Origin of the sequence: Mesorhizobium sp. LMG17149, from assembly GCF_024518695.1 — a bacterium.
Lineage (GTDB): Bacteria > Pseudomonadota > Alphaproteobacteria > Rhizobiales > Rhizobiaceae > Mesorhizobium.
In genome coordinates, this window is sequence record NZ_JANIFL010000007.1 from 1 (window position 1) to 56,264 (window position 56,264).

60 protein-coding genes (1 of these 60 running past the window's edge) are annotated in these 56,264 nt (G+C 59.7%); 38 read left to right on the forward strand and 22 right to left on the reverse strand.

Translation table 11 applies throughout. The features are described 5' to 3' along the window. The 4 genes from NP945_RS17425 to NP945_RS17440 form a co-directional block, all read left to right on the forward strand. Positions 1–1,800: VCBS domain-containing protein (locus NP945_RS17425; protein ID WP_256747055.1), on the forward strand; the 1,800-nt coding region annotated here is incomplete at its 5' end. A 190-nt stretch (positions 1,801–1,990) separates the two neighbouring features. Then, positions 1,991–3,664, forward strand: coding sequence for a type I secretion system permease/ATPase (locus NP945_RS17430; RefSeq protein WP_256747056.1), 1,674 nt, complete (start codon positions 1,991–1,993; stop codon positions 3,662–3,664). Between the two features lie 19 nt (positions 3,665–3,683). Next, a complete protein-coding gene (locus NP945_RS17435; RefSeq protein WP_256747057.1) occupies positions 3,684–5,021 on the forward strand; it encodes an HlyD family type I secretion periplasmic adaptor subunit in 1,338 nt (445 codons plus the stop codon). Between the two features lie 444 nt (positions 5,022–5,465). Further along, on the forward strand, positions 5,466–7,238 hold the full coding sequence (locus tag NP945_RS17440) for an SLC13 family permease (protein WP_256747058.1): 1,773 nt from the start codon (positions 5,466–5,468) through the stop codon (positions 7,236–7,238). 691 nt (positions 7,239–7,929) lie between these two features. Here the strand turns inward: NP945_RS17440 and NP945_RS17445 are convergent. Next, positions 7,930–8,307: a low affinity iron permease family protein gene (locus NP945_RS17445; protein ID WP_256747272.1), complete on the reverse strand. Its 378-nt coding sequence runs from the start codon at positions 8,305–8,307 to the stop codon at positions 7,930–7,932. 422 nt (positions 8,308–8,729) lie between these two features. Here NP945_RS17445 and NP945_RS17450 point away from each other — a divergent pair, with 422 nt between their 5' ends. After that, positions 8,730–9,029 (forward strand): DUF1236 domain-containing protein, encoded by a 300-nt coding sequence (locus NP945_RS17450; protein ID WP_256747059.1) that lies wholly within the window; start codon positions 8,730–8,732, stop codon positions 9,027–9,029. A gap of 189 nt (positions 9,030–9,218) precedes the next feature. Here NP945_RS17450 and NP945_RS17455 read toward each other — a convergent pair whose 3' ends face one another. After that, positions 9,219–9,536 carry a helix-turn-helix transcriptional regulator gene (locus NP945_RS17455; protein ID WP_164748698.1) on the reverse strand — a complete coding sequence of 106 codons (318 nt, stop codon included), beginning with the start codon at positions 9,534–9,536 and terminating at the stop codon, positions 9,219–9,221. 786 nt (positions 9,537–10,322) lie between these two features. Further along, positions 10,323–10,904, reverse strand: coding sequence for an amino acid synthesis family protein (locus NP945_RS17460; protein ID WP_256747060.1), 582 nt, complete (start codon positions 10,902–10,904; stop codon positions 10,323–10,325). A 163-nt stretch (positions 10,905–11,067) separates the two neighbouring features. Here NP945_RS17460 and NP945_RS17465 point away from each other — a divergent pair, with 163 nt between their 5' ends. The 13 genes from NP945_RS17465 to NP945_RS17525 all read left to right on the forward strand — a co-directional run bounded on the left by NP945_RS17465 (position 11,068) and on the right by NP945_RS17525 (position 24,453). Next, a complete protein-coding gene (locus NP945_RS17465) occupies positions 11,068–12,861 on the forward strand; it encodes a helix-turn-helix domain-containing protein (protein WP_256747061.1) in 1,794 nt (597 codons plus the stop codon). A gap of 176 nt (positions 12,862–13,037) precedes the next feature. After that, a complete protein-coding gene (locus NP945_RS17470; protein ID WP_256747062.1) occupies positions 13,038–14,015 on the forward strand; it encodes a flavin reductase family protein in 978 nt (325 codons plus the stop codon). Between the two features lie 22 nt (positions 14,016–14,037). Further along, the gene (locus NP945_RS17475; protein ID WP_256747063.1) at positions 14,038–15,549 is read left to right on the forward strand and encodes an aldehyde dehydrogenase; all 1,512 of its coding nucleotides are present in this window, start codon (positions 14,038–14,040) and stop codon (positions 15,547–15,549) included. Positions 15,550–15,577: 28 nt separating this feature from the next. Further along, complete coding sequence (locus tag NP945_RS17480) at positions 15,578–16,654, forward strand: LLM class flavin-dependent oxidoreductase (RefSeq protein ID WP_256747064.1); 1,077 nt, start codon at positions 15,578–15,580, stop codon at positions 16,652–16,654. A 2-nt stretch (positions 16,655–16,656) separates the two neighbouring features. Next, a complete protein-coding gene (locus NP945_RS17485; protein WP_256747273.1) occupies positions 16,657–17,484 on the forward strand; it encodes an alpha/beta fold hydrolase in 828 nt (275 codons plus the stop codon). 268 nt (positions 17,485–17,752) lie between these two features. Then, positions 17,753–18,586: a transporter substrate-binding domain-containing protein gene (locus NP945_RS17490; protein WP_256747065.1), complete on the forward strand. Its 834-nt coding sequence runs from the start codon at positions 17,753–17,755 to the stop codon at positions 18,584–18,586. A 56-nt stretch (positions 18,587–18,642) separates the two neighbouring features. Further along, positions 18,643–19,617, forward strand: coding sequence for an amino acid ABC transporter permease (locus NP945_RS17495; protein WP_256747066.1), 975 nt, complete (start codon positions 18,643–18,645; stop codon positions 19,615–19,617). After that, the gene (locus tag NP945_RS17500; RefSeq protein ID WP_127266451.1) at positions 19,614–20,357 is read left to right on the forward strand and encodes an amino acid ABC transporter ATP-binding protein; all 744 of its coding nucleotides are present in this window, start codon (positions 19,614–19,616) and stop codon (positions 20,355–20,357) included. Before NP945_RS17495 ends, NP945_RS17500 begins: the two co-directional genes overlap by 4 nt. A gap of 19 nt (positions 20,358–20,376) precedes the next feature. Beyond that, positions 20,377–20,679 (forward strand): hypothetical protein, encoded by a 303-nt coding sequence (locus NP945_RS17505; protein WP_127273096.1) that lies wholly within the window; start codon positions 20,377–20,379, stop codon positions 20,677–20,679. A gap of 476 nt (positions 20,680–21,155) precedes the next feature. Then, positions 21,156–22,088, forward strand: coding sequence for a lipid kinase (locus NP945_RS17510; RefSeq protein WP_256747067.1), 933 nt, complete (start codon positions 21,156–21,158; stop codon positions 22,086–22,088). Between the two features lie 223 nt (positions 22,089–22,311). Continuing rightward, positions 22,312–22,599: a hypothetical protein gene (locus NP945_RS17515; protein ID WP_127318158.1), complete on the forward strand. Its 288-nt coding sequence runs from the start codon at positions 22,312–22,314 to the stop codon at positions 22,597–22,599. Beyond that, a complete protein-coding gene (locus tag NP945_RS17520; protein ID WP_256747068.1) occupies positions 22,596–23,843 on the forward strand; it encodes a hypothetical protein in 1,248 nt (415 codons plus the stop codon). Before NP945_RS17515 ends, NP945_RS17520 begins: the two co-directional genes overlap by 4 nt. Continuing rightward, the gene (locus tag NP945_RS17525; RefSeq protein ID WP_256747069.1) at positions 23,830–24,453 is read left to right on the forward strand and encodes a hypothetical protein; all 624 of its coding nucleotides are present in this window, start codon (positions 23,830–23,832) and stop codon (positions 24,451–24,453) included. The genes NP945_RS17520 and NP945_RS17525 overlap by 14 nt, the downstream gene beginning before the upstream one ends. A gap of 4 nt (positions 24,454–24,457) precedes the next feature. On the opposite strand, the gene NP945_RS17530 is transcribed toward NP945_RS17525, so the two are convergent. The 3 genes from NP945_RS17530 to NP945_RS17540 are packed head-to-tail and all read right to left on the reverse strand — an operon-like array spanning position 24,458 to position 26,604. After that, on the reverse strand, positions 24,458–24,922 hold the full coding sequence (locus tag NP945_RS17530) for a GtrA family protein (protein ID WP_256747070.1): 465 nt from the start codon (positions 24,920–24,922) through the stop codon (positions 24,458–24,460). Continuing rightward, on the reverse strand, positions 24,900–25,592 hold the full coding sequence (locus tag NP945_RS17535; protein WP_127318152.1) for a class I SAM-dependent methyltransferase: 693 nt from the start codon (positions 25,590–25,592) through the stop codon (positions 24,900–24,902). Before NP945_RS17535 ends, NP945_RS17530 begins: the two co-directional genes overlap by 23 nt. After that, entirely contained in the window at positions 25,567–26,604 is a 1,038-nt protein-coding gene (locus NP945_RS17540) for a glycosyltransferase family 2 protein (protein ID WP_256747274.1), read from the reverse strand. The genes NP945_RS17535 and NP945_RS17540 overlap by 26 nt, the downstream gene beginning before the upstream one ends. A gap of 285 nt (positions 26,605–26,889) precedes the next feature. Here NP945_RS17540 and NP945_RS17545 point away from each other — a divergent pair, with 285 nt between their 5' ends. Beyond that, the gene (locus NP945_RS17545; protein WP_256747071.1) at positions 26,890–27,321 is read left to right on the forward strand and encodes a hypothetical protein; all 432 of its coding nucleotides are present in this window, start codon (positions 26,890–26,892) and stop codon (positions 27,319–27,321) included. Positions 27,322–27,533: 212 nt separating this feature from the next. On the opposite strand, the gene NP945_RS17550 is transcribed toward NP945_RS17545, so the two are convergent. Together NP945_RS17550 and NP945_RS17555 are read right to left on the reverse strand one after the other, a co-directional pair. Beyond that, on the reverse strand, positions 27,534–28,031 hold the full coding sequence (locus NP945_RS17550; protein ID WP_127318148.1) for a metallophosphoesterase family protein: 498 nt from the start codon (positions 28,029–28,031) through the stop codon (positions 27,534–27,536). 39 nt (positions 28,032–28,070) lie between these two features. Next, positions 28,071–28,244: a hypothetical protein gene (locus NP945_RS17555; RefSeq protein WP_256747072.1), complete on the reverse strand. Its 174-nt coding sequence runs from the start codon at positions 28,242–28,244 to the stop codon at positions 28,071–28,073. 330 nt (positions 28,245–28,574) lie between these two features. On the opposite strand from NP945_RS17555, the gene NP945_RS17560 reads away from it, so the two are divergent. Together NP945_RS17560 and NP945_RS17565 are read left to right on the forward strand one after the other, a co-directional pair. Next, entirely contained in the window at positions 28,575–28,883 is a 309-nt protein-coding gene (locus NP945_RS17560; protein ID WP_127318144.1) for a hypothetical protein, read from the forward strand. A gap of 41 nt (positions 28,884–28,924) precedes the next feature. Beyond that, positions 28,925–29,770, forward strand: coding sequence for an SIR2 family protein (locus tag NP945_RS17565; protein WP_256747073.1), 846 nt, complete (start codon positions 28,925–28,927; stop codon positions 29,768–29,770). A gap of 234 nt (positions 29,771–30,004) precedes the next feature. Here NP945_RS17565 and NP945_RS17570 read toward each other — a convergent pair whose 3' ends face one another. Further along, complete coding sequence (locus NP945_RS17570) at positions 30,005–30,514, reverse strand: ferritin-like domain-containing protein (protein ID WP_256747074.1); 510 nt, start codon at positions 30,512–30,514, stop codon at positions 30,005–30,007. A gap of 722 nt (positions 30,515–31,236) precedes the next feature. On the opposite strand from NP945_RS17570, the gene NP945_RS17575 reads away from it, so the two are divergent. The 5 genes from NP945_RS17575 (at position 31,237) to NP945_RS17595 (ending at position 33,703) form a co-directional block, all read left to right on the forward strand. After that, on the forward strand, positions 31,237–31,482 hold the full coding sequence (locus NP945_RS17575) for a hypothetical protein (protein WP_256747075.1): 246 nt from the start codon (positions 31,237–31,239) through the stop codon (positions 31,480–31,482). Positions 31,483–31,566: 84 nt separating this feature from the next. Then, positions 31,567–32,058, forward strand: a complete 492-nt coding sequence (locus tag NP945_RS17580) for a hypothetical protein (RefSeq protein WP_245463550.1) — start codon at positions 31,567–31,569, stop codon at positions 32,056–32,058. Between the two features lie 722 nt (positions 32,059–32,780). Then, positions 32,781–32,981: a hypothetical protein gene (locus NP945_RS17585; RefSeq protein ID WP_127395631.1), complete on the forward strand. Its 201-nt coding sequence runs from the start codon at positions 32,781–32,783 to the stop codon at positions 32,979–32,981. Between the two features lie 9 nt (positions 32,982–32,990). Then, a complete protein-coding gene (locus NP945_RS17590) occupies positions 32,991–33,212 on the forward strand; it encodes a hypothetical protein (protein WP_256747076.1) in 222 nt (73 codons plus the stop codon). Between the two features lie 200 nt (positions 33,213–33,412). Beyond that, positions 33,413–33,703: a hypothetical protein gene (locus NP945_RS17595; RefSeq protein WP_256747077.1), complete on the forward strand. Its 291-nt coding sequence runs from the start codon at positions 33,413–33,415 to the stop codon at positions 33,701–33,703. Positions 33,704–33,825: 122 nt separating this feature from the next. On the opposite strand, the gene NP945_RS17600 is transcribed toward NP945_RS17595, so the two are convergent. Next, positions 33,826–35,217, reverse strand: a complete 1,392-nt coding sequence (locus tag NP945_RS17600; protein ID WP_256747078.1) for a phosphatidylserine/phosphatidylglycerophosphate/cardiolipin synthase family protein — start codon at positions 35,215–35,217, stop codon at positions 33,826–33,828. Next, the gene (locus NP945_RS17605; protein ID WP_372337976.1) at positions 35,159–35,605 is read right to left on the reverse strand and encodes a low affinity iron permease family protein; all 447 of its coding nucleotides are present in this window, start codon (positions 35,603–35,605) and stop codon (positions 35,159–35,161) included. The genes NP945_RS17600 and NP945_RS17605 overlap by 59 nt, the downstream gene beginning before the upstream one ends. Before the next feature lie 684 nt (positions 35,606–36,289). Here NP945_RS17605 and NP945_RS17610 point away from each other — a divergent pair. The 3 genes from NP945_RS17610 (at position 36,290) to NP945_RS17620 (ending at position 37,985) form a co-directional block, all read left to right on the forward strand. Continuing rightward, positions 36,290–36,538 carry a hypothetical protein gene (locus NP945_RS17610; protein WP_256747079.1) on the forward strand — a complete coding sequence of 83 codons (249 nt, stop codon included), beginning with the start codon at positions 36,290–36,292 and terminating at the stop codon, positions 36,536–36,538. Between the two features lie 110 nt (positions 36,539–36,648). Then, positions 36,649–36,933: a hypothetical protein gene (locus NP945_RS17615; protein WP_256747080.1), complete on the forward strand. Its 285-nt coding sequence runs from the start codon at positions 36,649–36,651 to the stop codon at positions 36,931–36,933. 83 nt (positions 36,934–37,016) lie between these two features. Beyond that, on the forward strand, positions 37,017–37,985 hold the full coding sequence (locus NP945_RS17620; RefSeq protein WP_256747081.1) for an NAD(P)/FAD-dependent oxidoreductase: 969 nt from the start codon (positions 37,017–37,019) through the stop codon (positions 37,983–37,985). Positions 37,986–38,791: 806 nt separating this feature from the next. Here NP945_RS17620 and NP945_RS17630 read toward each other — a convergent pair. The 3 genes from NP945_RS17630 to NP945_RS17640 all read right to left on the reverse strand — a co-directional run bounded on the left by NP945_RS17630 (position 38,792) and on the right by NP945_RS17640 (position 40,252). Continuing rightward, on the reverse strand, positions 38,792–38,968 hold the full coding sequence (locus NP945_RS17630) for a hypothetical protein (protein ID WP_127395636.1): 177 nt from the start codon (positions 38,966–38,968) through the stop codon (positions 38,792–38,794). Positions 38,969–39,261: 293 nt separating this feature from the next. Next, positions 39,262–39,498, reverse strand: a complete 237-nt coding sequence (locus NP945_RS17635; RefSeq protein ID WP_127266472.1) for a hypothetical protein — start codon at positions 39,496–39,498, stop codon at positions 39,262–39,264. Between the two features lie 19 nt (positions 39,499–39,517). Next, a complete protein-coding gene (locus NP945_RS17640; RefSeq protein ID WP_256747083.1) occupies positions 39,518–40,252 on the reverse strand; it encodes a Crp/Fnr family transcriptional regulator in 735 nt (244 codons plus the stop codon). Positions 40,253–41,360: 1,108 nt separating this feature from the next. Between NP945_RS17640 and NP945_RS17645 the strand changes: the two genes are divergently transcribed. The 4 genes from NP945_RS17645 to NP945_RS17660 all read left to right on the forward strand — a co-directional run bounded on the left by NP945_RS17645 (position 41,361) and on the right by NP945_RS17660 (position 43,958). Then, complete coding sequence (locus NP945_RS17645) at positions 41,361–41,666, forward strand: hypothetical protein (RefSeq protein ID WP_256747084.1); 306 nt, start codon at positions 41,361–41,363, stop codon at positions 41,664–41,666. Between the two features lie 360 nt (positions 41,667–42,026). Then, positions 42,027–42,200, forward strand: a complete 174-nt coding sequence (locus NP945_RS17650; RefSeq protein ID WP_256747085.1) for a hypothetical protein — start codon at positions 42,027–42,029, stop codon at positions 42,198–42,200. Between the two features lie 147 nt (positions 42,201–42,347). After that, positions 42,348–42,557 (forward strand): hypothetical protein, encoded by a 210-nt coding sequence (locus NP945_RS17655; RefSeq protein ID WP_256747086.1) that lies wholly within the window; start codon positions 42,348–42,350, stop codon positions 42,555–42,557. Positions 42,558–43,133: 576 nt separating this feature from the next. After that, positions 43,134–43,958 carry a Ku protein gene (locus NP945_RS17660; protein WP_256747087.1) on the forward strand — a complete coding sequence of 275 codons (825 nt, stop codon included), beginning with the start codon at positions 43,134–43,136 and terminating at the stop codon, positions 43,956–43,958. A 151-nt stretch (positions 43,959–44,109) separates the two neighbouring features. Here NP945_RS17660 and NP945_RS17665 read toward each other — a convergent pair whose 3' ends face one another. After that, on the reverse strand, positions 44,110–44,490 hold the full coding sequence (locus NP945_RS17665; protein ID WP_164895692.1) for a hypothetical protein: 381 nt from the start codon (positions 44,488–44,490) through the stop codon (positions 44,110–44,112). 467 nt (positions 44,491–44,957) lie between these two features. On the opposite strand from NP945_RS17665, the gene NP945_RS17670 reads away from it, so the two are divergent. After that, a complete protein-coding gene (locus tag NP945_RS17670) occupies positions 44,958–46,124 on the forward strand; it encodes a beta-glucosidase (protein ID WP_256747088.1) in 1,167 nt (388 codons plus the stop codon). Positions 46,125–46,199: 75 nt separating this feature from the next. On the opposite strand, the gene glf is transcribed toward NP945_RS17670, so the two are convergent. Then, complete coding sequence (gene glf, locus NP945_RS17675; protein WP_256747089.1) at positions 46,200–47,342, reverse strand: UDP-galactopyranose mutase; 1,143 nt, start codon at positions 47,340–47,342, stop codon at positions 46,200–46,202. A 2-nt stretch (positions 47,343–47,344) separates the two neighbouring features. Further along, entirely contained in the window at positions 47,345–48,517 is a 1,173-nt protein-coding gene (locus NP945_RS17680; RefSeq protein WP_256747090.1) for a glycosyltransferase family 1 protein, read from the reverse strand. 354 nt (positions 48,518–48,871) lie between these two features. Here NP945_RS17680 and NP945_RS17685 point away from each other — a divergent pair, with 354 nt between their 5' ends. From NP945_RS17685 to NP945_RS17700, 4 genes are all read left to right on the forward strand, one after another. Continuing rightward, positions 48,872–49,789 (forward strand): hypothetical protein, encoded by a 918-nt coding sequence (locus NP945_RS17685; RefSeq protein WP_164898456.1) that lies wholly within the window; start codon positions 48,872–48,874, stop codon positions 49,787–49,789. A gap of 552 nt (positions 49,790–50,341) precedes the next feature. Continuing rightward, a complete protein-coding gene (locus NP945_RS17690) occupies positions 50,342–50,950 on the forward strand; it encodes a hypothetical protein (RefSeq protein WP_256747091.1) in 609 nt (202 codons plus the stop codon). Next, positions 50,947–51,339, forward strand: coding sequence for a phage holin family protein (locus NP945_RS17695; protein ID WP_128307165.1), 393 nt, complete (start codon positions 50,947–50,949; stop codon positions 51,337–51,339). Before NP945_RS17690 ends, NP945_RS17695 begins: the two co-directional genes overlap by 4 nt. Then, on the forward strand, positions 51,336–52,175 hold the full coding sequence (locus NP945_RS17700; protein ID WP_256747092.1) for a hypothetical protein: 840 nt from the start codon (positions 51,336–51,338) through the stop codon (positions 52,173–52,175). Before NP945_RS17695 ends, NP945_RS17700 begins: the two co-directional genes overlap by 4 nt. Positions 52,176–52,253: 78 nt before the next feature. On the opposite strand, the gene NP945_RS17705 is transcribed toward NP945_RS17700, so the two are convergent. The 5 genes in view from NP945_RS17705 to ctaD are tightly spaced (at most 1 nt apart) and all read right to left on the reverse strand, a layout consistent with a single transcriptional unit that may run on beyond the window. After that, a complete protein-coding gene (locus NP945_RS17705; RefSeq protein WP_127268124.1) occupies positions 52,254–52,670 on the reverse strand; it encodes a cytochrome c family protein in 417 nt (138 codons plus the stop codon). Next, positions 52,651–53,529, reverse strand: coding sequence for a cytochrome c oxidase assembly protein (locus NP945_RS17710; protein WP_127331646.1), 879 nt, complete (start codon positions 53,527–53,529; stop codon positions 52,651–52,653). Before NP945_RS17710 ends, NP945_RS17705 begins: the two co-directional genes overlap by 20 nt. Then, positions 53,526–53,867, reverse strand: coding sequence for a hypothetical protein (locus NP945_RS17715; RefSeq protein WP_127318943.1), 342 nt, complete (start codon positions 53,865–53,867; stop codon positions 53,526–53,528). Before NP945_RS17715 ends, NP945_RS17710 begins: the two co-directional genes overlap by 4 nt. A gap of 1 nt (position 53,868) precedes the next feature. After that, complete coding sequence (locus tag NP945_RS17720) at positions 53,869–54,474, reverse strand: cytochrome c oxidase subunit 3 (protein WP_127331648.1); 606 nt, start codon at positions 54,472–54,474, stop codon at positions 53,869–53,871. After that, a protein-coding gene (gene ctaD, locus NP945_RS17725; RefSeq protein WP_256747093.1) for a cytochrome c oxidase subunit I crosses the window boundary here: on the reverse strand, positions 54,471–56,264 show its 3' portion. It continues 177 nt past the right edge of the window; only the last 1,794 of its 1,971 coding nucleotides appear in the window; its start codon lies beyond the right edge, outside the window — the gene reads right to left on this strand; its stop codon occupies positions 54,471–54,473. Before ctaD ends, NP945_RS17720 begins: the two co-directional genes overlap by 4 nt.

The window sequence follows — 56,264 nt, forward strand, 5'->3', positions numbered from 1 at the left end:
AACGGCGCCAACGACGCGGCGGTGATCACCGGCGATGCCAGCGGCTCGCTGACCGAAGCCTCCGGCGTTGCCAACGCCACGGCCGGCACCTCGCCGGCGACCGGCGATCTCGACGCCAGCGATGTCGACAGCGGCACCGACTTCTCGGTGCAGACCAACGGTGCCCACGGCACGCTGACCATCAATGCGGCCGGCGAGTGGAGCTACGCGCTCAACGAGGATGATGCCGCCGTCCAGGCGCTCAACACCGGCGATCCGGCACTCACCGACACCATCACCGTGCAGACCGCCGACGGCACGACCAAGGACATCGTCATCTCGATCAACGGCGCCAACGACGCGGCGGTGATCACCGGCGATGCCAGCGGCTCGCTGACCGAAGCCTCCGGCGTTGCCAACGCCACGGCCGGCACCTCGCCGGCGACCGGCGATCTCAATGCGACCGATGTCGACAATACGGCGACCTTCAACACCCAGGCCGCCGTCGCCAAGACCTATGGCACGTTCTCCATGGACGTGAACGGCGCTTGGAGCTACACCCTGGACGACGCCAACGCGGCCGTTCAGGCGCTCAACAGCACCGGAGCGAACACCATTCTGCACGAACTGGTGACGGTCACCACCCTCGACGGCACACAGAAGGTGATCGACATCACCATCCACGGCGCCAACGACGCGGCGGTGCTATCGTCTGCCTCGGCCAACCTGACCGAGACCAACTCGGCAGCAGATATCTCGACTTCCGGCACACTGACCATCTCGGACGTCGACAGCCCCGCAACCTTCGTCGCCCAGGCCGCCACCGCCGGTACCTACGGCACCTTCGCCATTAATGCGGCTGGTGCGTGGACCTACACGGCAAGCTCGGCCCATGACGAGTTCGTCGCCGGCCAGCACTATACCGAAAACTTCGATGTGGTCAGCGCCGACGGCACCCACACGTCGGTCGCCATCGACGTCCTCGGCACCGCCGATGCCCCGCCGCGCTTTGCTCCGACGGACATTCAGCTCACACCGAGCACTACGACGGACAATGTGACTTTCAGTTCGTTCCAGTTCACGGGAACACTGTCCGCAACCGATGCAGATCCCGGCGGCTTCGTCTACAGCATCACCTCGCAATCGGACCCTGGACTGTTTTCGATCGCCGGCAACACGTTGAGCTCGGGAGATCTCTCGCCGAGCAAGGCGTATTCCATAACCGTGCAGTCAACGCAGGTCGGCGATCCGGTCGGGCCTGCTTACCAGTATTCCGAAACTTTCCAGGTCATCACCGGCAGCAATGGCAACTCAAGCGACAATCTCAGCAACCCCGTAGGCGGCGACGATATACTCTACGGCAATGGCGGGGCGGACCAGATCTTTGGCCTGGCCGGCAATGACACGCTGTTAGGCCAAGGCGCTAATGACACCCTGTCCGGCGGCGACGGCAATGACCGGCTGGTCGGTGGTGCCGGCGCCGACACGCTTAGCGGCGGTCTGGGCGCCGACACATTCTATTACGGATCAGCCGTTGCGGATTCTGCGCCGGGTGCCGGCAGTTTCGACACCATCACCGACTTCGTGCATGGGGTCGACAAGATCGACCTGTCCTCAATCGACGCCAGCGGAGCCGCCGGTGATCAGGCGTTCCTGTTCGGAGGGCAGAATGTGAATACCGTCGCCAGCAGTATCACGTGGTCGGAAAGTGGCGGCAACACAATCGTCCGTGCGGACGTAACCGGCAACACAGGCGCCGATTTCCAGATCACGCTGACCGGTACCGGGCTCGGACTGACGGCGAGCGACTTCGTGCTTTGAAACCAGGAGGTGAGTCGCTTTGCGGCTCACCTCGTTGCTCGATGTGATTGGGCCTCCGCGTTAAGGTTTACGACGGGAATACCGACGGGCCGCGTGGCCGGCTGAAGGATCGGGGATAATATCGGCATACAGGTGGACAGGGGGGCGGTTCTCCGCTGGGTATTTGAGTCTCGAAAGAAAATCGCAGATTGTGAAGGACGCCCTTCTGGCGTGCCGTCATTATTTCCTGATCGCGGCAGGCTTCAGCCTGGCGATCAACCTGCTCTATCTCGCCTCGCCGCTCTATATGCTGCAGATCTACGACCGTGTTGTGACCAGCGGTAGCCAGACTACGCTGGTAATGCTTACCATCGCGCTCCTGGCGGCGTTCCTTGCGCTGGCAGGTCTCGACCTCATGCGTGCCACGATCCTGACCCGGGCTAGCGTACGCCTCGACCGGTTGCTGTCCGCGAGGATCGTGGCCGCGTCGGTCGAAACCACGCAGTCGGGCTCCTCTCAGAGCCAGCCGGTGCGTGACTTTGACACGTTCCGGCAGGTCATAACTGGCATGGGCATCAATGCGCTGTTCGACCTGCCATGGTCGCCCATCTACATCGCCATCATCTTCCTGCTGCACCCCTGGCTCGGCTTCTTTGCGCTCGGCTCGTCGCTGCTGCTCGTCACCATGGCGGTGCTCAACGAATATCTGGTGCGCGCCCCGCTCAAGCAGGCCAACGACTTGGCGACGGCCAACTACAATTTCACCGATATGAGCCTGAGGAACTCGGAAGTCATTCGCGCCATGGGCATGATCGAAGGCCTCATCCGCCGCTGGGGACGCGACCGCAGCTTGGCGCTTCAACGCCAGACGCAAGCCAGCGACCGCGCCGCCTTGATGTCGGGGATGATCAAGTTCCTTCGCTTGACCATGCAGTCGCTGATCCTCGGCCTCGGCGCCTATCTGGTGATCGAACGGCAGACCACAGCCGGCTCGATGTTCGCGGCCAGCATATTGCTGGGCAGAGGACTGCAGCCCGTCGAACAGATCGTTGGCCTCTGGCGCAGCCTGATCCTGGCGCGGGCGGCGCTGGCGAGGGTTCACAAACTGGTCGACGGGGGCACGCAGAACGCAAGATCGTTCAACCTGCCGAAGCCAACCGGCAAGATTTCGGTCGAGCAGATCAGCTTTGCAATTGCCAGCCAGCAGAAAGTGCTGCTCCGGGACGTATCATTCCGGCTGGACGCAGGCGAGGCGCTGGGAATTGTCGGCCCGTCCGGCGCCGGCAAATCAACGCTGGCTCGTCATCTCGCGGGCGTCATGCAACCCAGCCGCGGCACCGTCAGGCTGGACGGCGCCGATCTGTCGCATTGGGGACACGACGCGCTTGGTGACCACATCGGCTACCTGCCGCAGGATATCGAACTCTTCTCCGATACGGTCGCCGCCAACATCGGCCGCTTCAAGACCAATGTCGACCAGGAGGTCATCGAGGCCGCGCGACTCGCCGGCGTGCACGAGATGATCATCCGCCTGCCGCAAGGCTATGAGACCCAGATTGGCGAAGGCGGCGCAGTGCTGTCGGGAGGATATAGGCAACGGATCGCTCTTGCTCGTGCGGTGTTCGGAACGCCGAACCTGATTATTCTTGATGAGCCGAGCTCCAATCTGGACGCCGATGGCGACCGCGCGCTGAGCGAGTGTGCGATCGAGCTCAAACGGCGGGGCAGCACGGTGATCATCGTCTCGCACCGGCCCTCGACCCTGGCGAATGTCGACAAGATCCTTCTGTTGCGCGATGGCGCGGTCGAGGCCTTCGGCATGAGAAACGAGATCGTGGCGCTGCTCAACCAGCGCGCGGCTCCAATGGCGGTGGTAACGCAATGAGCCGTGTTTGGAGAGAGCGATGAGCGACGGCGCCCTTACCTACCGAAGCCTGCCCGGGGAAACCGGCATCCTCGCTCCGGATTCGATCCGGGTGCCAGCCTATATCGGCCTGCTGATCATCGTTGCCTTCTTCGGTATCTTCGGCAGCTGGGCAGCCTTTGCCCCACTGAACGGCGCCGTGCTCGCCGACGCCATCGTCAAGGTGGAAGGCAATCGCAAGAGCGTACAGCACTTCGACGGCGGAACGGTGAAGGAAATCCGCGTCAAGGATGGCGACGTCGTCAGGAAGGGCGACATAATGCTGAAGCTGGACGACACCAGGATACGATCCGAGTTCAATCTCTATGCCCAGCAATATGCGCTGCTGCGTGCAACCGATGCCAGGATTCGGGCCGAACTGGATGGCAGCGAGGCTGTTGCCTTTCCCAAGGACATCCTCAAGGAGCACGAGGCCTACCTCAGGGATGCGATGGCAAACCAGATCGCCGACCTGGAAAGCCAGCGCGCCTCGATGGCCGGCGCCAGGCAGATTCTCGAGCGGCGGATCGCCGAGCTCGAGGAGCAGATCCAGGGCAAGCAGGCTCGGGTCCAATCCTACCAGGCCCAGATGCAATCGACCATCGACGAGAAGGCCAGCCTGTCAAAGCTGCTCAAGGCTGGATTGACGACCCGCCCGCGCATTCTGGAATTGGAAAGATCGGCCTCGGATCTGCAGGGCCTAATCGACGAGAACCTCGGCGCTATAGCCGGCAGCCAACAGAGCAAAGCCGAACTCAACGGGCAGATCGCCCAATTGACCTATGAACGCCGAGCCAAACTATCAGCCATGCTGATCGATACGCAATCGAACCTTGCCGACCTTGTGCCCAAGATGTTTGCCGCCCAGGCTGCCATGGACCGAGCCGAAGTGCGCGCGCCTTATGACGGCCAAGTGATGGATCTCAGCGTCTTCTCGATCGGCGCGATCGTTTCGCCGGGCCAGACTATCCTCGATATCGTTCCGACCGAAAATTCGCTGGTCGTCCAGGCTCAGATTCGCGTCGAGGACATATCGAACCTGCGACCCGGTATGGCTGCCGAAGTTCGTTTCACATCCTACAAACAGCGCTCAATACCCATAATTCATGGTCGCGTCACCCGCATTTCGGCGGATCGCATTACCGACAGCAAGACCGGGTTTCCCTACTATCTTGCCGACGTAGCAGTCGACCCGGTGGAATTGGCTGCAGCCCCACAGATTGCGCTTTATCCGGGCATGCCGGCGTCAGTCATGATCGTCACCGAGGAACGCACCGCGCTCGACTATGTGCTAGGTCCGTTGGTTGTGTCGTTCCACTCCGCCTTTCGCCAGAAGTAACTGAGTCCGTAATCTCTCCGCGATGCCATTCGACAGATGGTCGGGCCTGCAAAGCCGAGACAGGAGCTGCCCGGAATCTGGAGGGTCTCCGCATTCCCATCCGACCTGTGCATTTCTGGCCCTCTATATGTTCCATCCAAGCCAGCCAGAGACGCCGACCCTAACTGACGAATTTCTGCTATCGCTTGTCATTTGCCAGAAGTCGCCGTTCCGCTCCCGTTCCACAAATGCCTGTCAGCAATGCGTCTCAAATCGGTCGTAAGGTCAGTTTTGCCATTGCCTGAAAGTTGACGATCGCAGGCATCTGCGCTGGAAGCCGTGGGCCAGCGGCCATCGCCCGATGGCATTCAGGATCGTGCTGGCAAAGCCGCAATCAGCAAAGCAACAAAAGGGGCGGTTTGGCCGTTCTGATCAGTCGCATTGGCGGCTGGGGCATTCGAAGACATGACGACGCCGCAGATTTTGTCATTCGCCGTAACCTTCGTGATGATGGCAGCGTTCGTGTGGGGTCGCTATCGATATGATCTGGTCGCGGCCGCGGCACTGTTGCTTGCTCTCGCGGTTGGCATTGTGCCTCTTGACGAAGCCTTCAGCGGGTTCAGCGACGATATCGTGGTTATTGTCGGCAGCGCTCTGCTGGTGAGCGCAGGGATAGCACGCTCGGGTATCATGGAGGCCGCCATCAAGCGCTTTGCTCCGAAATTATCGGGAGTTCGGTCGCAACTGGCGCTGCTGGTGATCGTGGTCACGATCCTCTCTGCCTTTGTAAAGAATATCGGGGCGCTCGCTATCATGATTCCGATCGCCTTCCAGTTCGCGCGCCGGTCTAACATTTCACCCTCGATGTTTCTGATGCCTATGGCGTTCGGGTCACTGCTCGGCGGTCTCATGACGCAGGTGGGAACATCTCCCAACATCGTTGTGTCCCGAGTACGAGAGGAGCTGACCGGAACCGCCTTCACAATGTTCGACTTCACACCTGTTGGAGCTGCCATAGCCGCTGCCGGAACGATCTTCCTGCTGTTTTTCTATTGGTTGTTGCCGGTGCGCGAAAAGCTTGGCGGATCACTGAACGAAGCCCTCGACATCAAGAACTACCTTACAGAGGCTCGAATTGTCGCTGACTCCACGGTGCTCGGGAAAACCGTCGCAGACCTCATGAAGCTCGCCGGCGGCGATGCAATCGTGACGTCGATTCTGCGCAATCGCACGATGCGGATGACGCCACTGCCCGACGCGATCCTCAAGGTGAATGACATCCTGTTGCTCGAAGGCGACCCAGAAGCGCTGGATCGCCTTGTCTCCCAGGGCAGGCTCAGCGTGACCGGGGATAGGGTCGCTGGTGACGACACCACCAACGAAATGGTCGCTATCGAAGCCGTAATCGGTGAAAGCTCCTCTTTGATCGGCTGGACCGCCCAGCGCCTTGCCCTTTACGATCGCTTCAATGTCAACCTCCTGGCTGTCAGCCGTCGCGGGGAGCGCCTCGACCGCAGGCTGGCCGAAGTCGAGCTGAGGCTCGGGGACGTTGTCGTTTTGCGGGGCAGTGCAGCCAGGATGCCCGAGATACTTCGTGAACTCGGCTGCTTACCGCTGGCAGAAAGGGCTATCCTTCTTGGTAGCGTCCGCAAGGGTATCGTGCCGGTAGTAATCCTTGCTCTCGCTATGGTGGCGACGGCGTTTGGGCTGCTGCCAGTCTCCGTCGCTTTCTTCGCGGCCGCTGTCGCGATTGTGCTTTTCAAGGTCATTCCGCTCCGCGACGTCTACCAATCGCTCGATGGGCCTATCCTCGTGATGCTGGCCGTTCTCATTCCAGTGAGCGATTCGCTGCGCAGTACAGGGGCGACGGGAGTAGTTGCCGGCGAGCTTGCTAGGCTGGGGACACTCCTTCCGGCGTCCGGCGCACTGATGCTCATCCTTGTCGCCGCCATGGCCGTTACGCCATTCCTCAACAATGCCGCCACCGTCCTTGTCATGGCGCCTATCGCCGCCGAGTTTGCTAGTGATCTGGGCTACCGGCCGGAAGCATTTTTGATGGCTGTCGCCATTGGCGCCGGCTGTGACTTTCTCACCCCGATCGGACATCAGTGCAACACGCTTGTCATGGGGCCGGGTGGCTACCGCTTCAGCGACTATCCCCGTCTGGGACTGCCCCTATCTTTTCTCGTAGTCATTGTTGCCGTGCCGATGCTTATGATCGTTTGGCCAGTGGACTGACATCCGATATTCGGATGCCCTCCTTGGAAATCCCACATGACACTACATTCGTGAATGAGGTCTCCGCCGCGCAACTGAGGGCGAAAAATCCAACGGTGAAGAGTTCGGTGTGCGATCCGGCAAAGAGCCTGAAGCAGAAGCGCCCGGTCAGAAAAGCACCACAAAGGCGGAAAGACGTAGGTCGCGCCCAGACTCCGCCTAACCGGCATGCCGGCGGGTCGACATGCGTAACCTCCGCCAAGTGATCGCGCGAACGGCCAAAGCACCCGCCGCTGCTCGTTTCTGAGGGTTAAACTTATGAAAGCCCGCCGCCTCATTTGCGAAGCGGCGGGCTTCATCCGCCCCAACTTGTCAATGCAACTTTGGTGCCAAACTTTTTGGCTCTCTATCGGACAATGGGCCTGTCCGACAGCGATCAAACAGACATCCAAAATGCCAGCAGCAGGGCGCATAAGGATGAGACGAGGGCAGCGGTGGCAAAAAGCACGCCCTGCCAATCTGGCGGTGGATCGGACACCAACTTGTCGGGGGGCGGATGATTGTCATTCATGAAAAGCAATTTTGCGACGCCAAGTTTGGTCCCGTAAGCCTTCAGGTTGTCGGCGGAAATGGCCGCCGCCCTACCGAAGGCCAAAGAAACTCAAAATTGCCAAGACGACGACCACCGCACCGACGAGCCAAATGATATTGTTCATGATCTCTCTCCTGTTGCTTTCGAAAGTTCGCGCCTGGCAGCGCCGATCGTTCGGGACGCCTCTGCTTCGAGTTCTACAAGCTTCTCCCTGATCTCCTCCGGCTCGGCGTGCTCCAATCCGACAACGTCATTTCTGGTTTCATTCAGTGAAACGATGATCTCATCGAGTTTGGCGTGAATGGCGGCGGTGTCGCGATAGCCTTGTAGAAGGACAACACCAGTGATCACGATGGCGGCAACCGACAGGGCGTAGGTAATCGCACTTGTCAGACCAAAGGGCACCAGGGCGGTGCACAAAACCATTGCTATGAGAATGACATAGAAGCCCGGCGGCCGAGATAGGAAGTCGGAGGCCGCGAAAAGGAACCGATTCATATCCGGGCCAAAGTCATCAAGGCGACCAGTGCGGTAATCGCCACACAAATAGGCACTGCTGCCAGTAAGCCTGCCTCTAAGATCCGACTCTCTTTGTCGCGCAACATCAGGTCACCTACTCCAAGTTAAAGATATAGGTTCGCGAGCAGCTGGGCGGCTCGCGAACCTGCTATCGGCGTCGTGCTTGGCCAGCACTTTTATCCATCTGCTTTCTCCCAAGTTCGAGAGACAACAGCCGCGGGAGGCAGGCGTTCCAGTCGCTGTCTCTGACAGGACCAATGCGTGTTCTAGGACCAGACTTAGGCCCCAAAGGGACTAGACCTAAGTACCTAAGGCGGAACGTCTAGGGCGGCTCCATGTTCAAGTTGTCGGGCGGCGCGGGACGACGATCGTGTTGCGCCAGTCCCTACCGGAGTGCAGATATGAACATGCTTCTAAAGAACACCGCAGCAGCGATGTTGCTCTTGGCTGGGATCGGCTCAGCCGCCGCGGACGACATCATTATCAAGCCGGAACAAGACACCGTCATCCGCGAATATGTGAAGCAGCAGCCCCTGGCGTCGGTCAAGCTCCCCGGCGTGGAACTGAATGTCGGGACAGCTCTGCCGGACACGGTTGAGATCCATGAGGTTCCCAACGTCAAATACCGCTATGTGGTGGTCGACAACCGCACGGTGCTGGTGGACCCAGGCACCCGAAAAATCATCAAGGTTTACGACTGAACGAACCAATTCAGCCCCGCCGCCATCGCTGGCGGCGGGGCTGAAGCGTATAAATCTCCACATCCGGACGAAGATGAGGAGCCTTAAAGTCGCGACATCGCAAGCGCTCTTGGCACGCCTCTCCGGCACGAATGCGGGAAGCACGTTAGAGCGAAGGCCGAGAGGAAACCTCTCCAAAGGTCTCGGGCTTTATGGATGATGGTCGCGGCCAGGCAGAGTTTTCCTCTCAGCAAGCCAGTCCAGGAGTTCAAGCACCTTCAGGGCACGATCTGTGCACGAGTAATACGCTTTTTGACGCTCCTGCCTCCGGGTGACCAGCCCAAATTCTCGCATTATGCTAAGATGTTGGGAGAGTGCGGAGTTGCTAAGCCCTAATCGCGACGCCAGATCAGAAACGGATATTTCTCCGTCGGCAAGAATGATTAGAGCGAGAAGGCGCTTTTCATTAGCCATGGCAGCGAGCAGCTCGGCGGACGGCGCATAAATGCTGGGCTTTTCGGGATCCATGATGTCTCCCTCACTCACGCGTCGAGCGGGCCTCGCGCAGGCCGAATGTAAAGAACTCGCCTCCCATTTACCGCAGCGGCGGGCCAAGGATGACGTGCCCGGATCGTCGGGCGCTCCGGCGCGTCAGAACTATTAGCGTAGCGTAATGTTCCGTCAGAAGGGCGTCGCTGTCTGACGGTCGGCGTCGGCGGCTAAGCGCCTTAGCTCCTGGATCGCCCCTTCTTCGAAGCCTGGGAACCTTTGGCTTCGGCAGCAAGGCGTTGTTCTCGAAGTCGCGCAGTCTTTAAAAAACGCGCCTCTCTCTCGGCCGCGTTATCAACTTTTGCCTCGCGGTCTGCGCGATCCAATCGGTCTTTGTCGATGCTTCGCTGGGACACTTTGGCCTCCCACCAGAAGACCGTTGAATTTACTTTTCGCTAAATTGTTCCCGCCAATTCGGCGACTGCCTTCCTGACGCTTGCGCACCAACAAAGCAAAAGCCCGCCACCGGCGTAGCGGGCTCTTGAAGAGGCAGGCAATTGGAGGGTACTGGCAAACTAGCTACCGCCATAGTTCCGGCATCAAAGGTGCCGGATCGCAACGCCGCATGTCGACAGCATCGATGGCCGGAGATGAACGGCAAGGACGCCTGTGCAGTTCGCCAAGCACCTTCGGGTCCGGAGAGCCTGCACTGCAGCCTAGCAAGCTCTTCGAAATAGGCCGCGAGATCATCATCAGCATTCGCCGGCTCTGAACATTGGTGATGCTGTGGTACCCACGGTGATGTTGTGGAACCCAGCGCAAGCCTCACATCGCTGCTTCCTGCTCCATCTCTTTCATGTCCTGAAAGCGGTCCGCAATCCGTGGGTGAACCCGGCCGCCGTCCGCAGCACCGATGGCCACGACAATCTCGTCGGCAGCCGGGCCGTCGGCGATCTGGAAGTTGGCGGTGATGAAATGCGAGCGGCGACCGTTCTCGCTCTTGTGCATCATCGGCAGCGATAGCAGCGCGCCCGGCGCGTTGCGGGTGTTACAGAATTCGAGATAGGTCGTGCCGCCGACGGCGTCGCGGAAGACATTGCCGAAGCGCAGCGTATGGATCATGGCGGAGGCATGCTCGATCTCGCCGGCGGTTCCGACGGCAGCCGCCTTGCCGTAGCTTTCGATGCGTTCCGCCTGCATCAATCCAATCAGGCGGCTCGTGAGTTCCTGCCCCAGCCGGGGCGCTATGGCGACAATCTCCGGCCGCAAATCCTCGACGAAGCCACGCCCGGCCCATGGATTGCGCAGGACGGCTGCCACCACGATCGACGTTACCGGCCTTGCACCCGCTTTGCCGCCTTCGATGTGCACTTCCTCGATGAAGGTGCTGACTTTTCGCAATTCCATGATTTGGCCTCCCCAGGTGGAAGCTCAAGATAATGCACGCCAACCGTCTGGTATTCCTCCGGTTCGTAGGAAGAAACGGCGTGCGTCCCGCTTGGAAGCGGTGTAGCGTTCGTATATCCGCGACGGCTTAAATTCGCCCTTCGCGAGCGGCGGAAGATCAGGCGTGGACCACGAATCGCAAATTCTCTCCTTGCGGGACGCCGCCAGCCTCATCAATTCGGGCGGCGATCTCCAGTCCGTGCTGCGCGACCTCGTGCTGGCGGCCTGTCGTCATGCCCAATGGACTTTAGGCTCGATCATGGGCATCGACGCCGCCCACGGCCACGCCTATGTCATCGTGCGCCACGACCCGACGCTCATTCACCGCACGTTGCCGGACCGTTGGGAGCTGGCCACCAGTCCCTCGATCGTCGCGCTCAACCGCAACGAGCCGGTCTACATCAGGGACGCGCGCGTATCGGAGGAGTTCCCGGGCTACCGCCGAGAAGCCTTCGAGCGCGACTACCGCAGTGTTCTGGTCATGCCGATGAACTGCGTCGACGAAGACGGCCGGCCGATGGTGCTGACCGTCGTTTCGCGCGAGATCACCGAAGTGACGGCGCAGGATATCGCCTTCATCGGCATGATCGTGCATCTGGGTGAGATCGCGGTCGAGAAGCAGCATCGGCTGCGCCAGGAGAAGCAGGCCGGCGAGCGTCTGCAGCGCGCCCTATCGGCGCACACCTCGCTTCTGCAGCAAGCCTTGTCGGACGGATCGGTGGCCTCGCTCGCCGATAAAGTCAGCGAGCTGCTACCCAATCCTGTGGTGGTGATCGATTTCCATGCCAATCTGGTTGTCGCCGGCCGTTCCCCGAGCGAGGCGCATTTCGACGCCGCCTCCTGGCAGCAGGCGGTGAGCGGAACGCTCAGCCGGCAGATCTTCAAGATAGCGCGCGGCGCGTCCGACGGGCGTCACACCGAGACGCTGTTCGTCGATGACGGCAAGCGACAGCTCAAGCTTTCGGTGCGCATCGAGCCGCTTAGCATCGACGCCGAAGTGGTTGGCGCACTGATGATTTTCCCGACGCCTCACGAGTCTGGTCAACTCGATCAGATGCTGCTCGACAGCACCAAATTCGCACTCAGCGTGCAGATGATGCGCAGCTTCGTGCGCTTCCGTTTCGAGACGCGCTCGCTGACCGAGCTTTTCCTGGAGGTGGCGGAGCGCCGCTGGCGCGACGAGGCCGATATCGTCAGTCGCGCCCGCCGGCTGGGGCTCGACTTGACCGTTGCACAGAAGATGATCGTCGTCGACCTCGCCGAACAGGACGGTGCCATCGGCCTTGCCGATCCGCATCATGAGGTCATGCGTCTGCTGCAGCAGGCCGGCATTGCCGGCACGGCAATCGCGGTGGAGGATGGGCTTGTCTGTCTTGTCCCGGCCGATACCGGACAGGATGGCGCGCGCTTCGCGAAATTGCCGCACAAGATTGCGGCCGGGCTTGGCCGCTATTTCGAAGGTGAGCCGGTGGTTGTGCTTTCCGAGGCCTGTGCCGCGCTGGTCGATTATCCCATCGCCTGGGAGCGGTGCCGCCGCATGATCCGGATCGGCCGTTCCTTTGGGCGCACCGGCGTTTTTGCCGGCCAGGATTTCGGTCCGCTGCCGATATTGGTCGCCGCTGCCGACGCTCCGGACGTGCGCGGCTTCGTCGACGAAAGTGTCGGCGCCCTGATCGCGCATGACCGCGAGCACGGCACGCCCTATCTGGAGACGTTGTTTGCCTATCTGCGCGAGGGCTGCCGCAGCCAGGCCTGCGCCGACGCGATCGGCCTGCATGTCACCACCTTACGCTATCGCCTGTCGCGCATGGAGGACCTGTTCGGCATCCGTCTCGACACGCCCGAACAGCGCTTCGCGGTTGAACTCGCGATCCGTCTCGGCGGCATCATCGACAGCCGCGCGCCGACAGCCCGCTAGACTCTATTGACCTCGCCACCACTGTTTCGACGCGGCAGCCGCCGCAAGTGCAGGCGCGCTGCGCCTGCACTTGCTCGGGATGGCAGCAGCACGCCCCGACATCTTTCCTACAGATCGGAGGAAGAAGGCCGGCCGTCTCTTGCCTAGGTTTCAACCGACACTATGGGAGGAAAGCAATGGCGGACGCGGTGGTACAAAGGACGATCGACCCGATCGCCTTGCGTCGTGCCTTCGGCACCTTCGTCACCGGCGTGACCGTTATCACCACGCGCGACTGCGACGGCAATGCGCGCGGCATGACCGCCAACTCCTTCACCTCGGTCTCGCTTGACCCGCCATTGCTCCTGGTCTGCGTCGCCAAGGCGGCGGCGAGCTTTCCCGCATTCAACGAAACACGGACCTTCGCGGTCAATTTCCTCCATGAAGGCCAGGTCGACGTTTCTTCGGTGTTCGCGTCCAAAGCGGCGGACAAATTCCAGTCGGTCAACCATGACCGCGCCCACACCGGCGCGCCGATCCTCACCGACAGCCTGACATGGTTCGACTGCACCGTTCACAACCGCATCGAGGCCGGCGACCACATCATCCTGATCGGCCGGGTCCAGGCTTTCGGAACCAGCCCATCGGCGCCGCTCGGGTTTTGCCGCGGCCGTTACGCCAGCGTAAAGGATCCGCTGCCCGCCGGCTGGCTGGCCTCGCAGGACATGATCATCGGCTATCTTGTCGAAGCCGGCGACCGCATCCTCTTGCGCACCGATGGCAAGGGAAGTTGGGTGCTGCCGACGGCGCGGCGCCGCAAGGCCGACAGTCAGCTCGTCCTCGATGGCGGCGACGCGCTGACCCTCGTCCCTGAAAACACCTTCCTCTATTCGGTCTTCGACGTCGCCGACAGCGACCCGGGCTATCTCATCTACCGCGCCGAACTGAGCCTTGAGAGCGCTGAAGCAGCACTTCCGGATGGCCACGCCTTCTTTTCCGTCGACGCGCTGCCCTATGAGCGGATCGCCACCCATGAATTGCGCGCCATGCTGCGCCGCTATGCGCGGGAGCGCCAGGACAAGCGCTTCGGCATTTACATCGACACCGGCGACGGCGGCCGCGTCGCCATGATCGACGGCCAGTCGCAATCGTGGACGCAAGCCGCATTCGAATGATGCTTCACCCAGGACAGACAGCATGAAAACGACGGTCGGATCGCTCGAAGGCTCACGCCAGAACCTGTTCATCGACGGTGCGTTCGTGGCGCCGAAAGGCGGGCAGTATATCGACAGTTTCGACCCGACCACCGGCAAGCCCTGGTACCAGTTCGCCGAGGCCGGCGCCGAGGATGTCGGCGCGGCCGTCGAGGCCGCACGTACCGCTTTCGCGGCGCCTGCCTGGCGGCGCATGACCCAGACCGACCGCGGCAGGCTGGTGCGCCGGTTGGCGGAACTGGTGCTGGAGCATGCCGACGAACTGGCGCTGATCGAGACACGCGACAACGGCAAGCTGCTCAAGGAAATGCGGGCGCAGATGCGCGCCATGCCCGACAGCTACACCTATTTCGCGGGGATGGCCGACAAGCTGCTTGGCGACACCATCCCGGTCAACAAGCTCGACATGCTCAACTTCAACCTGCGCGAGCCGATCGGCGTCGTCGGCATGATCACGCCATGGAACTCGCCGCTCATGCTGCTCACCGGCACGCTGGCGCCATGCCTTGCGCTCGGCAACACGGTGGTCGTCAAGCCGTCCGAGCACGCCACGGCCTCGACTCTCGCTCTGGCCGAGCTGATCATGGAAGCGGGCTTTCCCGCCGGCGTCGTCAATGTCGTCACCGGCACGGGTGCTGTGGCCGGAGACGCGCTGACGCGGCATCCAGGCATCGCCAAATTCGTCTTTACCGGCTCGACGGCGACGGGCCGGCGGATTGCCGCCAATGCGGCGGAAAACCTCATTCCCTGCTCGATGGAACTTGGCGGCAAGTCACCACATGTCGTCTTCGGCGATGTCGACATCGACCATGCCGTCAACGGCGTCGTGTCCGGTGTGTTCGCGGCCGCGGGGCAGACCTGCGTCGCCGGTTCGCGCTGTTTCGTCGAGGCCAGCGTCTATAACCGTTTCGTTGAGGCGCTGGTCGAGCGTACGAAGCGCGTGCGGGTCGGGCTGCCGACGCTGGAGGAAACCGACATCGGTCCGCTGGCGCTGTCGGCGCAGCTTGCCAAGGTGGAAGGTTACGTCGCCTCGGGCGTGCGCCAGGGGGCCAACATCGCGGCCGGCGGCAGGCGGCCGCAGGCGGCCGAGCTTGCCGGCGGCTGGTATTTCGAGCCGACCGTGATGACCGATGCCGATAACGGCATGGACTTCATGCAGGAGGAACTGTTCGGTCCCGTCGTCGGCGTCATTCCGTTCTCTTCGGAAGACGAGATGATCCGTCTCGCCAACGACACCCGCTATGGGCTCGCCTCCGGCATCTGGACGCGGGACATCAACCGCGCCCTGCGTTTCGCCAGAAATGTCGAGGCCGGCACGGTCTGGATCAACACCTACCGCGCCTCCTCCTTCATGTCCGCCAATGGCGGCTTCAAGGAGAGCGGCTATGGCCGGCGCGGCGGCTTCGACGCCATGGAGGAGTTCTCGCGCCTGAAGAACGTCGTCATCGACTACTCCGGCGCCATGCAGGACCCCTTCATCATCCGCCTTCGCTGACCAAACCCGACGCACTGGGGAGACCGACATGAAATTCGCCGTTTCGCTGACCATGGAGCGCTTCTCGCCCGACATGCCGATGTCGAAGGTGAAGAGCAATCTGCTCGACCTGGCGCGCCTGGCCGACGAGGGTGGCTTCGAGACGCTGTGGACAGCAGAGCATCACACGATCGAATGCAACATCTCGCCGAACCCGCTGATGACGCTGACCTGGCTTGCCCAGCATACCGAGCAGATTCGGCTCGGCACCTCGACGCTGGTTGCGCCCTACTGGAGCCCGATCCGGCTGGCGGGGGAGGCGGCACTTTGCGATCACCTGACCGGCGGGCGGCTGGAGTTCGGCATCGCGCGCGGTTCGTACCAATATGAGTTCGACCGCATGGCCGGCGGCATGCCGCAGCAGGAAGGCGTTGCCTATCTGAAGGAGCTGGTGCCGGCGGTGCAGACACTGTGGGCGCAGGATTATGCCCATGACGGCCACTACTGGAAGTTCCCGCTCGCCGCCGGCGTGCCAAAACCGCTGCAGAAGCCGCATCCGCCGATCTGGGTAGCCGCGCGAGACCCGGGTACTTTCGACTGGGCGGTCGGCATCGGCGCCTCGATCCTGTCGACGCCCCTGTCGGCGCCGGCGGCCGAGATCGCCGTGCTCGGCGAGAAATTCCGCAAGGCCGTCGCCGATCACCCGGAGGTGCCGCGCCCACGCCTGATGATGCAGCGGCGCACCTGCGTCTACGAGCGGGCGCGGGACTGGGAGATCGCGGTCGGGCATGCCATCGACTATGGCCGCGCCTTCGAAAACCTGTTCCAGAACATCGGCACCGTGCAAAACGGCTTTCCCGAAGCCGTCCCTTACGAGAGCGTCAAGGGCAAGGACAATTACAATCCCGAGAACATCCGCCGCAACCTGATGTTCGGCACGCCCGACGAGGTGATCGAGAAGCTGCTCGACTATGAAGCGGCGGGCGTTGACCAGTACTGCCTCGGCCTGACGTTCAACCTGCCGTTCGAGCTGCAGAAGAAGACGATCAAGCTGTGGGTCGACGAGGTGATGCCGGTTTTTGCCGCGCGCGAGCGCGACAGGGCCCGCCAGGCGGCGAGAGCGTGACTATGGCGCGCTCCGGCCAGCTCGATGTCGATGGCGTGCTGCTCAACTGGCGCCTTGAGGGTGAGGGTGGGTTGCCGCTGGTCTGCATCCATGGGGTCGGCTCCTATCTCGAAGCCTGGAATGGCGTGGCCGGCCAACTGAAAGATCGCTTCGCAGTTCTCACTTTCGACCTGCGCGGCCATGGCCGCTCCAGCCGGGTCAAGGGCCGTTACGAGATCGACGATTTCGTCAAGGAAACGCTGGCGCTGGCCGACCATGTCGGGTTTACCACCTTCCATCTGGCCGGCTTTTCGCTGGGCGGCCTGATCGCACAGCGCCTTGCCCTGACGCATGCCGAGCGCCTGCAAAAACTGGTGCTGCTGTCGACGGTTGCCGGCCGCACGCCCGAGGAACGGCACGCGGTGCGTGGCCGGCTGGCGGCGCTGATGGCGAGCGATGCCTCAGTGCATCATGAAGCCTCGCTGTCGCGCTGGCTGACGGAGGATTTTCAGGACAGCAACCCGGAGACCATCGCCGAGTTGCGCCGGCGTGACGCTGAAAACGACCGCGACTGCTATGCGGCCGCCTATCGCGTTCTGGCCGAGACCGATTTCGGCGGCATTCTCGACCGCATCACCTGCCCGACGCTGATCGTGACCGGGGAGGACGATCAGGGCTCCAGCCCGCGGATGGCACGGCTGATGCACGAACAGGTGCAAGGGTCGCAACTCGCCATCCTGCCCGGACTTCGTCATTCGATCCTAATCGAGGCGCCGGCTCGGGTTGCCACCCTGATGGGCGATTTCCTGATGGACGCTGACCGCGGGAAAGGGGGCGGCGCCGATGAATAGCAGCCTTCGCGATGCGAAAGCGAACGCCGGACACCAGGGGAGGCTGCACGACACCTCGCCGGGAGCGGGCCGAGACCTTCCCTGTGATCGGGGGAATGGCGACGGCAAACATCCTCCGCGACATCGGAAGACCGGACCGGCCGCGACGTCGCTAAATCCGCGGGCCTTTGGGAGAGGACGCCGACCAGGTCGGCACGAAATTGCGACGTCACGACCGGCTGAACGGAAGTGACTGCAAGGAACTGAACAACAACAGGGGAATACGGATATGACATTCTGGAACAGACCACAGCTGACGTTGGCCGCGATGGCGCTTGCGCTTGGCGCATATCCTGCTCACGCAGGCGCGGTGCTCGACCGCGTTGTGGCGGCCGGCACGCTCAAGGTGGCGACCGATGCCAACTGGGCGCCGCAGTCCTTCATGAATTCCAGCAACGAGCTGGACGGCTTCGATGTCGACGTCGCCAAGGCGATCGGCAAGCACCTCGGCGTCAAGGTCGAGTTCATCACGCCCGGCTGGGACATCATCACCGCCGGCCATTGGGCGGGGCGCTGGGACATGCATGCCGGCTCGATGACGCCGACCAAGAAACGCGCCGAGATCTTCGATTTTCCGGCGGTCTACTATTACACGCCGGCGGCCGTTGCCGTGCACAAGGACAGCAAGGCCAAGACGCTGGCAGATCTCGACGGCAAGGTGGTCGGCGCCACCAGCACCTCCACCTTCGAGGCCTATGCCAAGAAGGATCTGACGCTCGACGCCGCCGGCGCGCCGCCATTCGAGTACAAGCTCAACCCGAAGGAGGTCCGCTCCTACGAGAATTCGACGACCGCCTTTGACGACCTCCGCCTCGGCGACGGCGTGCGCCTGGACGCGGTGGTCTCTTCACTGCCGTCGATCCTCGACGCCGAGAAGGCCGGTTACCCGATCAAGCAGCTGGGCGACCCGGTATTTTACGAGCCGCTGGCGATCGCCACCGAACGCGGCGATCCCGAACTCTCCGCCAAGATCGGCGACGCCGTGAAAGCGATGAAGGAGGATGGCACGCTGAGCAAGCTTTCCGAAAAGTGGTACGGGCAGGATTACTCGAAGACCAACTAGCCCCCTTAAAAGGCGCCTGCCCCCCGGGCAGGCCGCCGAACAGCCGGTGCTCAAAGATGCTTTATCCGGATACCGTCGAAGCCGAAGTCCTCGTCCACAAACCCTGGTTCGTGGCTACGCTGTTCGGCGTCGTTCTGCTTCTCTTCATGGCTTTCAACATGTCGAGCACCAGCTTTGCCGAACTCATGCGTCCAGTGATCGGCGAACCGTCGGTGAGTGGCTTCTACGGCCGCTTTGCCATTGCTTTCGCCATCGCGGTGATCTTCACCTTGAACGTCGTGTTGATCGGCTTCGCGCCGCTCAAGTTCCAGATCGGCATCGTATGGCTCGAACTGCTGCTCCTGTTTGTTGGCTTCTTCGAGACGTTCCATCTCAGCTTGCCCTTTATCAGAGAGAAACTGCCGTTCCTGATCAGCCAGGGCGTTGTCACCACGCTCTACGTCTCGGCGATTTCCATCGTCATCGCTTCGGTCATCGCGGTGGCGGGAGCGGTCGCCAAGCTCTCCAACAATGGTTTCGCCTACGCCATCGCCAGCTTCTACACCTCCTTCTTTCGCGGCCTGCCGCTGCTGATGCAGGTCTATCTGATCTATCTCGGGCTGCCGCAGCTCGGCTTTGTCATTGATGCGGTTCCGGCCGGCATCCTGGCGCTATCGCTCTGCTACGGCGCCTACATGACCGAGATCTTCCGCTCCGGCATCCAGAGCATCGATCGCGGCCAGTGGGAGGCGTCGCGCTCCATGGGCTTCGGCTTCACGCTGACCATGCGTCGCATCATCCTGCCGCAGGCATTGCCGGTCATCATTCCGCCAACGGGCAACCAGTTCATCTCGATGCTGAAGGATTCCTCGCTGGTCTCGGTCATCGGCGTGTGGGAGCTGATGTTCCTGGCGCGCACCCTCGGACAGAAGACCTTCCAGCACATGGAGATGCTGATCTCGGCAGCGATGATCTACTGGATCCTGTCGATCTGCCTCGAACTGGTCCAATCGCGGATCGAACGGCATTACCACAAGAGCAAGGTGCGATGAGCGCCCCCGCCATCATTGAAGCCAAGTCCGTTTCCAAATGGTACGGCCAATTCCAGGCGCTGAAGGACATCAACCTGATCGTCCACAAGGGCGAGCGGATCGTGATCTGCGGGCCCTCGGGTTCCGGCAAATCAACCCTCATCCGCTGCTTCAATCGCCTGGAGGCGCATCAAGAGGGCGACATTGTCGTCAACGGCGTTGCCTTACATGGCAAGATGACCAACGTTGCCGCCGTGCGTTCCAACGTCGGCATGGTCTTCCAGCACTTCAACCTGTTTCCGCACATGACGGTGCTGATGAACTGCATGGCCGGCCCAATGTGGGTGAAGGGCGTATCGGAAAAGCAGGCGCGCAAGACCGCGCTGAAGTTCCTCGAGCGGGTCCGCATTCCCGAACAGGCGAACAAGTTCCCCATCCAGCTGTCCGGCGGACAGCAGCAGCGCGTGGCGATTGCCCGCAGCCTGTGCATGGAACCGGCTGTCATGCTGTTCGATGAGCCGACCTCCGCACTCGATCCGGAAATGGTCTCCGAGGTGCTAGAGACGATGACGGGATTGGCTCGGGACGGCATGACCATGGTGTGTGTAACACATGAGATGGGTTTTGCTCGTGCGGTTGCCGACCGGGTGATCTTCATGGACGCTGGGCAGATCGTCGAGGAGGGCACGCCCGACGGGTTTTTCGGCCACCCTTGCCATGATCGAACCAAGTTGTTCCTCAGCCAGATACTGAAGCATTAAACTTCCAGAAAAAAAATGCGTGGATGCGCTGGACGAACGGCCCGTGCCTTTCCTCGACCAGCAGCGCGCCGGCTGCCGCGGATTCACCACGCCATTTTTCCTGTCCGTTTCTTCCTTTGCGCGCTTCAACGATTTCTCGGCACGTTTGACGCACAACCTTGAACTGCCAAGTTCGAAATCAAGAATTTCAGCCATCGTTCCCCTTCCTATGCGGTTGCGGTCCCTTCGGCTGATAATTACGGCTGTTCTGTTTGGTTCCGGCCAATCGCGACCCGGCTCCAGATTTTACAGGAGCCAGGCCGATCTGGTCCTGCCGATTTAAATCTCTCCGGCAATGGGCTTGAGCGCATCTTCTGTCGCAGGCTCCAGCGGGGCGCGGCAACGTTCCGGAGCAAAGCGGCGCGCCGAAGGACGATCTGAAATCCGCCCCGGGGACATATCCGCGATGCGATCGACCGCGCTTTCAAGCTTTCGCGCGATAGATAGGCGCGCCGATGATCATGGAAACCTTCGACCATGTCCACTCCGAGGAGGTTTCAAGTTGTTTGGCGAATGACATGTGCTGGCCAAGTGGCCTATCTCACGCATCGCCAGCACCTATGCGATTGCCAAGACGGCTGTGCCGGCGTGACGGTCCACGAACTCGAATAGCGATCCTGGGGACCGCTGGATGTCGCAAATTGCGCCGTTCGCAACGTCGCGGCGGAGGTAGGTCCGGTTTGAGTCGAAAGCTTCGGTTGCGGTCGAATGAGCAACCGCCCTATGTGCATGCGTCATGACCATCGGATCGATCTTTGAATGAGCAAATTAGCCACAAGGCGCGCATTGCTGCTCCTCAATCCAAAGGCGCGGCGCGGCCAGGAGATGATCGCCCCGATTGTGGAGCGGCTGGAGCGCGGCCGGCTTTCCGTCACTGTCGAAACGTTCGAGGCGTTGCCGGAGATTGCCAGTGACATAGTTCGCCTACGCCAAATGGCCGACCTTGTGGTCGTGTGCGGTGGCGATGGTTCGGTGTCGGCGGCGGCGATGGCTGTAGTGGAAAGCCGCCTGCCGATGGGCATTATTCCTATGGGAACGGCTAATGACCTCGCTCGCACACTCGACATCCCTATGGATCTTCTGCAGGCCGCTGACGTGATCGTGCGGGGCCGACTTCGGCAGATCGATATCGGCACGGTCAATGGCAATGCCTTTTTCAACGTCGCGAGTGTCGGACTCAGCACTGAACTGGCGCAGGGTCTAGATCCCACTTTGAAGAAGCGTTTCGGCAGGCTCGGCTATGCGCTGGCGGCGGTTAAAGTGTTGACGCGGGCCACGCGGTTCCACGCGAAGATTATTGAGAAAGGCGCGGCGACCGACGTCGAAACCTACCAGATTGCGGTGGGAAACGGTCGTCACTACGGGGGCGGCAACGTGGTGGAAGAGACGGCCGAGATCGATGACGGACATCTCGATCTCTATAGCTTGGAAATGACGAACCTCTGGAAACTGGCGCTGATGCTCCGCTCCTTCCGTTCTGGGACGCATGGCGCCTGGCGAGAGGTTCGGACGGCTAGGTGCGTCGAGTTCGACATCGAGACGGAGAAGCCGATGCCGGTCAACACCGATGGTGAGATCGTCACCTCGACACCAGCTCATTTCAAGGTCCATCCAAAGGCGATCTCGGTCTTTGCGCCTCCGCCCGTGGGCATTCGACGTCGCACAGAAGGAGCATTCGGTGCGGACCTTTGATTTGTCGGGCGACCATCCCGGTGTCAAGGCTGCGCAATAGCTCGTCCGGCCGCCGAGGCATGCATGATTATCGTGTTCTCGACGCGCTTCAAAGGCGCCTTCCACGCACCGCGGGTATTCTCCAAACGCTCGCTTAGAAGCAGGGCCAAAGATTTGTTGCCCTTCGCCGCTCGAATATTAGCAACCTCTTGACGATCGCCAGCCGCGCTCCAGAATCCCTCACATGGTGCGGGAACAGACTGGCATCGACTTTGGCCACGAGGTGACGATAGGCGTCACCCATCTGGAACTGCTCGACGACCGTCGGGCCAGCGTCGGCGTTGCGACCTACAACTTCCTCTTCTCGATCGACACGCCGAAGAAGGCAACGGCGCCGGACAAGTTGAACCCCATCGGACACGCCCCGCCGGTTGACAATGAAGATGGCAAGGCCACGGTCGGCGGTTTGGTCACGGCGGAATTTGGCCCCCATCAGAGGATGGAAACGTGCCGCGCCGGTGCTCTGCTATGAGAAAATCCGGGACTGAGAATCTCGTCACGGCCATCAAGAGCCCCCGCCATGCACCCTCGAAAGACCACCCAGAGCAGTTCGAGATTTTCCCCGACTACGGCTCGACGATCAACAAGCGCCACATGGTAGCGGCAGCGGTCGTGACAGTCCCGCTCCTGTTCGGTGTCGCCGGACTTGCTATTCGTTATGCCGCTGTTGCTTCAACGTTGGCGGAACCAGGCTTCGAGTCTTATGCTCGTGCGCTCTGCCGATGGGATTGCCACTGGTATCTGGATATTTCCGAACGCGGCTACGAGCGCTTTCCCATCCCAAACCAAAGCAACGTCGGACGATGGGGCTTCTTTCCATTCTATCCGATGCTGGTAGCGGTGATCCGGGCGATTTTCCCCTTCGCCACGATACTGGTCGCGACGATCACTTCGATTGCATGCAGCTACGCCGCGTGTCTGGTGGCATGGCCGCTGTTGGAGAAGAACATGCGGGCCTATGTACTGTACTGCGCTTTTCTGCTTAGCGGCCCGTTCTCCTTCCACTTCACAACTTTCCTTTCCGAACCTCTTTTCGTGCTCCTGACCTCGATTGTCTTCCTGGCACTCAAACGCTCCCGCTATCCCGTCGCTGGCGTCTCGTCAGCGCTCCTCTCGGCAACGAGGCTCGTTGGGGTCCTTGTCGTCTTTGCGACCGTCATTCAAATGTTCCAGCAGCATCGCGAACGGGGCGGCTCACCACTCTCCTTTCCGCGTTGGGTGCTCGGTCGACCGGATCTGCTCGTCGCTATCTTTATCTCGCCTGCCGGCTTGTTTGCCTACATCCTGTTTTTGTATGTCACTGTCGGCGACGGCTTTGCGTTTCTGCACGTCCAACGCGCCTTTGGACGAGTGGCTGGGAACCCGCTCCTGTTTCTATGGGACGGACTCTCAGCATTTCCCAAGACCGGGTGGCTGCCCACGGCGCCGCAATGGAGTGCGCTCGCAGCGATCATCGGGCTGGCGCTATCAGTCGTGCTGGTGGCTCGCAAGCAATATGGCGCTGGGGTCTTCTGCGCGATCTGCATTCTCGTGCCATTGATAACGAATCTGGCCTCCATGGTCAGATACGTCATTGGGCTGGCGCCTCTTATAATGTTGATGGCCGTCCTGTTGTCGGCGTCGAAACTGACCTGGCTCGCCGCTTTGGTTCTCTTCCTGGTCGCCTGCTATTTCATGACGGTGGCATGGATTGGGGGCTACCTTGCTTTGGTCTGACACCCTCAACCCCCATGGACGCGCTATCTCGCTTGGCGCTTACGCGCTCGCCGCGGTTCTGGCCGTGTCCGAACTCGCCATCCTTGCGCTGGCTCTCCATCCGAATGTCCACGCCGACTATCGTGCCTATTACATCGACCGCACGACGACATGCCTCAACCGCGATGCCATTGGCAGCTACTCACTCGGCCAGACAGTGTCCTTCCGGTCCGATGGCGCCAAACGGGTTGCCGGCATGAAAGTTTGTGGCTGGTCGGGGCCGGCAGCCGACGGCACGCATTCGCTGGGCGAGACCTCGCGGCTTCGCCTGCAGATACCGCCGCTTCGCGACGGTCTCAAGGCAACGCTACAAATGGCCGCTGTCATTCGTCCGCCACAGATGACGCAGAGGGTAATAATCTCGGTGCATGGCGTGTCCGTGCATATGGTCACACTGTCGGGCAAGCAACCGATAACCGTCTCGTTCGTCATTCCGCACGCAGCTTTTTCGGACGCCAGCACGTTCGAAATGACCTTTGACTATCTCGACGGGATCCCGCCCAGCCAGGCCGCCAGCGACATTTACAAGCGCTCCATCAAATTGGTGTCGTTTCGACTGGACGCCATTTAGAGCATTATTGCCTCTGGCGGGAGCGATTGCCGTGCCGACCGGGAATGCGTCCGGCAAAAACCCACCGGTCAAGCACGAAGAAATTGATGCCGGGGACAAGCAAGCACGTAATCAGCACGGGAATGATGAGCGGCAAGCCCAGCTTTACCGTCAGCAACGCCGGCGCCCCATAGGCAATGGCCAAGCCTGTTGCCCCCAGCAGGAGAAAACGCGGAGCTTCAGTTCGATGCGATCGGCCCGACACGAACGTCAGGGATTTGTGAGCTAGATACGAAAACAGGGTGGCTGCGGCATATGCCCCAAGCGAGGCCTGGATGGGCGTTAAACCGAGCCATTCCGATTTGGAAAAAGCAGCAACCAAAGCGGCATACAGAAGTGTGGCAGCGATGCCGACCAGGCCGAAACGTGCCAGTAGCTTCAGGGCGTCGTCGCCGGCAGGCCGATGCTCATGCATGCGCACTACACGCATACTGTGCCCCCAGCGGCAGGGGGGCGAGCGCGCGCTCGACTTTTCGGGCCAAGGACCTGCCCGACGGCAGCAGCAGGAAGTGCTCGGATCGGATGTTGCTGAAGCCTGCTTCTTGAAGGAGGGACGCTGTTTTGGCTGCGCTGAGCAGCACCGCGTCATGGTCGAAGGGACACCGGAACACAGCCAGACGCGTCAGCGGGTTATAGGGATTGTGCTCGATGATGCAGGCGACACCGCCCGGGCGCACGACGCGCCGCATCTCGCGCATGAACCCGAGCCAGGAAGCTGGCGGTACGTGATGGACGACGCAGCTGCCGAAGGCCAGATCAAAGACCCCATTGTCGTATGGCAGGTTCAGGCTGGTGCAGGCCCTGTATGTGACGCTCGGATTTTCCTGCCTCGCACGCAGGATCGATTCCTGCGAGATGTCGCAGCCGTCCAGGGACTCGAAGACGCCTTTGAGATAGGGATGGAGCGCACCTACGCCGCAGCCGACATCAAGCGCCCGCACATCCGAGCCGGCATGACGAAGCACCCGCTCGACCACAACGCGTCGCAGCAACTCGGCCTTCGCCATGAGAAAGAAGTCGTGCTTAAGCCCTGAAAAGCGGATCGATCCCTGGACCGTCTCACCATAATTGAATCTATAGCTGTCGAAGGGTTCGGACATTGGCCGGGACTCCAATCCGGGATTTTCGAGGCGGGCGGCGGCTCTTGCCGGGGACGGCAGACATGGCCCGGTCGAAGCCGGTGAGGCGATCGATCACGTAAAGCGGGCGCCGTTTTACTTCGGCGTGGATGCTGCCGACATACAATCCGACCACGCCGGTCATGAAGAGGTTGATGCCGCACAGGAGCGACACGATCATCACGGTGGATGTCCAGCCGGCAACAATGCCGGTTTCAAAGGCCCAGGCGTAGATGGCGTAGGCACCAAAGGCTACGGCCAGCGCAGAAATAGCCAAGCCGCCCCAGAGCGCCAGGCGCAGCGGCTGCTCCGAGAAGCTGACGATGGCGTGCACAGCAAGATGCACCATCTTCCAGAATGGGTATTTGGTCTGGCCATGGGCTCGTGCCGGGCGCTCGAACGGCACCGACGCCTGCTTGAATCCCATCCAGCCAAACATGCCCCTGACGAAGCGATCCTGTTCGGGCATCTGCCTGAAGGTTCTCAGCGCTTTGGGACCGACCAACCGGAAATCTCCAACGTCGCGCGGAATGTCAACGGTCGTCATCCTTTCCAGCAAGCGATAGAAGAGACTTGCCGTGAAGCGCTTGAACCAGGATTCGCCCTCGCGTTTGACGCGCCGGGCATAGACAATTTCGAAACCTTCTTTCCACTTCGCCACCAGATCGAGAACCACCTCGGGTGGGTCTTGGAGATCGGCATCCATGACGATGACGGCATCCCCCTGGGCGGCGTCCATACCGGCTGTGATTGCTATCTGGTGCCCAAAATTGCGGGAAAGCTCGATTAGCCGAAAACGAGGCTCGGCGGCGACCACACGCCGAAGGTAAGTGACGCTGCCATCGCGGCTTCCGTCATCGACGAAAATAGCCTCTGTCTCACCGTCCAGCTGGTGGATTAGCAACCTGATCCGCTCGATCAGACGAGGCAGCACTTGTTCCTCGTTGTATATCGGCAGAACCAGCGAGTAGCGCAGCGACACGTTCGCTCTCATCCCGGCACTTTGGATTACAGAGGCCTCCATGCCGATCAAATGAAACGCCAGCCTCAAAGTTCCATAAGGCATTACTAATTTAATTTGTTGTTGTAGGCGGGTGGCGAGCTGTTCGTTCTGAACGGCTTCGGTCTGATTTGGCATGGGATATCGTTTCGCGCGCCGGCGGAGCAATGCGCTGTTTCGCAATCATTGTCGGGCAAGTGGCCGCCTTGCCAGCTCTTGTCAGCGCGTCGGCGCGCGATAATTTTTGAGGGGAAGGGACTTCGACCAAAGGAGCCGACGATGGAACACCAAACTTTAAGCCAACTGCAGACAATTGCAGAAGTAGAACCCCTGTCGACATACCCGATCATGACCCGGCAACAGCGCATTGAGCGCTGGGCAGAGTTGCTGGAACAACATCCCGAGCGACGCCTGACAGCGCTTACCGGCACTGAGTATCTGAAGCGGGAAGCTCGCGACGCAGCGCGCGGTGAGGGCTCGCCAATTACTGTGGCCTTCGAGGACCCGCTACTGCGTGCGTTAGGCCTGAAGGATGACACCTATGGGGCAGCAAAGCGCTTCTTCGAACTGTCTGACGGGGAGTTGCATGACATCGTCTGCAGTTGCCATGTCGGAACCACGTTCAGAGGGCAGTGGGCTGCCGCTAGAGTCCGCCGGGCAATCGGAGGGAACAGGTTTCTTAAGTGGCTTAGAGAGAGAGTGTGGCACTGAGGTCGCCAAGGACGGCGATTGAAGCTCGTTTCAAGCGAGGTGGATGAACGATTGGGGCGCCAGTGGAGCGCCGTGTTGACGAGGGGGGTCGGCGCCTGTCCCACGGCTGTGCAGACGGGTGGGGCGCTCTTCGGTCCCAGTTTACTCGCGGTGCGTGCGGCTAGCATCACCACGTGAAGACATCCATCGTTCGGCCATCTGCTGCGTTAACCTCAATCTCGGCGGCGCCTGGCCTGTATGGCAGCAAAGGTGACTGGGCGAAAATCCCAGGCGTCGACGCCGACGTCGTGCTGGCGCGTCATTGGCTTCAGCCGGCCATGAGAATGGCCGTGCAGGTTTATCGATTTCTTGCCGATCTTGTTCCAGGTGCGGAACGGGTAGTGGCAAAGAACCAAGAAACTGCCCTCGACAGTTAGCTCCTTGTAGTGTTGCACGCTAGCCCAAGCCGAAGCGCGGAGCGTTACCACGCCGTCGTTGTTGCCGATGATCAGGTGTTTGGTGCCGTGGAGGCAGGACAGCAGCGAAGACACTGTCTCGGCCGATCCCTTGGCGAAGTCGCCGAGGTGCCAAACCTCGTCATTTGGAGCAACAGTCTCGTTCCAAAGTTCAGTCAGTGCCTGGTCATGCGCCACCAATGAACTGAAGGGGCGGGGGTCGAGCCGCAGAATGCGGGGATCGTTGAAATGCGTGTCGGAGGTGAAGAAGATCATGCGCCGCCGCTGGCTGAGATGAGCGCTCGACGATCGCTTCTAAGTTCGGTTGCCGGAGCGGCTTTTGGGTCCATCATCGATCCTGATTTGGGCTTCCCTGAGCATCTTGAGTGCCTCTTCCTTGGTGAGGCCGCACTTGCGCGCAAAGTAGAGAGCTTCGATCGCCTTTTCACGATCTGTGGCTTCTGTGTGCTGTTTAGTCTTTTTACCCATCGTTCTCTATCACCTTTGATGCCACCGAACCATCACGGTGCCGGGTTGTTCCCGCGATCACCTCGTGCGCCCCACGGTAGTAGGACAGCGAGAAGCCTTGCCTCTGCCTTTGCAAGGTTGCCATGGCGATCCGGAACCTCGAGGCATGTGGAGAGTTGTCCAGCAGCCCAGCGGAGATCCAAGCCATGGCGCCACCAGATGCCGATCCCGGCGTCGCCGCGCAGCCGAAACGCTCTAGCAAGCCGGCAACTCCATCACCGGCACGGCACAAGGCCTCCGGAGCAGGATTATCTATCGACGGGCTCCCAATGGTATGAAGGACAATGGCCCATGAACGTCGCCAACCTCCAATTGGAAGGTTTGCTTATGGCGGTCGCGGCCGTCAATAACGCCTTGGTCCGCAGAGGCCTTCTCTCGGTCGATGATATCGACACGGCGTTGAAAAACGCGGAAGCCTCGTTCACGGTTGATGAGCGCCTCTTCGAGGATATGTCGCCGGCTAACCGCGACGCAGTGTGTTTCCCTTTGCGGCTTTTGCGGCTGGCTAACACCAAGCAGTTCGAAGCGAGTGTGCCACCGTTTTCCGAGCTGGCCAGGCAGGTGGGGATCACCAAGGAGCCTAATAACGACCAGATGTGAGGGAGGAAGGTCGACCTGCGCGGGTGGCCTCGAAAGACTTGATGAACGATGACCCTGTAGATTCGCTCGCCAACGCAATTCGCCATCGCAGCGCAATTCTGTTTGTTGGGGCAGGGGTGTCGATCAGCGTTGGACTACCCTCTTGGGAGAAGCTGATAGAGCGAATGGCAAAGGAGCTCGGCGTCGACGACGAATTTTCCAGGCGACGCGATCGTTTTCAAACCCTGGCCGAGTACTATCGCATCAAGCATGGCAGCATCGGGCCACTTCGCAGTTGGATGGACAGAAACTGGTCCGTCCCCAAGGACCGGATCGAGAAATCCGAGTTGCATCGTCTCATCGTGAGGCTCGACTTCCCTGTCATCTACACAACTAACTATGATCGGAATCTGGAACTGGCTTATGAGATATACAGTCGGGACTACGTGAAAGTGGCCAATGCACGCGATGTAGCGCAGGCCCGCCAAGGCATTACCCACATCGTCAAGTTCCATGGTGATTTCGACGAGGATTCTTCCCTCGTCCTCACCGAAACGGACTACCTCGATCGCCTCTCCTTCAATTCTCCGCTGGACGTGCGTTTTCGCTCGGATGCGCTCGGCAGCACGATCCTCTTCATTGGCTATAGCCTTTCCGACCCAAACATTCGGTTGCTGCTGCACCGTCTCTGGCAGACGTGGCATCGGTCCGGCTATGAGAAAGATCGCCCGCCCTCGTTCATCTTCATGACCAGCCGAAACCCTGTGGAGGAGGCCGTGCTTGGACGTTGGGGCATTTCGGTCGTGGTCGGCGAAATCGACGAGCCGCAAGCTGCTTTGGTGGACTTCCTCAGCCGGCTGGCGGAGATGGTTGGGGATGGGGAACTGTCGCCAAAAAGTGGGCGATAGCAACATCCGTATGATGGGCAGTTCGGCGGCGGCACATGGCAGAGAATTCCGTCCGGAATTTCAAGTTCAATTGGCGCCAAGGATACTATCGCGGCACGGAGAGCTAATCGGGAAACTTACTCACGCACTGCCTACTTTGAAGTGCCTTTCAGCGGTAACGGCTCAACCTCGATGCGCCTTGCGCCGAGCTTCGGCGCAAGGGGCGAGCTTGTTTAGCGATACGCTACCGGCTGATCAACGCTTGGCGTTTTCACTCTCCGAGTCGGCCCGCGCCAGGAACTGCTCGGTTGTCGTTGGAATATGGCTTTTCAACCAGTCCGCCATTGCGACTTCCTCACGCAGGTTCTCTTCGCAGACCTGGGCGACCTCTGCTTCACCCAGCGATTTGGCAGCGGCGATGAGGATTGTGTAGGAGGCGATTTCCATGTGCTCGAACGTGTAGCTTGCAAGCGATCCTTTCATCACTTCGTCACCGGCGAAGACACCGCTGAGCGACTGCGCCATTGCCGTCAGCTTGCCGCCGGCATCCTTCAGTGTGGACGAGCCTTGTCCGATGCGGTCGAGACAGGTCTCCAGCCGAGCAGCCTGCTGTCTGGTCTCCTGGATGTGCTGGCGAATCCGCTCGCTGAGCTCAGGATAGTTCTCAATTCGGTTCAGCTGCCCATTCAACATGGTCTCGGCCTGCTCCTCCATAGCGTGAGCATCCCTAAGCCATTGGACAAGCCATTCGCGCGATTCTGACATTTCATATCTCCTTCATGCGTCGGCCAGAACTTTCAAAGGGAAATATTGTTCCTCATCGGTTGACCTGCGGAGTCAGCCTGTGTCGCAGGCTTTTCCCAGTCGGCGCTGCAATCAGGCTCTCGGCACCAGGAGAGAATAGCGCGGTACGGGCACTGCCGCTGTGTCCGAGCTGGCAAACGCATTTCTGCAGAAATGACCGAACCTGCTGCCTGTCGCGGGGTTCGGCGACGGATGGATCTCTGTTTCGCGTCGGCTCGTATTCTGATGCCCGCGCTGCCATGTAGGGCTAAGCTGTATCTCGCCCGAGCGGCTTCGCATTTTACCGTTCGCTTGCGAAATCAACCCGTAGCTGATGCGCGTCCAGGGACGAGGCATGTTCACCTGCGGAGATATTATCTCACCAAGGGATCGCAATGGAACGTCAGGGCATTTCGGAGGTTGGTAAGGAAGCTTCGCAGCTAAGGAAACGAGCCATGACTTCTTCAGACAATTCTTCAGCTGGCATATCACCACGCCCCGAAAAATCGGACAGCCGGACCTCGTCTAAGCCGGCGACACCGTCACCGGCCGCAGAGAAAGTCTCCGGAGCAGGCCCTGCGATGGCCGAGCATTCGAAAGACGCCAAGGCGCCCAGAGGCGGTCGTAAGCCTGGGGCATATGTCAAGGATTAGACGGCCGAGCTGTTGAGTTTCGGCTGCCCGCTACAGTCGAAGGAGGTTCCTATGCAGATGATGGGAATTGTCGTCAGCCGAGACCAGGCTCCGATCGTGGAATTTCGCGGAGAGGGAGGCGAGTCTATTACAGTCACTCTGCAGGCCGGGCATACTCTTCCCGACGACCAACTTATTGCAAAGGCCAAGGCTATGATGATTCAGGTCGCTCAGTTCGGGATGGACCAGACCAACAGTGCAGCGATGTCTGACCGGCTGTCGGCCGATGAGGTGATACAATCCGGAATGTCGGGATAGAATAGCGGGAAGGCGAACAACCACCGCCGGGGCAGCCTTGCGCAACCGAGCGGGCAATAGTTCCATGCAGACCGATCGAAGAGCATGCGGATCGACGAGCGCTCGGTGGGCGTGAACTCATCCGGCGGCCTTGCTCCCGGTACGGAGCCAGCACCGCGCAGACGAATCTTCGGGATTATCAGCCAAGCCCACCATGAGCATATCCCCTTGCTGATTGGGAAAGTGACGGCATTGCGGAACTTCGGATCGCCGCCGCGCTTAATCCGGCGAAGGAGTGATCCGATGAACGCGACCAAAGAGTTTTTTGAAACCTGGCTGCAGGAGAATGTCGGCACTCTTGCTGGCAAAGAGGAAGTGAGCTTCGCCGTGCTGGTCCAGCAATTCGAGCAGGATGCCGAAGCGGCCGGTTATGGTCGCGAGGTGCGTGAGGACGAGCTCGGAAACATTGAAGATGCGATCGAGCAAGCGCTAAAGAACGCCCGAACTGGCGTGCATGGTGACGCCGATGGCGAACCCACCGACGTGGCAGCCCTCATGGATGCGCTGGAGGTCGAAGATGCCAAAAGCGGGCCGTAGGCCTTACCAGATTAGCTCTATTCGTTTGTCGAAGTTGCCGGGGTAGCCCTATGGAGCAGTTTCGCAAGGACATGGCCGCCTTGGCAGAGCCAGCTTTCTGGGTGACGATAGGTTTGCTTCTGGTCCCGTATGCGCTTGGAACGGTGCTGCTCGTTTGGACCTGCGGCTGTCTGTAAGTTTGCTACTGACACACCCGTAGCGGTTCAACGGCCCTAGCGCCCGAAACCCTACAATACCGAGCTGATGCGCTTGCGGGGGCCCTGTGCTGCAGCAAAGTCTGAACGATCTCGTCGCGAGAAAAGTTCTCGTCGACACCAGGCTCCTTTGCTCCTGGTAACAATATCGCGCTGACAGCTTTTTGCGAGAGGGGGGAAGGCCGCCGTTCATGTTCAGGCGACCACGCTATCTGCGCTCTCATAGTTCCAGCTACGGCCCTCCAACACAATGCTCCGATCACGCGCCTGAGCATCCGCGCGTGCCCCTACATCGAAAATAGCCCTGCAGCTTGCGAGTTGCCTTGGAACACTTGTGTCATATCGAAGTTCGGTCTCGTAGGAGAACAAAGATGGCCATCACACAAGCTGCCAACGACAACCACCAGCCGGGCGAGAAACCGGAACATGCAACCGAATTCTCACTCAAAGCGGCGATAGACCAGTTTAGGGCGGGACGCAGGTGCAAAATGGCACTACGGGCGACAAGAATCGGGGCGAGGCACTGAGATGCCGCGGATCAATGATGACGGTCGCAACGAGAATACCACATCAGCTGCAGCAATCATTATCGACAAGGAACGTGCTGAGCGCGCCGCCAAGACGGCGCGGTTGAAGGAGGCTCGCCTCGCACAAGCCATCACGCCCGGTCCCAGCCAACGCAAGCCGCGTGTCACCAAAAAGGTTCGCAGGATTTTTGTTGCTGGCTAGGAGGTGTCCGTGACTCGCAATCACGACAAGGAAAGATACGACCGCGCCAAACGTATCAGCCAAGAGATGCTGGACGCTGAACGAGCCGAACGCGCCGAGAAGACGGCGCGGCTGAGACAAGCAAGGCTTGCACAGCATCCGGTGAAGTCACCGCCGGCGCAGCCGCAAATGCATCGCGAACCCATCCCGGCTCTCAAAAAGAGAAGCCGTAAGGTGAGTGAATTCTTTTAGGCTCTCTCGCTCGCCTACAGCACCATGCAGGAACACCGTCGGGACTTAACAGGCCTGGCGGCAGGGGCTTTCACGACTTGCTCCAGTTCGATCCGTGCACATGCTGCCCTTTGTTGGTTCATCCCCCCTGCAGTTGGTGAATCCGGCGCCCTGTTCGAACTTGCATAGGTTAATGACCTCTTCCCAGAAACGAGTCATGCATGGGCTTGCCGCCCAGCATCTGCGGCCTTGATTTAAGTCGAGTCAAAGGGGCGTACATGACCTGCGACACCGCCAGCGATCAACCTATCTATCCTGAAGGGTTGAGATTGCTGGAATCTGTCCTCAAGAAGCTTTGCGAGGAAGCGGAGATTCAACTGATCTCTTACAACGCCGAGCAGATTGCGGCCGAGCTTATAAAATTATTCCAGAGCGGGATGAAAGACGAAACGGTTCTGCTGGTCGTCATGCGGGCGCGGCTGCGAAAAAGGCCGGTCTTGGCGGTCGGCTAGTCTTTCTCACCGTCATTTCACGATCCACGGCGCAGCGTTCAAAAGGCGACTTGCGAGCTTCTTAAGCGTACGATGCCGCGCGATCTCGCGGAGACTTCTGCATCTCTGCAACCTCGCCATCGTCAGAGCTGCGAGCGTAGCCTGCTGGCAAAGTAGTCGGTGACCTTTTCGCTTAGTGGACGCGCTTGCCATTCTTCCAGACTGACTGGCCTTGATCGTTTCAGGTCCTCGTTGAAGATGTCTATTTGCGTTCGCGCGAATTCCATGCCGTAGACGTTCAGGGTGGCCTCGTCATTGAGGCGCAGGGAACGCTCATCCAAATTGGCCGAGCCAACGCTCACCCAGACCTCATCGACGATCAAGAGCTTCGGGTGGTACATTGTGGGTTGAAATTCAAAAATGCGCACACCGGCTTTGAGCAATTCGCCCCAGAAATAACGTGAACCCTTTCGCACTATGGGCACATCCGTCAGCCAATTGGGAACGATGACATCGACCGAGACGCCTCGCTTCCTTGCATCAAGAATCTGCTGCAGGGCTATGTCGTCGGGCACGAAGTAGGCCATGCCGATGCGCAGATGATCCTTGGCCGCGGCTATTGCTGCCAACATCATCAACTCCATGTTTTCCGAGCCGTTTGGCTGGGAAGAAAGTATCAACTGGGCATCGATCTCACCAGCGGGCGCAACTGCAGGGTAGAACTTCCCGCCCTGCAATGTCTCGCCGGTCGTCTCAAGCCAGTTTTCCGCGAACGCCGCTTGGAATGCGGACACGACGGGTCCTTCGATCCTGTAGTGCGTGTCGCGCCATTCATTTGAGTTGCGTGCATTCCCGCGCCAATTATCGGCAATGCCGACGCCGCCAGTGAATGCTATCCGGCCATCGACGATCAGCAGTTTGCGATGGGTCCGGTTGTTTACACGGTCCAACGTATACCAGCGCAAAGGCCGATAGCGTTCGAACCTCACACCGGCAGTGGTCATGATGTGGATTAAGTCCTCGTCGAAGGGAAGGCTGCCAACCCAGTCGACGTTCACACGGACTTCCACGCCTTCGCTGGCCTTCGCCGCCAATGCGATCGCGAACTCGTAGCCGATGGCTCCTGACCAATAAATATATGTCTCCATGTCGACGCTGGATCGAGCCGTCCCGATTGCTTGCAGCATAGACGCAAATATTTCGTCTCCGTTGATGAGACTTTGGACCGCATTGGAATCGAACATCTGCCCTTGCGAATAGCTGCTCATCGTCTTGGAAAATTGGGGATCCGTAGCGTCGAAACGATGGGGAACGATTGATCGTAGAACGCGCGGCTCTGGAGTAAGATTTATGATCAACACCGTGAGCAGGCTGGCCATGGTGGCGATGGCCAGATAGATGAGCACCTTTCGCCAAAGCTCAATGCCGGAGGTCTTCTTGCGGGCGCCTGACGCGACGGAACCGAAAGGCTGCACGTCAATCGCCCCGCTGCTGGCGATGGCGATGCTTTTCGATCTCCTCGGGCTCTTCATCATCGATCCGCGTGATGTTTGAAGCCGCGTGATCTGACCGCAGAATCTCGTCAAGCTTGGCGTGGATCGCTTGAGTGTCGCGGTGCTCCGCGCGCTGGATGAACAGCGTCATCGCCCAAGTAAACAATGTTGCGGCTCCGTGCCAATCCAAGCTCTGTCGCTCGAAGATCATCCAAAGGATTGCGTAAGCCAACAAGACCAGGAATGCAGCGGGACGGGAGGTCAATGTGCCAATTGAGGTAAGCACGCTTGTGACCGGATGATTTGCCATTCCAAAGAACTCGCGGCAGTGCCCCTGGTTCCCACGAGGCATCATACCGCCCCGCCGTGATTCAACAAAAGGCACAGTTGAGCAGCGCGCGTTTTCCAGGTGTCCTGCATCGACCTTCACATGTCATGGTCTCGCAGCGAGCACGGTCTCGATTTGGATAGTCTCGCAGCGGTGGGTTCAGCAATTCGCTCATATCGGAGACGTGGCGATTCGGATTCGACCGCTTCGGCCCCAGCGATTGCTGGCGAGAAAAAGGCAAGCAGTCGCTTGGTAAGTTCCGCTGCACGTTGTTCCCCATCAATCGCGCCGGTTACGAGTTGGTGGACGTTTTGCTGTTCTGAGCTTGCGCCGCACAAGGACCGAGCCGCCGATGATGACGGCTGGCATATTGTTGCGCGATGCCATGGTGAGCTGTCCGACACCATCTCCTGTGTCCGACGCGGGTGCTCTTATGCTTTCCTTCGGCAACTTCGTCTATGTCACGTTGTTCAGCATGAGTGTCAGCAGCATGAACGATCGCGTGAGTTGCCCCATTTTGCCCGCGGTTTGGTCGGACTAAATAATGCGGCCAGTCGCGAAGAGTTATAGGCGTTGGAGTATAGGGCTTCGCCATCAACATCCTTGCGCGAAGGTTAAGCGATGAATGGGCCATATGGCGATTTTCATGCATGAACACCGGCCGAGTGCATCATAGTTTAATGACAATTGGTGGGCTGCCCCGCATAAAGCCGTGGTCAGCGGCTGTGTAACGGGTTTCGCTGCTTGGGAGCGACGATCGCACTCTCGCCCATTCGGAGGAGCCTGATGCTTAATCGAACCATCCGCATGCACGCGGACGCTCTCTACCCCAGTGACCTGAACATCCTTCGCGCGGCATTTGACGCGCTGTGCCAGGAATTTGCTATTTTGCCTGACACGGCGGCCGCCTATGCCGTGGCCAGAGAGCTGATCAGGCTATTCCAAACAGGAATGACCGAAGCGGCCACGCTGATGATTGCCGTGCGAGCACGTTGGCGGGACGATTGGGAGATGGCAGGCAGCAACGCTGCCTGACGGTAGATGGTGATGCGCACACCACCCGCTGCATCCTTTTCGACACCGCCGCGTTGACCATCAAACCTGCCAGAAATGGCCGATCCGCTGGCACGTGACTGGAGCAACCGATGCCGAAATTTCGCTTCGAGTTTATCGAAGGCATGTCGCAGCCAGCAATCTTTGCCGATATGGCTGATCGAGACGAGGCTATCAGAGAGGCCAGGCGCGCTGCCAAGGAGGCCATGCTCGACGGAATTGTCGATGGCGTGGACCCGACCAGTTGGGTGACGAAGGTTTATGATGAGGCAGGCTATCTCGTCGCTACTCTCGGATTCCAGGATCTGGTCGCCGCGCCCAAGGATACGGAAGAGCTCAAGGAAACAGAGGAGCCTGGCGTCTTGCGATCGGGTTGAAGCCTGATTTCTACGCTGTTGCCATCGAGTCAGATGTCCCGAAGACCGCCCTTTGAACATCGCACGAACGAAATCGTTCGCCGGTGACGCGCCGCACTATGCACAACAGCCACGTCAGCCGACCGACCGCCGAGACCGAAGATGTCCTGATCGTTGGAGGCGGGCCGGCGGGATTGACCGCCGCTCAATATCTTGCGCGTTTTCGCCATCGCGTGCTGGTGATCGATGCCGGCGATCCTCGTGCCGCCTTGATCCCAACGAGCCATAACTGTCCTGGCTTTCCCGAAGGGATAAGTGGAGCCGATATTCTGGATCGCCTTCGACGTCACGCCACCTTGTATGGAGCCACTCTGGTTGAGGGGCAGGTCTACTCCCTCGCCCCTGCCTATCGGGGGTTCGTCGCTGAGACTTCGATCGGCGCAATCCGGACACGCAAGGTGTTTATGGCGACAGGGATCACCGACACGACACCTGTCATTCCGCGTCTACGCGAAGCAATTGCCGCAGGTGTGGTTCGACTCTGCCCCGTATGCGACGGGTATGAGGCGATCGACCAGAACATTGCGGTCGTCGGGCACGACGAGAGAGCCTTGAAAGAGGCTATTTTTCTCAGTCGGTTTACACCACTTATAACGGTGCTTGGAAGCGACGCATCCGACTTTTCGCCCAGCACTCGTCGTGCCGCGAGGGCAAGAGGCATAGTCATCGGTGACGCTCTCGACACACTCTGCCCGACAGCAGACGGTTGCGAGGCGATTTTGAAAGATGGGACGTCATCCCGCTTCGATGCCATTTATCTGGCACTGGGGTGCAAGGTACATTCTCAACTCGCCGAGGTGGTAGGCGCAAGATGTTGTGAAGAGGGCTATGTCACAGTCGACGAGCATCAGCAGACTTCCATCCAAGGCATGTACGCCATTGGTGACGTTGTCAAAGCGTTGAACCAGATAGCCGTCGCTTTTGGACAGGCTGCCATTGCCGCGTCGCATGCCCATAGCGAGCTTGAGAGCGAGCGGACTGGATTTGCGGATCAGCCTTCTCAACGAACATGAAGACCACGCGGCTGATCGAGCTCTTGGCTGCCTTGATGGCGCGTGCCAACATCTCGACCCGGCCGACAAGGAGTTGCCGTAACTGGCCGAGAATGTCGATCCCGAAAGGTCATGATACTCCCACCGACAGTTTACAGCCGCGGAACATTCCCTGCGGTAAGAGGTTTGGCTGCAGGCCTACAATCCTCCCTCATTGTCTGGGCCTTGAGGCTGTCGAAGCAGCTTCGGCCCGTCTCGGCTTTGTCTGGGGCGGGCTTTCGTGGCTCTGGCAACTCGGCGCGCCAAGCCATTCTTTCTGTCCAAGATCATAACTGCCATTTCTCAACTTTAAACGCACAGCCAAGGCCAGAAATTCCCGTCAAGGTAGAGGCTTTGCGGATATAGTTGAAGGAGATCACACGTAGACCGGTAAAAGGCCGTTGCTGGCTCGGGGCCGGATGGGCCTTTTTGTTTAGTGTCCGAAAAACGCGCGGAACATTCTTCCTTGTCCAGCGTCGGCGCGCGCCGGACGACCCGTTCTGCGATCTCTTGCTGGCCGGCGTCAGAGGCTGCAACCACAGCTTCAGCCCGCCTCGGCCCCTCTAGAGACGGTGGCGCACGGGAGTTGAGACGAGATGCATAGAGACGCCTTCACCCCATCAGGACTTGCCCTGCTCAGTCGCGTCTTCGCACGCAGCAAAATTAAAAACGAAACCGCAACCGCGAGGGAACGGCGCGCATCACGCATTCTGGCTTACTATCAGGCGGGAATCACGGATGAGGATGAGCTGGAACAGCTTTCTCGCCAACCGCTGGGAAGGTAACGATTAGTCTTCCTTCTTCAGAGCTTCCGCCTCGTCTTTGAGCTTCGGCCAATCGGCTCCATGTTTGCGAAGCAGCGTTCGGGCCTGCTCGGGGTCAATTTCCGTGACCTCGACAAGATGTTCGACCTCAAGCTCCTGGCCTTTCGCAACGCGGCTTGCTTTGTTCGCTTTTCTTTGCACGTCGACACCCACTGCTGAGACAACATGAACGAGCGCTGGGAATGCGCGTTCCAGAACTTAAAAAAATAGGCGACACCGACTAAAAATCGGTCGGATGGGGCCAAAGATGAGACGGGCCATGGCCTGCTGCTGTTGTGAATTGCCGATTTCTTCGTGTGGGAGAACCCGAACTTGTTCGTCGGTCGAAATGGCGGCGTCTTCGGGCGATAGTCCGATCACGCGGCGTTCCTCGCCGCTCATGCCATTCGATGTGCCGGCACTCGGCAGCTTTCTGACGCAGCAAGTCAGGCACGTTATCTCATCAACTTGATCTGAAGCGAGATGCTCAGCCTCAGAATCCTGTCCCCGTTTTCGTTCCGCACTTCAACAAATACTTGCTGCCCGTCCACCTCGGTGAGTACATCTCTCGTAAGGTCGATAAGGCCCTCGAAGCCCGCGCGGCGGACCTCCTCCAGACCAGCACATTCGATGCCGATTTCGTCCTCGATGACCACATCGTGATCGCCACTATCAAAGAAAAATCGTGCCATCCGAGAGCTTCCGTCACCACTAAGCTGCGGGGTTCCTTTGGTGCAGGTAGGTTGTGTCGAAATCACCTGCACGAGTGAGGCCGGGCCAATCAAGAGCATGCACTCTTGACCCCGTCGTGGCGATGAGGCCCCTACGTCGAAGTTCCTGAAGCATTCGGTTGACGTGGACTGTAGACAAGCCCAATGCATCGCCAAGTGCTGCCTGGGTAATCGGAAGATCCGCGACGTGATCCTGGATGCGTCCAACCGAGCGCAAGCGAAAGATCAGTTCGCACAAGATGTGAGCCATGCGCGTGTATGCCTCGCGTCTTCCCACATTCGTTACCCATTCTCTGTAAATCGCTGCATCGATCAGCGTCGACCGCCAAAAAGCCGTCGCGATTCGAGGATGCTGTTCGCAAATGATGCGAAGAGCGTCATGTCGCATGAAGCCCAGTCTGGCTGCTGTCAGGGTCGTAAAATTGCAATCCATGACCGACAGATGCAGTCCGTGCAGATCGGGAATATCCCCAGCCACAAAGAAGGACGTAATCTGCCGTTTGCCGTCGCCGGTAAGTTTGGTGGAACCGAGCAGGCCATCCAAAACCACGAACGAATTGACAGGGCGGTCACCCTCACGCACCAGGTCGTAGTTGGCCAAAAAATCCTTCTCCTGAATTTGGATGCCTTTCAAAACCTCGATATCGGCCTCTCGGAGATCCGAGATGCTCTGGAGCTTGCGAATAAGGACATCCAAGGATGAGGTGGGTGACAAATTGGCTACCTAGCTGATGTTGATTATCGAACTTGCATTCGCCTCAAAAGTTCCGGGTAGCCGTAAAGAGGCGCCGGGCTGATGGGTCGGCAGTTGGGAACTCAAGACGCGAACGCACCCAGGACCCCTGGTTGGGACCTCAGTGCCCAGCGGTAGAAGAGGCCACGTTCGGTTGCTCGCTTGGGGTGCGGCAACGCTCCCGACGTGAATAAGCCGCACCCTTAAGGGAGCCGCCTAGGCCGTGCATTAACCTATGACATAGGCTGGGTTCGAATTTTGACGTCACATCAGGGGCTCCAGCTCCGTTGAGTCCGCCCGAATTCCGCACAAGCCGCAAGAAAGAAAGCGGCAGGCCAGAAAGGGGTGATAATCCCCTGGCCATCGCGTTTGGCATGCGATTGACGCGCACCCAAGCCGAGGCGACGCGGTATGTGATCATGCGATAGCCGAAGGGAGATATCGAATGAAAGAAGACCTATCAGGAGCTCATTTTGACAAAGCGTGAGCGACTGTCGTCGTTGACGGCTTCGCCCGGCTCATCGCCCCTCAGCTCGGGGCCGACTGACTAAGGCCGTACTGATTGGTACTACAAAGGAAGCTTGTTGGGCCGGCCCTTCTCCAAGTTGCCTGTCTCTCAAGGCCCCTGCCTCCCGGTAGCGGGCTTTTGCATTGCTGGTTCCCCGGAAGGGCCGGGAAGTCCGCCACATTGCGTGGAACATGCCGTATCGCGGGGAACATTTTAGCAAACTGTAAATTCAACGGTCTTCTGGCAGGAGGCCAATGTGTCCCGGCGAAGCGTCGACAAAGACCGATTGGAGCGCGCAGACCGTGAGGCAAAGATTGCTAACGCGGCCGAGAGAGAGGCGCGAGATACAAAAACTGCGCGACTTCGAGAACAACGCCTTGCTGCCGAAGCCAAGGCTTCGCAATCATTCAAGAAAGGTCGATCCAAGGGCTAGGTCGCTTACCCGCTGACGCTCGCCCCGACGCGCGCAAGTGGTGCGGGCCCGTCCAAACGTGAGGTGCATGCGATTGCGAATTTTTTCTTGGAACCGTCTTTTCGCAGCGAAGTTCGGTACCGAAGGGACATTCCAATATGGAGTTGATCATGAAACAGGTTCTTTTGGCGTCAGCCATTATGGTACTGTCAACTGGCCTCGCTGTTGCGCAATCGACCACCACGACCACAGGCGGATCGTCGACCTCGACGACCCAGACAACGCCGAGCACTACGACCGATCAGGGAACGGATTCGACCACCACGAGTGGAACGAACTCTAACTCGAACTCCGCCAAGGACTGCGCTCCAGGTCAACAAACTGGCAGCGCCAAGGAGGCCGCGCCAGGTCAACAGGATACCGACGCTAACTCGGCTGCTCCTGGCCAGATGAAAAAGACCACGGAAGGCTGCTAACGTGTCTTGGGTGTAGCCGCTCTCGAACGCCCGTCGTGCTAGGTCGGCACGGCGGGTCGATACGAGACTAGGTCTTGTCGTTTTGCGGCGACGGTCCCAAGCGGTGCCGGTTGGTTCTTTGGTTGTCCAGTCGCGGTTCCATTATATTAGTAAGTTGTCGCCCGTGAGGTGTGCCGTGTTGGTTCACCCTAGGTGGCACCTGCTTTGCACCGCCCGCGACAGCAGGGGCAAACCAACACCCCAGCGAGTCCGGTTATCCCAGGGACGGCCCGCCGCTGCCGCGAATGGGACGGCGGGCTTTTTTCATATTCCGTGAAACGAAAGGTCATTCCGTAAGTTGGCTTCCCCAAGGAGGAACCAATGAAAAAGGATGGCGACGGCCGTGTGGAGAAGGGCAATGAGCAATTGCTTGCCCGACGTTTGTCTGAAGAAGTCGGCATTTCGGAGCCGGATGCGCGCGGTCTGATCAAGCTTATCGGCACGGACTGGAATTCGCTGCTTCGTGAAGCCCGATTTTTAAAAGAGCGGCATTAGAACGCTCCTGCCGGTCGTACGACCTTGACTAAATTATTATTGAATCGACTCTCGCCAATATGAGCGTAGTCTAGTCTCATCGGCGGTAGTTTCAGGGCACCGCCGGCTGTGAGCGAAGAACATGCTTCCGCCCCAACGGAGGAAGCCATGACCGCTCCCGCTACCATCGGCGTTGCAAATCCCGAAGAACTCGCCCTCCTACAGCAGGTGTTTCAGCGGGCCTGCCAAGAGCGTGCGCTAGCAGAAGGCAGCGTCGAGGCCGAGGCACTGAGCGCCCGTCTGATGTGGCTGTTCCAGCACTTCGGAGCCTACTTCGATGAAGCTACTTTCGAAGAGATGCTGCGGGGTGAAGGCTGATGAGCCGCGCACCTTATCTGGACCCCCTGGATGATCTTATTCGCCAGCACAAGGAGCTTTCTGCGCAAGGGGAGATCCTGCGGGCGGAATGTCGACTAAGCAGCTATGTCTTGGCGGAATCGACGGACGACCTACGGGGAATGGTTGGCAGAGCTTGGGATGCCAGAGTAGCACGGCTTCGCCGTGATACTATTCGATCCGGGAACGTGATTACCGTTGCAACTCGGGGATAGATTGCGCCACGTTCACGACGAATCCTTCGGGCGTAACTGTAGCATTTCCCTTGTGCCGGTAGCGTATGCGTCAGGGCATTCGGCCCACGCTTGTGTCCAGTTAAGCTCGGCACGGTCACTCAACCCGAGCTTGGTCCGCTTGATCCTGCCGACTCCCTTACGCGAACGCTTTTTGTCGCACTGAGCCAGAGCTCCGATGCATTTGAAGCACCCTTAAGCACCTCGTGTGCTTGTGAAAGCGACGTCTGCTCCTGCGATCGGGTGGAAAGATGCCGGCGCACGTCGCGGAACAGAACCGTGTGCCTGACGTTGTGCCGAGATCGAGGTCTAGGGGAGAAACAGCATGGTTGCGCCCCGCGCGGTGTGGAAGGGCTTTCTGAGGGTCGGTTCCGTGTCATGCGGGGTGAAGATAGTTGGTGCCACAAGTGAGGCATCCAAGATCCACTTCAAGATTTTGAACCGCAAGGACGGTTTACCCGTCAAAAGCGCCTATGTCGATGAAGAGACCGGCGATGTTGTCGAAGCCGAGGATCAGATCAAAGGGTATGAGGCGGACAAGGGCGAGTTCATACAAGTCGAGCCGGACGAGATCAAAAAACTGAAACTGACGTCGCAGCATACACTCGACGTCGATTCCTTTGTTCCGGTTGCCGAGATCGACACACGTTACCTGGAGAAGCCATACTACTTGATCCCGGCTGACGGCGCCTCGCTGGAGGCCTTTGCCGTCCTGCGCGATGCGATGGCCAAGAAGCGCGTCGCGGCACGCTCCTGCGTCGTACTCTATCAGCGCGGGCGCGAAGTGTTGATACAGCCGCTTGGAAAAGGAATGCTGCTGACCGAGTTGCGCACCCACAATGAGATGACGTCGGAAGACACCGTCTTCGACGATGTGAAAAGCCCAAAGTATGATGCGGATCTGCTCGAAATCGCGGGGCTTCTCATCGACAAGAAGGTGACAAAGTTCGATCCTTCGAAATTCGAGGATACCTACGAGGATGCGCTGATTGCCATGATCGACGCCAAGCGCAAGGGCAAAAAACCCCCGAAACCGGCGCCGAAGCCCAAGGAGAACGTGGTCGACCTGGCCTCGGTTCTTCGAAAGAGCCTCGCCAAGGAAGGCATCGGCCAAGACCGGCCAAAGGCCAAGAGCCGCAAATCAGCATAGTCAAAGATAGCGATCACCATCGCTGCGGTGCTCAAAAGAACCAGTGCAATTGCAGTGCTAGGTTAGGCGGCGGAACTGGCTGTGAGCAAAGTCGATGCCGGCGCCGAAGCAATGCGCGATGAACTGGCGCAGGGCCAACGGCCGCTGATCTTCAGGCCGTGAGCCCAGCCTCACGCCTCAAACGTTGAAGCCGTTCACACGGCACTCGACGCCGTGCATGCTGCCCGTCGGAGGCGTGAGCCTTGACCGTGCCTTCATCTACAGTGACTGGCAAAGGTACGATCATCACAGCCGGAGGCATATCCCTCCATACAGCTTGCGGCTTGCTCGGGACTGCGACTGATTCATGCCGATCGTCGGTGCGTTGCGATGGCACTTGGTAGGTAGGGTCTGCCCGGATCACCGGCTCCAGATCGTGGGGGAAGTTCGGCGCATGGACGGGCAGTGCTTCGGCCGAGTTTTCGCCCTTTTGAGTGATGGCCGGAAGCATTTCAGCGATCTCGATCAGGATATCTTTGACCAGATGTCTCATCTGTGCGCCCGCCCGCTGCGGCCCATTGCTATGGCGATCAAACTTGTTGAGGCAACCAATGTTCCCGCTTGAAGCGAATGGCGGGCTTTACCGGGAAAGATCGGCGGAGCGGCTCATGCAATACTCCAGGCGACGTCGCTGCGATCCTCTCGCCTGGCATGATCGATGTCGGAAAGTCGAATTTGAACGTACTGTTCCCTGCCTTCGTCGGAGCGGTGGATGATCCGATGACGGCTGTGTGCCTCGCCCCCGACTTGCCTTGCGCAGCTTCTTCCCTGGCTGCTGTCTGCCCTCCGGTGGGTTCGATCGGGAACAAAGGCTCGACCATCCGGTTTGGAACCATCCCGTTAAGCACAAGACTAATGTGCAGCCTGACGGAATGAGAGACGGCTGCCGGATTGCTATGGCTGTTCCCGATCTGCATTCGGCAGCCGAGATTGAGCCCAAATGCCCTAAGGAGACTTCGCATGAGCGAAGCAGGACACAGCGCAGGCAATGAGGTGACCTCGATTGCGGGCACGTCGCCGTTCGCCAGTTTTTTCATGGCTGGCTTCGAGTGCTCGTCGCACCGGCGCAAGGACGGCGTTCGCCTCGATCTTATCCGCGCGACGTCGCATTATTTGCATGCCCTGGGCGACTACCGCGGTTGCGCCGAACTCGGTCTTCGTACCATCCGCGACGGTTTGCGCTGGCACCTCATCGAAACCGCTCCTGGAACCTATGACTGGTCAAGCTGGACGCCGATGGTCGAAGCAGCGCAATCGGCAGGTGTCCAGGTCATCTGGGACATCTTCCACTACGGATCTCCAGACCACGTTGATCAGGGGTCGATGCATTTCATCGATGCCTATGCCTCGTTCGCCGCGGAAGCTGTGAGGGTTCATCGTTCAATCGCCGGTACAGCGCCTCTGTTGTGCCCGATCAACGAAATTTCGTTTTTCGCCTGGGCTGTTGAGGTCGGCTATTTTCCGCGCGTCGGCCCGAAGAAGCGGGGTTGGTTCAAGCGGCACCTCGTGAAAGCAGCAATAGCCGGCGTTCGCGCGATGCGGGAGGTCGATCCCGCTTGCAGATTCGTCTGGGCCGAGCCGCTTATCCACATCGCTCCTCGCGACCGGACCCGCACCGAACGGCGCCGGGCCGAAAATGCCCGTCAGGGACAGTTCGAAGCTTACGACATGCTGCTGGGCCGGGCCGAACCTGAGCTGGGTGGGAGCGAAGATGTCGTCGACGTCGTTGGCTTGAATTTTTATCCACACAATCAGTGGTACCTAAACGGGCCGACGATTCCGATGGGGCATCACGAGTACCGTGCCCTATCGGAGATGCTGATCGAAGTCGCGCATCGATACAGCAAGCCTATGTTCATCGCCGAGACCGGCTCCGAGGGGTCTGGCGGGCCGGCTTGGCTCCATTATGTCTGCGACGAGGTGCGTGCCGCAGAAAGCCTCAAAGCCCCGATCGAAGGTATTTGCCTTTACCCGGTAACCGCCTATCCGGGCTGGGACAATTCGCGGCATGCGGAGGTGGGATTGTTTTCAGTCGTCCAGGCGGACGGCAGCCGACACGTCCGCAAGCCCGTCGCGGACGAATTGGCCCGCCAGCAAGCTTTGTTCGCGGCGAACCCGACGCGTTAAATACATGAGCTGCACGAGGGACTGCGCGAGCGCCTGTCGGCCCCGCGCCGATGCTCCTGGGTCCAGGTGGGGGAGCTACAGCGCCCCTTCGGCCAACGACGCATTCACCACGCCCGCCCATTCCGGGACGCTCTTTTGAATGCGTGCGAAGGTTGCCAGGGCCTGCCCGACCACCTGATCCATGTTGTAGTAGCGGTAGGTTGCCAGGCGGCCGACAAACCACACGTCGGGACAGGTTGCGGCGAGCGCTTCGTAGCGCTTGTAGAGCTCTTCGTTTTCGGCCCGCGGCACCGGATAGTACGGGTCCCCGATATCGGTGGGATATTCGTATGTCAGGCTGGTCCGCACGCTCCGTTGGCCGGTCAAATGTTTGTATTCGGTGATGCGGGTGTAATCTTCCGTCTGGGGGTAGTTGACGACGGCAACCGGCTGAAACTGCTCTTGGTCGAGTGTGACGTGCTCGAAACGGAGCGAACGATAAGGAAGACGCCCTAGCTGCCAGCCGAAATATTCGTCTATCGGGCCGGTATAGATCAGGCGGTTGAATGGTATCTTGTCACGGATTTCGCGGAAGTCGGTCTGCAGCATGACCTTGATGTTCGGGTGATCGAGCATGCGCTCGAACATCCTCGTGTATCCGCCGGCAGGCATCTTCTGGAAGCTGTCGCTGAAATAGCGGTCATCGCGGTTGGTCCTGGTCGGCACTCGCGCCGTCACTGATTTGCTCAGCTGGTTCGGATCGACGCCCCATTGCTTCCTTGTATAGCCACGGAAGAACTTCTCGTAGAGCTCGCGTCCCACGGTGCTGACGACAACATCCTCGGCCGTTCGCACGTCCTCTACCGTCTCGCGCCGCGATGCGAAGAACTCCTCCAACTGTGCGGAATTCAACTCGAGGCCATAAAGGCGGTTTATCGTGTCGAGATTGATCGGGATGGGAAGCAGTTTTCCGTCGACCGCCGCCAGAACCCTGTGCTCGTATGTGCGCCATTGGGTGAACTGCGAGAGGTAGTCCACGATCGACTGGCTGTTGGTGTGAAAAATATGAGGCCCGTAACGATGGATGAGGATGCCGGCTTCATTGTAGCAATCGTAGGCGTTGCCGCCGACATGGCTGCGGCGGTCGACCAGGAGAACGCTTTCATGACGCTGGGAGGCTATCCTTTCAGCAAGAACGCTGCCGGCAAACCCCGCGCCCACGATCAGCCAATCGAACATGGCTATGCGCTCCTGCGGAGCGGGACGACCTTCTTGCGTCGGTAGGCGCCCTCAATGTGAGCGGCCATGGCCTTCCATGTTCTTTCCCACGACATGTCAGCCAGATAGGCATCGACTTGCGGCAGCAGCATCTCGCGCGGTCGCAAAAGCAGGGAGCGCAGCTTGCTGTCCAAGTCGTCACCGTCGGCGATCTCCACCAGCCCAGCAGCGCCGTAGCTGCGCACAACGTCAACGATTGCCGTCGAGATCACCGGCAGACCCGCCGCCAGAAACTCTGGCGTCTTGGTTGGGCTGATGAACCGGGTCGCTTCGTTGAGCGCAAACGGCATCCACCCGGCATCCCAATGGCGCAGATAATCGGGCAGGTCGCAGTAGGCCTTCGCGTCCAACCAATGCAGGTTGTCGGCCTTCGGCAGGATTGCAGGATCGATTTTGACAACGGGGCCGATCATGACGAAATGCACGTCCGGCATGGTCCGCGCTGCTAGCGCCACGAGGTCGACGTCCAGCCGCTCGTCGATGACGCCGAAATACCCCACCCTCGGGTGAGGAATGCCGGCCTGATCGATGGGGTCCTTTCCTGGCAGCCTTGCCTTGTGAAAGTGTTTCACATCGATGCTGCTCGGAAAGGGGTAAATGGCCTGATGCAGGCGGCGCTTGGTCTCGAACAGGCTCAGGCCACCGGTGAAAACGAGATCGGCGCGGCGCAGAAGTTCCTTTTCCATCTGCGCCAGTTCGGGCGGCGCATTCTTGAAGGCGGAGAGTTCGTCCATGCAGTCGTAGACGCATATGTCTGGGTCCAGGAACTCCGTGAAGCGAAGAGCCATCGGCGTGTAGTACCAGGCGATCAGCCGGCTGTGCGGCATTGAAGCTATGATCTGCTGAACAAATCTCCGCTGGACGGCATCTGATTTCGCGGCCGACGCGCCGAGCGGAAGCACTGGTGTCACAATTAGAATGTTTGGCGATGCCTCGCTCGTCCGCATCAGCGGCTGTGGCAGTTCTTCAAAAAGAGGCTCTTCAAAGTAGATCACTCTCTGCTGCATGGATGCAAGAGTGAGAATATGCTGCGGGCGTTGGTGGACGAAATTCCAACGCAAGTGGGAGAAGCAAACCGGTAGATTTTCCCTGCCAGCGTGTTTACTGGCGGACACCCTGCCCAAGGCTGCTTCCATTGAGATTTTCCTTCCTGTAATCTTTAATTTATGCTGCGACTAACATTTGTTAATCGCAGATGGAGGAGAAATAGACTTCGGTACCAGCTCCTAACTTTCCACCGCGTGAGTTGTTCCAAGGTGAAGTGAAGAGCTCTCAGTCACCGCTCAGACGACGAATGCGACGATATTTCCGCGGAGCTGAGAACGGCCAAACGCGTCGCCGGGCTTTGAAAGCGTGGCGACGGGGGAATGCCGGTGGAGAACGGGCTTGCCGTATTTGCGTTGAGGTCGCTCGCTATAAAATATGCAGGACATCAAGTTGATTCGCCCGCATCACTGGCGAGTCCGTGCCAGGCGAATTCCGGGGCTGATATGAAGATCGACTTTTCAACCAACGTTTTTCCGCTGTTTCATCCGCAAAGCGTGGATGATCTCAAGGACCCGTGCCCCGTCTTTGATGGCAGCCTGTGGCACGTCTTCGGCTCGAGCGGTACGGTGACCAGCGAGACGTGGAGGATCCTGCATGCCACGGCGCCGGACCTTTATGGGCCGTGGACCGAGCATCAGTCGATCGAGCTTCCCATCAATGGGAGTGGTGTTGCGGCTCCGGGGGTCATTCACGAAAGTGGCGTCTTTCACATGTTCATCCAGACTGAGTTCATGAAGTCTGGCGGCCGCTGCGAGCATGCGGTTTCCAATGACGGGTTCCATTGGGTGGTTCTTAGCCCGGCAATCCTCGCCATCCCGGACACGGAGGAAGATGGCATTTACGATCCGCATCCCGCAGTTATTGGCGGCAAGCGCTACCTCGTCTATTCCGCCATGCCAAAATTCACCAGGGTGCCACAGCCCGACATCTATCTCGCGCGTAGCCAATCCGATTCATGGTTCGGTCCTTGGAAGCGGATCGGCAAGATCCTCGACCATAATGAAGTTCCTCACCACAACACGAGAGAGGATCCCGACTACGAATGGGGGATAGAGGGCGCACAACTGGTCGAATTGCCGGATGGCCGCGTGCTTCTCAATGCCACTTGCTTTCTCCCGAATGGCCTTCGGGGAAACCGGCAACGCGTGTTTTTTGCCATCGCCGATGATGTTGCTGGACCTTATGTGTCGATGGGACCGGTGCTGGAACCAGGCCAGCCGGGAGAGAACGGCCACTCGACCGTGATGATCGAAGGGGGACAACTTTCGCTGTTTTACCAAAGCCGGGTCGCCACGACCGATCATCGGTGGCGCTACGGCTTGGCCAGATGCGACGTCGCCCTGTTTTCCAAGGTTGCATGATTTAGGTGTTGCTCGGACGGAACAATCCGTCGGAGCGCGTGCACACGACACCATGCAGCAGTCGCTCGCGGCGTTCGAAGACATGGGCGAACTGAATATCTCTGCTCCTTCCCGCAGGAGAATGAAACATCAGCACGTATTCTATGCCTTCATCCTCGCTTCGTTGAAGGCGTCCAACAGCGCAGGGACGTGCCGGGCGTCCAGAGCGAGCAGATGATCGACAGGCGGACAGCCGAATAGACAAAGGTCAGCCAAAGCCGAGGCAACCGGCGGCCTTCCGCTCGACCCGTGCGCAGTCGGGAGCACAAGGTTTGTACTCGAGCCACTGAAGCTCCGCACGAGGGGCAGCTCAGCTCATTCCTGATTGTTGCGTGCCTGACGAGCTCTCCGTTTCAGCCTGATCATAAATGCTTTCACCTAGTGGAACATCGGAGGTTCCACGAAGTTGGGAAGCCACGGAGGACGTGCACATGAACAGTGTCATCTATCTTATCGGCCTTATCGTTGTCGTGCTCGCGGTCCTCTCCTTCCTCGGTCTTCACTAGGTGGTCCATGCAGCATGAGAACGATCAGGGCGGACAGCCCACCGATTTCGACAAGGCGAAAAGCGACGTTTCCGACAGGCTTCGCCAGGAACAAGAACGTGCCAGCGAGTTGCTTCACGACGCGCGTGACACGGTGACCCGTAAGGCTGGCGATTATGCATCTGAAGCCAGGGATGCGATTTCCGACAAGGCGGAGGAAGCTCAGCGCGACATCGGATCGAGTCTGGCGGCGCTGGGCGGCGCACTGCGCGCGGCCAGTGACCATCTGGCCAACAACGATGAAAGGAACGCATCGAAGTTCGCATTGGATGCCGCCGGTGGCTTGGAGCGGCTTTCATCGTCATTGAAACAGAAACCGTTCGGCCAGGTCCTGGAGGACGTGCAGTCCTTTGGCCGGCAAAATCCCGGTGTCCTGCTTGCCGGATCGGTATTGGCCGGATTGGCTCTCGGGCGGTTCATCAAGGCTTCTCCGCCGGCGGGTCCAGAATTCCAGGATGCTGCGGGAGACCTCAAATCAAACACCGATCAGGCACAGGGTTGGTCCGTTGATCGTTCGCAGGATTCGGGCCTCGTCGGCGATGATGGGGCCACGCAGAACGCGGAGCAGGACAGATGAACACCCAGGACAATCCCAGCCTTGCCGGACTGATCACCGACTTGGCCCAGAATGTCACCACTCTGGTGCAAACCGAGGCCAGGCTGTTTCGGGCGGAGCTCTCTGAAAAGCTTGCCAAAGCCGGAGCAGGTGCCGCGGAAGTACTGGGCGGCGCGATCTGCCTGCTCGCCGCGCTATTGGTGTTGCTGCAGGCACTCGTTATCGCACTGACGCGGGCAGGGCTAGGCGCGGGGTGGTCTTCCCTGCTGGTCGGTGTGGTCGTGGCGGTCCTCGGCGTCATCCTGCTGCGGACCGGGATGGCCAGCATGGCGCCTTCGGAACTTACCCCCGACCGGACCCAGGAACAGCTTAAGCGCGACGCGAGCGTGATCAAGGAACAGGTGAGATGAAAGAGAAATCCGCAGCCGAACTTGAACGCGAGGCCGAGGCAGCCCGCGCCCGGGTGATGGAGACCGCCGAATCCATTCGAGGCAAGATGACGCCCGGACAATTGCTGGATGAGTTCACCGGGCTGTTCTCGGGAGGGGAGAGCTCGGCCATGCTCAGCAATCTCAGAACGCAGGTCCGAGACAATCCTTTGCCGGTCACCATGGTGGGCGCAGGTCTGGCTTGGCTGATGTTCGGCAGCGGTACCTCAAACACCCCCCACGGTTCGGCTGGATACTCCATGCCTTCGGCGCCGGGACGACATGATGACGGGGAGCGTGGAGGCCTTGGCAGCACGCTTTCCGATGCCGCCTCATCGCTGTCGTCGGCTGCTACCAGCGTCAGCGATACCGTTTCGAGCGCGGCAAGCAACGCCGCCGAGGGTTTGACGGGCAGCACGGCCACTGCAAGATCGGTGACCGGCGAGATGGCGGCGAAAACCACCCGCTCTGCCCAAGAACTGTTTGAGAACCAACCCTTGGCCGTAGCGGCCGCCGGTCTCGCCATCGGCGCCGCCATAGGTGCAATGCTGCCCCATACCGCAACGGAGGATGAGCAACTAGGCGCCTATGGCGACAAGCTTCGCGACACCGCCGAAACCATGCTCGACAGGGGTCTGGATGAAGCCAAGCAGGTCGCCGCCGACGCCTATGAGACCATCAAGCAGGAAGCTGGGCGGCAAAATATGGAAGCAGGCACGATGGCCGATCAGCTCGGCGAGGTCGTGAAGTCCACAGCAGACAAAACCGAGCATGCAGTGCGTGAACGGATTTCCGATCCGTCTCAGCGTCAAACCTAGCTTGAATGATCCTGGATCAACGATAGTCGGTCTCTTCAGAAGGGCCGGCGTTGTTGTTCAAACGGTGAACCGCTCGAGTCATTTCAGAGCGTAGAGGTAAGCCGCGATATCGCGCGCCTGCTGCTCTGTAATCCGGGTCGACGGCATGGCGGTGTGCGGATTGATTTCCCTGGCCGATCGTATCCAGCGGATCAGGTTCTCTGGATTGTTGGCCAGCCCGCCGCCGATAAAGACGCGGTCAGCAAGACTGGCATCCAGGCGAGGACCGACCTGCCCTTGCGCGCCCGGCACGCCCGTAATCGTATGGCAGCCGGAACAGCCATTCGCAGTCATGATCGGCAAGGCCCTCGCAGTGTCACCGCCTGTGGCCGCCTCCGCCTCGTGGCGGACGCGCGCGGCCCGATCGGACCACCAGGTCATTCCGGCCACGGCCGCGACGAGCAGCACCAGCGCGGCGATGACGGCGGCAAGCAGTTTAGACACGCTCGTACGCATGCGCCGCCTCCCTCCTTCCGCTCGCCTTGATCCACAACGCGGCCAGCAGCAGCGCTGCGCCGCCATATATCAATCCAGCCGGAACCCACATCACCAGCCCGGCAAGTTGCTGGTCCTCCAGGGGGCTCAAATTCCACAGTGCCGCTCCCACGGCGTTCTCCGGGTACCAGAGGCGTGGCGAGAGCAACAGGAGAACGCCGAGCAGCCCGGTATGCAGCGAGGTGACAAAGAGGTGCATCACTGCGCTCCCATAGGCATGCTGGCGGCCGGGACGCGGCAAGAGGACCCACCAGAACAGCAGCCCTGTTCCGAAGAAGCTCGCGTGCTGTGCATAGTGCAGTACGCCGCGTTCGAGCGCGGCCTCGAACAACACCGGAATGTGCCAAATCCATATAGCAATGCCGTGGATAATGGTCGCGCTGATCGGCCGCGTTGCGAAGGCCCAGACCACCCTCAGCCAATTGGCGTGTCCGGCAATTCCCAGAATGCGCCGGAACCGGATGGGTAGGCCCCACATCAAGGCCGCAGCCGGGCAGGCAGAGACCAACAGCGGCGCCGCCACGGCCATCAGCAGTTCATGCTCGATCATATGCGCCGCAAAGACCTGCTCGCCGAGCACATGAATCGGGCTGACCAATGCGGCTGTCAACACGCTCCATCCGGCCGTGAACAGCAGAGCCTGGCGCAGCCGCAACGTCCTGCCGCGGCTGCTGCGCCGCCAAAGCCGGCCAGCGCCAACGACATATATCAGGGCAAGCACGGCGAGTGGCAGGGTGATGGGCAGCGCGAGCGTCCACCCGGCCCCAGGCGCGCCGGCGCCGTAGCAGATGGAAGTAGGGAACAGCGCGTCCAGGTTCATCGCAGGCACCCATCCAGGATCAGCGCCGCGCTGCCTTGCATGAGGATCACAAGCGCAAACAGCAACGCCGACAACATCCCGAGATTGGCGACGAAGCGCTCTGTGCCGCGCGTACGCTCCGGCTTGAATGCGGCACCGCCTCGCCGCTTCGCCCGCCACGACAGCGCCCCGCCGAGCAGCGACAACAAGACGAGCAGCAGCGCCACGGGAAGCACGACTGGCACCTGACGGTTGCATTGCCAAGGCACCAGTGCATAATTCAGCTGTGTCGAGACCGCCCAGGCCAGCGGACCTGACAGAAGACCACCCCAGGACGTTCCCAGCCGCAACGCTCGCATCTCAGCCTAGCCTCGGCGCCCAATAGATGAGCACGTAGATCGGGATCCAGGTCAGGACCACGAAATCCCAGTAGAAGACATTGTCGCCGACATCGCCGAAGCGCCGGCCGCTATAGCCGTGGCGCGTGAACATCAGCACTGTCAGCACGATGGTGTCGCCGACATCGGTTATGAGGTGCGTGGTGTGCAGGCCAAGCAGCACCCAGAGCATCGATCCATAGGCGTTGGTGTCCCAATAGATGTTGAGGGCGGGGAATTCGAACCAGCGCACGACGAGCGGAGCGATGCCGAGCAGCGACATGACCACCAGGCCGATCCGCACCGGAACCATGGAGCATTGCTTGGCGTGGCGGTGGAGGACGTGGTTGGGCACAAGGCTGACGACAAACAAAATCGTCACGATCGTTCCGGGCCAATGGTTCGGCTGCGGTGCGCTAAGCCGCCATGCTGGCCACGACAGCGCAAGGTAGAGATATGCGCCCGCTGCCAGCGCAAAACCCGTACCTTCCAACGCCATGAAGCCGAGCGTGCCCCACCAGGTGGGGCTGCGCGGACCGTGCCCGAAGGTCGGCAGGCCAGAAAGATCGGCGGCGGCGCGCTGCTTCATTCCTGGTCCTCCGGATGGCCCTTGGGCCAGAACCAACCGATCAACGTGATGGCGATCGGCGCGGCGCCCCAGACGATCGCCCAAGGCGTGAAGATCGAATAGAGAAACGTGCCGCCGACGGCTAGCGCCGCAAAAAGCGGCCAGATCGAAGGGGCGGCCGATTTCTCGCGAATATCGGGATAAGCTTCGGCCACGGTCGAGATGAGGAGTTCGCGCGCATCGATGCGGAGCCCGGTCGCTACAGGTAGCGCCTCCCGCTCGGCCCAGAGCGGCTCGATATGGGTGACGATGGGAATGCGTGCGAAATTATAGCTCGGCGGCGGCGAGGATGTTGCCCACTCCAAGGTTCCTGCGTCCCACGGATTGTTGCCGGCCAGGGTGCCTTTCAACGCGCCATGCACAAGATTGAAGGTGAACAGGACAAAGCTCAGGAAGAAGAGTAGCGCCCCTGCCGAGATGAAAAGGTTGATGTTGCCCCAGCCAAGCTCGGCCGGATAGGTATAGACCCTTCGTGGCATGCCCCATAGGCCGACGAGATGCATCGGGAAAAAGGCCGCATTGAACCCGATGAAGGCCAGCCAGAAATGCCACCGCCCGAGGCGTTCGCTCATCATGCGGCCGGTGATCTTCGGGAACCAGAAATAAGTCGCGCCAAGCAGCGGGAACACCGAGCCGCCGATCAGCACGTAATGGAAATGCGCGACGACGAAATAGGTGTCGTGCACCTGAAGATCCAGTGGCACAGAGGCGAGCATGACACCGGTCAGCCCGCCGATGACGAAGATGAAGAAGAAGCCGAAGACGAACAGCAATGGCGTCCGGATCACCGGCCGGCCGTCCCAAAGTGTTGCAAGCCAGCAGAAGATCTGCACGCCGTTTGGAATGGCGATCAGCATGCTGGATGCGGTGAAGAAACTGGCGCCGAGCTTAGGCAATCCCGTGGCGAACATGTGGTGGACCCAGAGCCCGAACGACAGGAAGCCGACTGCGATCAGCGACAGGACCAGCCCGAGATGACCGAATGTCGGTCGCCTGGCGAAAACAGGAATGATCGCGGACACCATGCCCGTCGCCGGCAGGAAGATGATGTAAACCTCCGGATGACCGAAGAACCAGAAGAGATGTTGGAACAGCAGAGCATCGCCACCTTCCGCCGGGTTGAAGATGTGCGTGCCGACCAGGCGGTCAAGGATCAGAAAAGTCGAGGTGATCATCACCGCCGGCATCGCGAAGACGACGACGAAGGAAGTGACCAGCATCGCCCAGACATAGAGTGGGATCTTGTCCAGCGACATGCCGGGGGCACGCTGTTTGAACACAGTGACGATGGTCGCAACAGCGACGGCCAATGACGACACTTCGGTATAGGTGATCATCTGCGCCCAGACATCGGCGCGCTTGCCCGGTGCGAATTCGGGGCCGGACAGCGGCACGTAAGCGAACCAGCCCACATCAGGAGCCATGTTGAGGGCGAAGGACACCCAGGCGAAAGCGCCGCCCGAGACGTAGATCCAATAGCTGAACGCGTTCAGGCGCGGAAACGCGATGTTGCGGGTGCCAACCATCAGCGGCACCAGGTAGATCCCGGTCGCCTGCACGATGGGCACGGCGAACAGAAACATCATCGTAAGGCCATGCATGGTGAACAGCTGGTTGTAGAGGTCGGGCCCGATCAGGCCGCGTTGAGGTCCCGAAAGCTGGATACGCATGGCGACAGCGTTGAGACCGCCAAGACCAAGGAAGACGAAAGCGGTGATCAAATAGCGTCGTGCGATCACCTTGTGATCGAC

Bases quoted from the DNA above. Each gene is read 5' to 3' on its own strand.
- NP945_RS17560 (WP_127318144.1), top strand. From the start codon at position 28,575: ATGAACGTCGCCAACCTCCAATTGGAAGGTTTGCTTATGGCGGTCGCG.
- NP945_RS17645 (WP_256747084.1), top strand. From the start codon at position 41,361: ATGAAACAGGTTCTTTTGGCGTCAGCCATTATGGTACTGTCAACTGGC.
- NP945_RS17445 (WP_256747272.1), bottom strand. From the start codon at position 8,307: ATGAATCGGTTCCTTTTCGCGGCCTCCGACTTCCTATCTCGGCCGCCG.
- NP945_RS17540 (WP_256747274.1), bottom strand. From the start codon at position 26,604: ATGAGAGCGAACGTGTCGCTGCGCTACTCGCTGGTTCTGCCGATATAC.
- NP945_RS17685 (WP_164898456.1), top strand. From the start codon at position 48,872: ATGAAGATCGACTTTTCAACCAACGTTTTTCCGCTGTTTCATCCGCAA.
- NP945_RS17500 (WP_127266451.1), top strand. From the start codon at position 19,614: ATGAGCGCCCCCGCCATCATTGAAGCCAAGTCCGTTTCCAAATGGTAC.
- NP945_RS17570 (WP_256747074.1), bottom strand. From the start codon at position 30,514: ATGTCAGAATCGCGCGAATGGCTTGTCCAATGGCTTAGGGATGCTCAC.
- NP945_RS17520 (WP_256747068.1), top strand. From the start codon at position 22,596: ATGAGAAAATCCGGGACTGAGAATCTCGTCACGGCCATCAAGAGCCCC.
- NP945_RS17490 (WP_256747065.1), top strand. From the start codon at position 17,753: ATGACATTCTGGAACAGACCACAGCTGACGTTGGCCGCGATGGCGCTT.
- NP945_RS17585 (WP_127395631.1), top strand. From the start codon at position 32,781: ATGCCGCGGATCAATGATGACGGTCGCAACGAGAATACCACATCAGCT.
- glf (WP_256747089.1), bottom strand. From the start codon at position 47,342: ATGTTCGATTGGCTGATCGTGGGCGCGGGGTTTGCCGGCAGCGTTCTT.
- NP945_RS17470 (WP_256747062.1), top strand. From the start codon at position 13,038: ATGGCGGACGCGGTGGTACAAAGGACGATCGACCCGATCGCCTTGCGT.
- NP945_RS17545 (WP_256747071.1), top strand. From the start codon at position 26,890: ATGGAACACCAAACTTTAAGCCAACTGCAGACAATTGCAGAAGTAGAA.
- NP945_RS17660 (WP_256747087.1), top strand. From the start codon at position 43,134: ATGGTTGCGCCCCGCGCGGTGTGGAAGGGCTTTCTGAGGGTCGGTTCC.
- NP945_RS17495 (WP_256747066.1), top strand. From the start codon at position 18,643: ATGCTTTATCCGGATACCGTCGAAGCCGAAGTCCTCGTCCACAAACCC.
- NP945_RS17485 (WP_256747273.1), top strand. From the start codon at position 16,657: ATGGCGCGCTCCGGCCAGCTCGATGTCGATGGCGTGCTGCTCAACTGG.
- NP945_RS17715 (WP_127318943.1), bottom strand. From the start codon at position 53,867: ATGCGAGCGTTGCGGCTGGGAACGTCCTGGGGTGGTCTTCTGTCAGGT.
- NP945_RS17435 (WP_256747057.1), top strand. From the start codon at position 3,684: ATGAGCGACGGCGCCCTTACCTACCGAAGCCTGCCCGGGGAAACCGGC.
- NP945_RS17655 (WP_256747086.1), top strand. From the start codon at position 42,348: ATGACCGCTCCCGCTACCATCGGCGTTGCAAATCCCGAAGAACTCGCC.
- NP945_RS17530 (WP_256747070.1), bottom strand. From the start codon at position 24,922: ATGCGTGTAGTGCGCATGCATGAGCATCGGCCTGCCGGCGACGACGCC.
- NP945_RS17710 (WP_127331646.1), bottom strand. From the start codon at position 53,529: ATGAACCTGGACGCGCTGTTCCCTACTTCCATCTGCTACGGCGCCGGC.
- NP945_RS17680 (WP_256747090.1), bottom strand. From the start codon at position 48,517: ATGGAAGCAGCCTTGGGCAGGGTGTCCGCCAGTAAACACGCTGGCAGG.
- NP945_RS17610 (WP_256747079.1), top strand. From the start codon at position 36,290: ATGCTTAATCGAACCATCCGCATGCACGCGGACGCTCTCTACCCCAGT.
- NP945_RS17650 (WP_256747085.1), top strand. From the start codon at position 42,027: ATGAAAAAGGATGGCGACGGCCGTGTGGAGAAGGGCAATGAGCAATTG.
- NP945_RS17575 (WP_256747075.1), top strand. From the start codon at position 31,237: ATGCAGATGATGGGAATTGTCGTCAGCCGAGACCAGGCTCCGATCGTG.
- NP945_RS17595 (WP_256747077.1), top strand. From the start codon at position 33,413: ATGGGCTTGCCGCCCAGCATCTGCGGCCTTGATTTAAGTCGAGTCAAA.
- NP945_RS17480 (WP_256747064.1), top strand. From the start codon at position 15,578: ATGAAATTCGCCGTTTCGCTGACCATGGAGCGCTTCTCGCCCGACATG.
- NP945_RS17720 (WP_127331648.1), bottom strand. From the start codon at position 54,474: ATGAAGCAGCGCGCCGCCGCCGATCTTTCTGGCCTGCCGACCTTCGGG.
- NP945_RS17580 (WP_245463550.1), top strand. From the start codon at position 31,567: ATGCGGATCGACGAGCGCTCGGTGGGCGTGAACTCATCCGGCGGCCTT.
- NP945_RS17670 (WP_256747088.1), top strand. From the start codon at position 44,958: ATGAGCGAAGCAGGACACAGCGCAGGCAATGAGGTGACCTCGATTGCG.
- NP945_RS17460 (WP_256747060.1), bottom strand. From the start codon at position 10,904: ATGGAATTGCGAAAAGTCAGCACCTTCATCGAGGAAGTGCACATCGAA.
- NP945_RS17440 (WP_256747058.1), top strand. From the start codon at position 5,466: ATGACGACGCCGCAGATTTTGTCATTCGCCGTAACCTTCGTGATGATG.
- NP945_RS17565 (WP_256747073.1), top strand. From the start codon at position 28,925: ATGAACGATGACCCTGTAGATTCGCTCGCCAACGCAATTCGCCATCGC.
- NP945_RS17450 (WP_256747059.1), top strand. From the start codon at position 8,730: ATGAACATGCTTCTAAAGAACACCGCAGCAGCGATGTTGCTCTTGGCT.
- NP945_RS17510 (WP_256747067.1), top strand. From the start codon at position 21,156: ATGAGCAAATTAGCCACAAGGCGCGCATTGCTGCTCCTCAATCCAAAG.
- NP945_RS17635 (WP_127266472.1), bottom strand. From the start codon at position 39,498: ATGGCACGATTTTTCTTTGATAGTGGCGATCACGATGTGGTCATCGAG.
- NP945_RS17690 (WP_256747091.1), top strand. From the start codon at position 50,342: ATGCAGCATGAGAACGATCAGGGCGGACAGCCCACCGATTTCGACAAG.
- NP945_RS17535 (WP_127318152.1), bottom strand. From the start codon at position 25,592: ATGTCCGAACCCTTCGACAGCTATAGATTCAATTATGGTGAGACGGTC.
- NP945_RS17550 (WP_127318148.1), bottom strand. From the start codon at position 28,031: ATGATCTTCTTCACCTCCGACACGCATTTCAACGATCCCCGCATTCTG.
- NP945_RS17555 (WP_256747072.1), bottom strand. From the start codon at position 28,244: ATGGGTAAAAAGACTAAACAGCACACAGAAGCCACAGATCGTGAAAAG.
- NP945_RS17705 (WP_127268124.1), bottom strand. From the start codon at position 52,670: ATGCGTACGAGCGTGTCTAAACTGCTTGCCGCCGTCATCGCCGCGCTG.
- NP945_RS17665 (WP_164895692.1), bottom strand. From the start codon at position 44,490: ATGAGACATCTGGTCAAAGATATCCTGATCGAGATCGCTGAAATGCTT.
- NP945_RS17475 (WP_256747063.1), top strand. From the start codon at position 14,038: ATGAAAACGACGGTCGGATCGCTCGAAGGCTCACGCCAGAACCTGTTC.
- NP945_RS17615 (WP_256747080.1), top strand. From the start codon at position 36,649: ATGCCGAAATTTCGCTTCGAGTTTATCGAAGGCATGTCGCAGCCAGCA.
- NP945_RS17455 (WP_164748698.1), bottom strand. From the start codon at position 9,536: ATGGATCCCGAAAAGCCCAGCATTTATGCGCCGTCCGCCGAGCTGCTC.
- NP945_RS17700 (WP_256747092.1), top strand. From the start codon at position 51,336: ATGAAAGAGAAATCCGCAGCCGAACTTGAACGCGAGGCCGAGGCAGCC.
- NP945_RS17695 (WP_128307165.1), top strand. From the start codon at position 50,947: ATGAACACCCAGGACAATCCCAGCCTTGCCGGACTGATCACCGACTTG.
- NP945_RS17515 (WP_127318158.1), top strand. From the start codon at position 22,312: ATGGTGCGGGAACAGACTGGCATCGACTTTGGCCACGAGGTGACGATA.
- NP945_RS17600 (WP_256747078.1), bottom strand. From the start codon at position 35,217: ATGATGAAGAGCCCGAGGAGATCGAAAAGCATCGCCATCGCCAGCAGC.